Source organism: Halomonas sp. WWR20, from assembly GCF_054602495.1.
Window position 1 is genome coordinate 57,404 of sequence record NZ_JBTRHR010000002.1, and the last position, 56,247, is coordinate 113,650.

The following is a 56,247-nucleotide window of genomic DNA, read 5'->3' on the forward strand; positions in this document are numbered from 1 at the left end:
CCACCGAGAAAGACCGTGACTGGCAGCGCCAGAAAGGGCGCATCATGCGTGATCAAAACAAGCAGTAACTGTTTTTTTGTCCAGCTACTGGTGTTCTGTCAGAAAAACTGCTATCTTTTGGCAGTTCTAAAGGGGGCGACATGGCTTCGACGCCGGGAGCAACCCCTAAGGTGCATGCCGAGAGCGTGATGTATCTCGTAAATACCACATCACAACTAAATAGTCGCAAATGACGAAAACTACGCTCAGGGTGAACTGCTAGCCGCGTAAGCTGTTAGCGTTTTGCCTGGCCCCGATGTGATGTGCCTATCCATCACTGAGGGGATACGAGCTAAAGCTGATAGGACCGCGGTTGGCGGCGTCTTCACGTCAACCGTCAAAAATTTGGAGACTCGCGGTGCTGGATCCTGCTCGTCGGAGCCAGTACTGCTAAATTAAAAGACGAAACTAAGCATGTAGAGCCGAAGGGCGAGTACCGGCGGACGCGGGTTCAATTCCCGCCGCCTCCACCAAATCGAGGTTTCAGGACATCCCAAGCGATACCGGAAACCGCACTAGAAAGGGCCTCAGGGCCCTTTTTTCGTTTGTGTACGTTATCCATCCCTACTGCCTGCCCCTTCCCTTCTGCCCCCACTCGTCATGTCAGGCATATCGCCAGCGATAAGCAGAATCCCCTCCTTCACTCCCTTCCTGTAAGGCTTCGTTGCGTTGATACAAATCAATAAAAAATGTACCCAAAATACTACTTTTTAAAACGTCACCACCGACAGCCTCTCCACAGGAGATTCGAGGATGAAAGGCAACGCCGCCATCCGGCACAAAGCTACCATTGCAGCCGCGATTTTAAGCGCTCTCTCTCTTAATCCGAGCTTTGCCGCCCACAAGGCGGGTGAAGGCCCGGCGAGCATTACACCGGACGTGACGTACACGCTGCGCACCGATATCCTGGAGGGCCAGCTGGTTTACGTGGGAGAGAAAGGTAATATCAAGGGACAGGTCAATCCCGACCTTCGAGCTCCCGAAGGGGCCGTCGTGCAGATCAATCTGGTGAATGGGGATGGTGCCATTCATGATATCACCTTTCCTGATTTCGACGCCGACTCGGAAAATATCAGTGGCAAGGGATCAGCCACCGCTATTGTCTTTCGTGTCGACAAGAACGGAACCTACCAGTACTTCTGCACGCTACCCGGCCACAAGACTGCCGGCATGACCGGCAAGCTCATCGTCGGGGAACCTCTTGCCCAAGCCGAGAGTAGCGCAGCGGATATCACCCAAGATCCCCATGCGGTCGGCGAACCCGTCGGTCAACGCGGGCCGCAACAGATGACAGTGAACCTCGAGACCACCGAAGTCGTCGGACAACTGGCCGATGGTTCCAGCTATAAATATTGGACCTTCAACAATAAGGTTCCCGGCCCATTTCTGCGCGTGCGAGTCGGCGATAGCGTCACGCTCAATCTTGCCAACGCTCCAGACAGCAGCCACATCCACTCGGTGGACCTCCATGCCGTCACGGGCCCCGGCGGTGGCGCAGCCGTGATGCAGGTTGCCCCGGGCCAGTCCAAGAGTTTTACCTTCAAGGCCCTGAAACCGGGACTTTACGTCTATCACTGCGCCACACCGATGGTGGCCCAGCATATTTCCAACGGCATGTACGGCATGATTCTGGTCGAGCCGGAGGGCGGCCTGGCGCCAGTGGACCGCGAGTTTTATGTCATGCAGGGCGAGATTTATACTGCTGAACGTCACGGTAGTCAGGGTTTACAAGAATTCTCGCTCGACAAGATGCTCGACGAGAATCCCGAACACTTCACATTCAACGGTGCCATGGGCGCCCTGACCAAGACTCACAAGATGGAAGCCAAGGTCGGTGAAACCGTGCGCATCTTCTTCGGGGTAGGTGGCCCTAATGCCACCTCAAGCTTTCACGTGATCGGCGAAATATTCGACAGGGTTTATGACCAAGCGTCGCTGACCAGTACTCCACTCACCAACGTACAAACCACTACCGTCCCTCCAGGAGGGGCTACCATGGTGGAATTCAAGGTCGATTATCCAGGCAAATATATTCTGGTCGACCATGCCATTTCCCGGATGGAAAAAGGACTTGTCGGCTTTCTCAATGTGAGCGGCGAAGAAGATGACGCCCTCTTCCGCACGCTGCACGATACCGATCCGGCCTCTGACCATTGATGCTTCACTATCTTGACAGAGCTAGAACAAGGCCCGCCGTTAGCGGGCCTCATGTTATTACAAGTAGCATCACTGGCAATACTATCGCTCTATTGCGCCAAGCGTTGCGCTTCCTGAACCTGCGTCCGCGACATTTCCTGTTCCAACGATTCACGGGCGGCTTTTGCCTGCGCATCGCCGGCTTCGGCGGCTTGAATCATCCACCGCAACGCCTTTACCGGATCCCGGGGTAGCCCCTCGCCATTGGCGTACAGGCTACCCAAGGCGTACTGCGCTTCTGTCAGCCCCTGCTCCGCGGCCTTGCGATACCACCTTGCCGCTTCAGGATAATCCTGAGCCAGCCCTTGGCCGCGTGCATACATCCGCCCCAAGCTGTACTGGGCGTGCGCATCGCCTCGCTCTGCCATGGGCTGCACGAGCTCAAGTGCCCGCTCATATTCACCGCCGCCCTCTTGTGCCGTCATCTCCTCGCCATAAGCCGCGTCGCTTACGGCACTATCTTGTGCCTGAGCAGTTGCCGTCAGGCTCAGGAACAATAGGGCTGCGAGAGATCCGCCCCCTGCCAAGCGCTGCCTAGCCATATCGCCCTCCTCCTTGATTGCGGCTTAGTGATGACAGTGTGGCAAAAACAGCCACCATCGCCACTCAGGGTCGGCACACGATAATCGCGGTTACTCTCGGATAGACATAAAAAGCCACCCTGCGGGTGGCATAACGGTACAGTTGCTTGCCTTGAACATGCGTCGCTGGCTATCTCCAGCCATCAACGCCCAAAGAAAGACGCACTCACCACGAGCGCGCCCGGGCTGTAGAACCCGCGAATAGCATTTGCCCTGCAGAAGGCTGATGTATCGCCGACATGGCCCGTTCAAGATCATCACTTTTACACTTGAACGCATGGCACTCGGCACAACGAATATCCTGGGTCGCCTCTTCCAGCGAGGGGATCATGAACTGATCTCCACCGCAGACATTGCAACGTAGGTCCAACGAGACTTTAAACATGGCCGGTTACTCTTGTAGCTTTCTAGCATCGACTCAGCAGCTTGAGCTGCGGGACTTTAAGATCAGTATCTGGTTCAGGAGAGCCGCACCATGGACTCTCTGAACATCATCATCAGGCGTGGATGCCCATCTGCCTGGCGACGGCACGCGTCTTGAGACAGGCTTCAATCAAGGGTGACGGAGACTGGCGGGACTCGAGCCCCTGACGGGTGTCGATGAACTCGCCACAGTCGTGGCAGGTAATCTCATCCCAAGCGTGAGTCGTCTCGGGCGAGATCAGATCGTGGCTTCCACAGCGGGAACAGGTCATGGAACCGAACATGCGAAACCCTCCTTGGTTCGATAAACGTCAACAGGCAGGCCTGTCAGCGATGCAGTTCGCATTTCCAAACTGGCAGAAAAAAAATCATTAAACAAGCACAGTACCAAAAATTACATTTAGCAAAATATTCATACATTTAGTGCCGCTCATGTTTGCCCTTTGCGTTTGCCGTCGCTTGCCATCTTAAACGCCTTTCAATCATTGCCGCTTCAGCACTACGCATGAAGCACTAAAGTGGCACGGCCTGTATCCTCCACGTCAGACTGAATGATGGGTTGCCATCCCATTTCCGTGCTGAACGGATGTTATGATGAGGCCGTTACCCCCCGGAGTGCCGGGATATTCCATCCATAACGGAGGTTAAGACAGAGTGCCGACATTACGTTTCGACACCCGCCTCGGCCGCTGGTTACTGCTGGGCCTGATGCTTCTGGTCATGCCCGCGATGGCTCAGCAGCAGTCCTCACCCCAGGACACCCTTGCTTATGCGACCATGGCCGATCTGTTGGAAAATGAGCAGTCACGTGACGCCCTCATCGATCAGCTTCGCACTCTGGCGGCCGCCCAAGATGCTCCCCAGACGCTCGATATCGAAGGCGCAGTACCCGCCGAGCAGATCGCCGCCGAAGCCCCCAGCGGCCAACGTGCCGACCAGGTTTCCTTCCCCCGACGCTTGGCCGAAGCGACCAGCAACATCGCCGGCGATCTGGGCGGTCAATTCCTGGGGAGCATAAACGCGGCCAAGCGGTTATTCCTGGCCGCGAGTGACAGCTCGACGGCAGGCCCAGGCTTCGACACTGGCGCCTTTTTGAGTGCTGCATTCAATTTGGCTCTGGTCATCGCCGGCACCTTCTTACTGTTTTTTATTTTCCGCCGCCTGGCAGCGCCGCTGTTCGTCAAGCTTAACCACTGGTCCTTGCATGGCACTGGCAGAAGCTCCCTGCTGCGCATCAGCATTGCCGTGGTATTGGCCGCCATCACGGATGTGATGGCGGTAGTTCTCGCTTATGTCGGCGGAAATTTTCTGGCGACCTTCGCTGTCGGCGAAACCGGCAATATGGAGACGCGGCTCTCGCTGTTTCTCAATGCCTTTTTAATGATCGAGTTGTTCAAGACTGCCATGCGAATGCTGTTTTCCTCGCGGTATGAGGGGCTTCGCCTGTTACCTATCTCGGCTACGCAGGCGTCGTACTGCAACGGTTTCCTGGCGCGTCTTTCCAGCATTGTCGGCTATGGCATGCTGGTGGCGGCCCCCATCGTCAGCTTCAACCTTTCCCCTGCACTGGGCAAAGGCCTGGGCACGTTGATCATGCTGCTGGCGTTGATCTATGCCGCCACGGTCATCCTCGGCAATCGCCTCGCCCTGCGCAATATGCTTATGGCCCGCGCCGAACGGGCCGAAATGGGTGCCAGCCGCGTCGCGCTGCGCATGTTTGCCCGGGTCTGGCATATCCTGGCTCTGCTCTACGCCACAGTCGTCTTCGGTGTCACGGTGCTGCATCCCGAAACCGCTTTGCCCTACGTGATGCTGGCCACGCTCAAATCCATCGTCTATATCGGCCTCGGCCTGCTGATATCGGGCGTACTGAGCCAGCTGATCGGCCATCGCATTACACTCTCCGATGACATGCGTCGTCGCCTGCCGCTGCTTGAGAAGCGGCTCAACGCTTACATTCCCTCGTTTCTCAAGGTCATTCGCGTCATTATTCTGATACTGGTGGTCATGGCCGTGCTATCCGCCTGGGGCGCCTTCGACCTTGCGGCCTGGTATGCCTCCGAAGCTGGCGCTCACACCGTGGGCACAACGATCAATGTGCTGATCATCCTGGTGATAGCGGCCGCCGCCTGGATCGCTATCGCCAGCCTGATAGAGAATCGACTGAGCCCGGAAACCGGCACCGGCGAGCCCACCGCACGCGCCAAGACATTGTTGAGTCTGTTCCGTAATGCACTGGCCATCGCCCTGGTGACCATGACAGCCATGATCGTGCTTGCCGAGATCGGCATCAATATCGGGCCGTTGATCGCCGGTGCCGGGGTACTGGGCCTGGCCATCGGTTTCGGCTCCCAGAAACTGGTCCAGGATGTCATCACCGGCGTGTTCATCCAGCTCGAGAACGCCATGAATACCGGCGATGTCGTCAGTGCCGGGGGAGTGACCGGTACCGCCGAGCGCATCAGCATCCGCTCCGTCGGCATCCGCGACCTGTCGGGCACCTACCACATCGTACCGTTCTCTTCGGTCGATACGGTATCGAACTTCATGCGCGAGTTCGGCAATCATGTCGGTGAATACGGTATCGCCTATCGCGAGAACATCGATCACGCCATCGAGCACCTGCAGGCCGCCTTCGACGAGTTGCAGGCCAGCGAAGAGAATGGCCACAAGATCCTCGCCCCGCTTACCGTGGCCGGCGTCACCGCGCTGGCCGACAGCTCGGTCAATATCCGTGTCGTCATCAAGACCACCCCGGGCGACCAGTGGGGCGTGGGACGGGCCTATAATCGCCTGGTCAAGATGCACTTCGACGCAGCGGGCATCGAGATACCGTTCCCGCATACCACGCTGTACTTCGGCGAAAACAAGGATGGTAGCGCACCGCCCGCGCATCTGCGCTTGGCCGAAGAGCGCCGCCATGCGGTGGATACCCAACTCGACAGCCAGCACGCTGCGGACAGCGATACCTACCGAGTTGGCGACCCTTCTCACGATAAACCCGACAGCGACGACGTGAGCGATCCTCAAGAGCGCTAGAGCGTATCGCCAACCACAAGAAGGGCTACCGGCATGCCGGTAGCCCTTTTTTTACGTCTGCCTAACCCAATGACTGGGGGCGGGAGATGGTATGCCGGGCAACCAACCGGTCCCCCTCGCAGCCTCATCGCATCCGTCACCTTTAGGTTCTGCCCCGTGCCCAGCGATGGCATTCTTCAGACAGAACGTAATACTCGCGTAATGCATATGCATAAAAAAGGGCGTCCAATGACGCCCAGGAGAGCAAAGAGGAACAGCTTGAACTCAGCGGTTGTTGTCGCTGGGCTGGGGTAATGCAGGCAGCGACTTGTCCAGCAACTCCACGCTCTGTCGATAGTAGAGCTGGCTCTTGTTGTGCTCGCCGAGATTGGCATACAGCCGTGCCAGTTCGGCACATACCACACCGCTTGACCGCTGGCGCTGGCTGGCCTCGAAATACTCCTGTGCCTTGCCCCAATAGGCATTGCGCAGGGATAGACGGCCCAAGGTCAAGAGCAGATCCGGATCGTTGGGGCGCTCCTGCAGCCATTTCTCGGCATACGCCAGCTGACGTCCCGCATCGACATTGAGCAGCCCATAGCGCAACACCAGACGCGAGTCCCAGTGCTCCTTGAGCGAGTGACGCAGCAAGCGCTCGGCGATACCCTCCTCGCCACCCTTGACCAGGGCCTCGGCATACAGCACCACCAGCTCCACATCGTTGCGCAGATAGTCGGGCAGGTCGGCCCATAGGTTCCTGACACGCTCCACATCGTTCGGGTTCTGTACCGACTGCAGAATCAGCTCACGATAGGCGCGCTGCTCAAGCTCACGACGCTCTTCTGCCGCGATCAACTGATGCTTGTCGAGGCGCGGCATCAGACGCCGCAGCCCTTCCCAGTCGCTGACACTGATATAGGCCTGCTTGAGGAGCTTGAGCACCTGAGGATGCTCGGGTATCTGCTTCTCGAGCCGTGTCAGGATGGCCAATGCCTCCTCGTACTGCTGACGGTCGAGCAGCAGTTGCGCCTGGACCAGCCCAACGGCGGTATCGGCACCTTCGGTGCTGTGATGCGCCCGCTTGAGCAGCGTATCGGCCTGTTCATAACGCCCTTGGTAATGCGCCGCCAATGCCGCGGAAAGGTAGTTGACCAGCGGTGTGCTGGACTCGTCTGCCGACTTGGTCAACGCCTTCTCGGCACGCTTCCAGCGTCCTTCCGCCAGCGCCACCAGACCGTGCACGGTGCGCTTCATGGCGTTGCGGTTGCGGTTGCGACTGTTCCACACCTTGAGCCGGCTCACCGGACGGCGCAGACGATTCAACACTCGCAGCGCGAAATACAACACCAGGAAAGCGATCAGCAGCAAGATCAGCCCGAACCAGAAGGAGGTCTGGATCGAGGTGTCGCCGACCCTTACCAGCCAATAACCCGGCAATGACTGCATCAACTGGCCGAACAACGCACCTACGGCCAGCCCGATAATGATGAGCAGGATCAGTTTTCTCATGCGTTGTCGCCCCCGGTGTCATGGCGGTTTGCCATGAATTCGCGCAACGCCTGCAGCGAACCGCTGATATCCGGTAGCTCGGGCCGGATGGTCTTATCCATCAGGGCATTGAGCCGATCGAGCGTTTGCTGCACGCCATCGCTATCCGTGTCGTAATATCCCTTCACCAGGGTGACGGCCTTCTCCAGGCTGGCCTGGTAGAGCTCGGCATTGGCTTGGAGCAGAGCGATCTGCGCTTGCTCCAGCTGCAGCCGTACATTCTGGCGCAGATAGGATTCCTGTTCGGGGGTGATCAACGCTTCCAGCGCTTCATCGTGATGGCGTACCGTCACCAGCTCCTTGAGTTCACTGCCAAAACGCGACAGCTGTTGCTGCCAGGCGCCACTCACCGGCGAGGTATCGCCGCCTTCCGCCGCCACCGGCTGGACATCCTGGGCGAGAGGCAGCTGCGCCAGCTGTTCCTGCTGGGCCATCAGCGACAAGTACAGCCCGGTACGATCGACCTGAGGGACAGCGCCGAGTTTTCCCAGTTCCGACTGGATGGCACGCCGTACCGGCGTCAGCGCCGGGTTGTCGGCCGCGGCCAGACGCTTGTCGGCACTCTCCAGCAGCGCCTGGGCGCCCTTGACGTCACGTTCGAGCTGCAAGCGCTGGTTGGCCAGGCGCAACAGGTACTCGGCTTCGGCAAAGCGCCAGTCGCTGGCATCCGTCTCCTGCTGGCTGGCCAGCTGCTTGAGCACCTGATCCAACGTGTCGTTGACCTCCTGACGATACTCTTCGAACTCGTCATTCAGTGCCTGGATGGCCTGCTCGCGCTGTTCGTTTTGCTGTTGTTCGCGGCTGGCAAGCTGGCTTTCGAGCTGATTGATCGATTGCGCGTTCTGCTCCACCTGGGATAGCCGCGCCTGCTGCTGATTCAGTTTCTGCCAACCGAACCAGCCGGCAGCCGCCAGCGCAATCGCCAGAAGCACGAACAGGACGAGGGCCGCAGTCGCCAGCCCCCGTCCTCCCCCATTCCCAGAGGAGCTTCGAGCAGAAGATCCTGCCGTGCCGCCCGGCGGTGTATTTCCCGGGCCGCCGGGAGAGGATGTCTTGTGCCCCGAGGCGGTGTTGCCCGTCGACGGCGCGGAAGGCCTGGCATTTTCCGTCCCGGAGGTCGCGGTCGTGGGCTTGTCGGCATCAGTTCCTGCCGCCTTGTTCGAGGTTCCCGCAGGCTTGTCTGAAGACGCAGCTTTGTCCGCTGCCGTCTTGTCCGCTGCCGCCCTGGCCGCATCCGAGGTGGACGACGAACTTTTATCCGCTTTGCTCTGGGTATCCGGCCCCGCCTTGGTCCGGGCATCCGGCGTGGCCGAGGGCGTATGGCTGGCCGTATCGCGCTGGGCCGATGAGGTCGCTTGCGCTTCCTTGCGTGTTGGCTGCGAAGCCGACGTGGCCTCGCCCTCCGCGGAGGTCCGGCGCGTGCCGGATGAGTCCGCCGATTGCGCCTTCTGTCCGTCCCGATCGTGTTGTTGCTTGCTCATGTGTCGCTAGCCCTTTTCAAGATCATCTTGATCGACATCGGCGCCTGACGGGTCGCAGGCCTGCCGCACTGCCGCAGCCAGCGCGGCAGGCGTGGCATCGCGTGCCACATGCCGGCATGCGAACCCTAGTGTGTCAGCCAGTGTAGCTAAACGCCGACTGGAAACGATTAGCGGTTGGTTCAACGCCGCTTGGCCGCACCAGGCAGCCAGATGTTGCAGTATTTCTCCACTGGTCACGACCAGCGCCGTAAAATCTCCCGCGGCCAGTCTTGCCGCACCGGCGCTATCCGGCGCCTGCAGGACGCGTCGGTAAAGCGCCAGCTTCGTCAACCGCGCACCGCGCGCTGTCAGCGTCTCGGCCAGCAAGGGCCGCCCGCCCTCTCCCGCCGCCAGCATCACCCACTGCTCGTGCAGTGACTGCAGTTCAGGCAAGGTCAGCAAACCTTCGCTGGCCTCTCCGCTCCCCGCAGGCGGGGTGAGCACCTCCACATCGAGCTGCTGGTGCAGCATCTGCGCCGAGGTAGCGCCCACGCCGTAAAATCGCGGCCCCAGCGGCAGCTGGGGCCAGTAGTTCTCGATACGTTCCGTCAGCAGCTCGGCAGCCAGAGGGCTGCTGACGATCACATGCGTGAACTGATCGAGATCGAGCAGCGTCTGCCTCGCCAGGGGAGACTCCGGCAAAGGGTCGAGCGTCATCGCTGTCAGACGAGCCACCGCGTATCCCGCCTGCTCAAGCGCCGTGCACAACGGTGCAGCACGCGCCCCAGGGCGGGTAACGAGGATCGGCGGTCGTCGGGCCTTCATGCCTGGCCATACACCTGAGCCAGGATATCGCCGGCGCCTTGGTCAAGCAGTTCCTCGGCGACGCGAATGCCCAGCGCTTCGGGCTCCTCGGCGGCGCCACGACTCTCGGCGCGCAGCACCCGGGTACCCTCGGGGTCGCCGACCAAGGCGCGCAGCCAGATCGTCCGGCCGTCGTTCTCGAGTACGGCATAGCCACCGATCGGCACCTGACACCCGCCCTCGAGACGGGTGTTCATAGCCCGTTCGGCACGCACGCGCGTGGCCGTGGCCGCATCGTCCAGCGGCGCGAGCAGCTCGATCAGTTCAGCATTATCATGGCGGCACTCGATGCCCAACGCGCCCTGACCGCACGCCGGTAGACTGACTTCCGGCGGCAGTTCCATGGCAATACGCTCGTCCAGCGCGAGCCGCTGCAACCCGGATGTTGCCAGGATGATGGCATCGAAATCGCCTGCATCGAGCTTGGCCAGGCGCGTCTGCACGTTACCGCGTAAGCTCAGCACTTCGAGATCGGGGCGCGCCTCGCGCACCTGCAGGGCGCGACGCAGGCTGGAAGTGCCTACCCGCGCGCCCTCGGGAAGCGCATCCAGCGAGGCATAGTGATTGGAGACGAAAGCATCGGTGGGCGCGGCACTCTCGAGAATCACCGACAGCCCGAGTCCCTCCGGAAAGTGCATGGGTACATCCTTCATGGAATGCACCGCGATATCGGCGCGGCCATCGAGCATGGCCTCCTCGAGTTCCTTGACGAACAGCGCCTTGCCCCCGACCTTGGCCAGTGGCGTGTCGAGAATCTTGTCACCGCGAGTGGACAGGGCCACCAGTTCCACGTCAAGCCCGGGATGAAGGGCCATCAGGCGATCCTTGACATGCTCGGCCTGCCACAGGGCAAGCAGGCTTTTGCGGGTGGCAATGCGTAGGGTCTTGATGGCGGGCACGTCACACTCCCTAGAACAAAGGCGTCTCCCTTTCAGGGCGACGCGAAAACCGGGTTGACCGCGCAAGCGGCATATTCCTCCATCATAAAGCAGTCATCGACCAAGGAAAAATCGGCTGCACGCTTCGCCTCCCCACCCTCGCCAGCTACACGGACTCTGGTACACTTCCCATCACGACATCATATCGTCCTTTGCCGAACCGCAACGCAGGATTCCAAGCCCGATGACTCAACAGACCAACCAGTCCTGGGGAGGACGCTTCAGCGAGCCCACCGACGCCTTCGTGGCCGCTTTCACCGCCTCGGTGGGGTTCGACCAGCGTCTTGCCCAACACGATATCCGCGGCTCGATCGCTCATGCCACCATGCTGGCACGCATCGGCGTACTCAGCGAGGACGAACGCGACGCCATCGTGACCGGGCTCGACGAAATCGCGCAGGAAATCCAGCAAGGCCGCTTCTCCTGGTCGGTCGCACTCGAAGACGTGCACATGAACATCGAGGCCCGGCTGACCGAGAAGATCGGTATCACCGGCAAGAAGCTGCATACCGGGCGCTCGCGCAACGACCAGGTCGCCACCGACATCCGACTCTACTTACGCGACGAGATTGACTTCATCGCCGCCGAACTGGCCCGCCTGCGCGAAGGTCTGATCGCGTTAGCCGACCGTGAAGCCGACACCATCATGCCCGGCTTCACTCATCTGCAGACCGCGCAGCCGGTGACATTCGGCCACCATCTGCTCGCCTGGCAGGAGATGATTGCCCGCGACCACGAACGCCTGCTGGACTGTCGCAAGCGGGTCAATATTCTGCCGTTGGGGGCGGCCGCACTGGCCGGCACCACCTACCCCATCGACCGCCATGTCACCGCCGAGTTGCTGGGCTTCGAGCGCCCCGCCGAGAACTCGCTGGATGCGGTCAGCGATCGCGACTTCGCCATCGAATTCACCGCCTTCGCCAGCATCCTGCTGATGCACCTGTCGCGCATGAGCGAAGAGCTGGTATTGTGGACCAGTGCCCAGTTCGACTTCATCGATCTGCCCGACCGCTTCTGCACCGGCTCCTCGATCATGCCGCAGAAAAAGAACCCCGACGTGCCCGAGCTGGTACGCGGCAAGACCGGTCGCGTCTATGGTCACCTGATGGGGCTGTTGACGTTGATGAAGTCGCAGCCGCTGGCCTACAACAAGGACAATCAGGAGGACAAGGAGCCGCTGTTCGACAGCCTGGATACCGTCAAGGGCTGCCTGCGCGCCTTCGCCGACATGGTCCCGGCACTCGAGGCCAAGGCCGACAGCATGTATGAAGCGGCGCGGCGCGGTTTCTCTACCGCTACCGATCTGGCCGACTATCTGGTCCGCCGTGGCGTGGCCTTTCGCGATGCACACGAAATCGTCGGCCAGTCCGTGGCCTTCGGCATTCGCGAGAAGAAGGATCTCTCCGAGATGACCCTCGACGAGTTGCGTCAGTTTTCCACCCAGATCGAGGCCGATGTCTTCGCGGTTCTGACCCTGGAAGGTTCAGTGGCGGCGCGCAACCACATCGGCGGCACTGCGCCCGATCAGGTGCGTGCAGCCGCTCAGCGGGCGCGGGAGACGCTGAGCGCACTGCATGGAGCACAGCGCTCATGAGCCTGCCTCGCGTTGCGTGCAGCACCCTGGCCCTGCTGTTGCTGGCCTCGCTGGCCGGCTGCGGCCAGAAGGGACCGCTATACATGCCCGGCGATACTACCGCCGCGGAAAAATACGACCCCACCGGCACCTCACGTGCGCCTGACGGCGCCGAGGCGACCGAGGAGGCGGCGCCGACCGCAACTCAGGACAGCCACTGAATCATGGATCATTTCGATTACCGCAACGGCGTGCTGCATGCCGAAGACATAGCGCTCGACACACTGGCCGAACGCTTCGGCACTCCGTGCTATGTCTACTCCAAGGCGACATTTACCCGACATTTCCGGGCATACACCGAAGCCCTGGGCAGTCATCCGCACCTGATCTGCTATGCGGTCAAGGCCAATTCCAACCTGGCCGTGCTCAACCTGCTGGCGCGCCTGGGCGCGGGTTTCGATATCGTCTCCCGCGGCGAGCTGGAACGGGTCCTGACCGCTGGCGGCAATCCCGCCAAGGTAGTGTTCTCGGGCGTCGCCAAGCAGGCCGACGAAATGGCCCGGGCGCTGGAGGTCGGCATCAAGTGCTTTAATGTCGAATCGCTGCCCGAACTCGAGCGCCTCGACCGGGTCGCCGGTGAGCGCAACCAGGTCGCGCCGGTTTCGTTGCGCGTCAACCCCGATGTCGATGCCAAGACGCATCCCTACATTTCCACTGGGCTCAAGGCCAACAAGTTCGGCATTCCCGTCGATGCGGCGCTGGACGTCTACGAACGTGCCGCACAAATGGCCCATGTGCGCGTGGTCGGCCTCGACTGTCACATCGGCTCGCAGCTCACCGAACTCGCACCGTTTCTCGATGCTCTCGAGCGTCTGCTGGCACTGCTCGACCGGCTCAAGACGCGCGGCATCGAGGTCGAGCACCTCGATCTCGGCGGCGGCCTCGGCGTGCCTTACCGCGACGAGCATCCCCCCGCCCCCTTCGATTATGCCTCGGCACTGCTCGAACGGCTGGAAGGCCGCAACCTGACCCTGCTGTTCGAGCCGGGTCGTTCGATCGCCGCCAATGCCGGCATCCTGCTGACCCGTGTCGAATATCTCAAGCCCGGAGAAACCAAGAACTTCGCCGTGGTCGACGCGGGCATGAACGACCTGATCCGCCCCTCGCTGTATCAGGCCTGGCAGCGTATCCTGCCGGTCGATACCCGCGCACCGCGTGACACCGCCGTCTACGATGTGGTCGGTCCGGTGTGCGAAACCGGCGACTTCCTGGGCAAGGATCGCGAACTGGCCATCGCCCCGGATGATCTACTCGCCGTGCGTTCGGCAGGCGCCTATGGTTTCGTGATGGCCTCCAATTACAACAGCCGCGTCCGCCCGGCGGAGGTCATGGTCGACGGCGCCGAGATGCACCTGGTGCGCCGCCGCGAGCGCCTCGAGGATCTCTGGGCTGGCGAGGCGCTGCTGCCCGAAGCGGACAACAGCGCGGGGAAGGCGTGATGCTGCTGCACTTCGCCAAGATGCACGGGCTGGGCAACGACTTCATGGTGGTCGATCTGATCACCCAGCGCGCCCGCCTGGACAAGGAGCAGATCCGCGAGTTGGCCGACCGCCACTTCGGAATCGGCTTCGATCAGTTACTGCTGGTCGAACCGCCCCACGACCCCGACATGGACTTTCGCTACCGGATCTTCAATGCCGACGGCAGCGAGGTGGAAAACTGCGGCAATGGCGCGCGCTGCTTCGCGCGTTTCGTACGCGACCAGCGCCTGACGCACAAACGCGAGATTCATGTCGAGACGCTGGGCGGCCCGCTGACGCTACGGGTCGAAAACGATGGCCGGGTACGGGTCGACATGGGAGCGCCGCGCTTTGCCCCGCGAGCATTGCCGTTCGAGGCGGATCAGGACCTGCCGGCACACTGGCTGGAGGTCGACGGCGACAGCGTCGAGATCGGCGTGGTGTCAATGGGCAACCCTCACGCGGTTCTGCTGGTCGAGGATGTCGACAGTGCTCCAGTGGCTCGCCTGGGCCCCAAAATAGAGGCCCACCCGCGCTTCCCGCGCAAGGTCAATGTCGGCTTCTTACAAGTGGTCTCGCCCCATGAGGCGCGTCTGCGCGTATACGAGCGTGGCGCGGGAGAAACCCTGGCCTGTGGCACCGGTGCCTGCGCCGCCGCGGCGAGCGGTATACGTCGCGGCCTGCTTGAAAGCCCGGTGGATATTCATCTGCCCGGCGGGTGCCTGACGCTGGAATGGGCCGGTGGCGACGCACCATTGATGATGATCGGCCCGGTCGCCAAGGTCTTTGATGGCCGAGTGGCCGTGCCATAACTGGACGGCGACTGGCACGCTTATTCATGCCATAACCTGCTCGCGTTCGTCACGCAGGAAAGTGCGGCCGGGACAGGCTTACTGCAGTCAAGGTGACGAGAGGAATATCGCATGTCACGCGCCCAAGCCCCTGAGCCGCGTCAGACACTCGATCCGGAGAGGGTTGCCCACTGGTTGGCACGCCATCCCGATTTCTTTGTCGGACGCGAGGGGCTACTACAGCAACTCAAGGTGCCTCACCCCGAAGCCAGGGGGTCGATCTCGCTGCTTGAGCGCCTAGTGCACGATTTGCGCAACCGTGCCGAGGATGCCGAGTGGCGCCTGGATCACCTGCTGGACTCGGCCCGTCATAATGAGGCCCAGTATCGGCGCACCCGCGAGATGGTGCTGGCCCTGCTCGAGGCCGAAGACAGCGACGCTCTGGGCCAAGCGTTGGCCACCCAGCTCGCCGAGCGCTTTCGCACCCCGGCCGTGGCCTTGTGGACGTATGGCCCGGTCAGCTACGCCGACCCGCCCAAGGCGACCTTTCAGCCGCCGCGCCTGGCCCTGCAGGACAACGTCACGACACGTCTTGAGACACTGCTCGATGGGCGTGCCAGCCGCTGCGCCCGCCTGTCGCGCGAGGATTGGCTGTTGCTGTTGCCGCATGTCGAGCCCCCCGAGCAGGCCGGCTCCTGCGCCGTGACGCGCCTGACGCAGGGGCAACCCCTGGGCTATCTGCTGCTCGCCAGTCACGACAGTGAGTATTTTCGTGCCACCCTCGACACGCTGTTCACCACCTATCTCGGCGAAGTCATCAGCCGCCTGTTAACTCGCTTCGAAGACGCCCATGCATCGCGTTGTTGAAGAGTTCCTGAGCCAGTTGGCAAAGCGTGCCAGTCCGGCGACACTCGACGCCTATCGCCGCGATCTCGCCGCGCTGATGCGGTTTCTCGACAAGGCCGAGATTACCGACTGGCAGCAACTGGATGTGGCCCTGCTGCGGCGCTTTCTCGCCGCTGAGCGCATCCGCGGCCTGGCGCCGCGCAGCCTGGCAAGGCGCCGCGCGGCGCTGTCACGTTTTGCCGACCACCTCGTCGCCCATGGTCATCTGAGCCATAACCCGGTCACGCTGACCCAGGCCCCGCGTCAGCCGCGCCATCTCCCACGCCCCGTGGATGTCGATCTGCTCGGGCAGTTTCTCGATACCCCGCATGATGGTTCGCCACTGGCGCTGCGCGACCAGGCCATGCTGGAGCTGCTCTATTCGTGCGGATTGCGCCTGGCGGAACTCGCCGCCCTGAATCTGGATAGCCTTGATGCCCGCCGTGTGCGCGTGCTGGGCAAGGGCGGCAAGCCCCGCCAGGTTCCGGTCGGCAAGCGCGCCCGCCATGCCGTCGAAGCCTGGCTACCGGCACGCGCCATGCTGACGCCCCATCAGGAGCCGGCGCTGTTCGTCAGCCGCCGGGGCACCCGTCTCGGGCACCGAGGCATCCAGTTGCGGCTGGTCAAGGTCGCTCGCGAGCGCGGCCTGCCGGAGCATCTGCACCCTCACCGTCTGCGTCACTCCTTCGCCAGCCACCTGCTCGAGTCCAGCCAGGATCTGCGTGCCGTTCAGGAACTGCTCGGTCACGCCAATCTGTCGACGACCCAGGTCTATACACGCCTCGACTGGCAGCACCTGGCCCAGGCTTACGATGCCGCTCATCCGCGGGCGCGCCGACGAGACTGAACAAGCTTCCGTCAAAATCGCTCTTGTGGGTCTCCCTGCGCGCCAGGAAAGGAAAGGCTCAGTGTAATCACTGCCTGGCACTGCGACTGCTCAGTTGAATTTTCAAGTTATGTCTGTAATTCTGGACATATGGACAATAAAGCGACTATCGACGTGTTCGCTGCGCTTTCCCAGCCGACCCGCCTGGAAACCTTCCGGTTGCTGGTACGCCACGAGCCGGATGGGCTGCCTGCGGGCGAGATCGCCCGCCTGCTGGATGTGCCCCACAACACGCTCTCGACGCACCTGGGCGTCTTGTCGCGGGCCGGCCTGGTCGTCTCGCGTCGGCACAGCCGCTCGATGATTTACCGTGCCAACCTGGAGCGCATGGGAGAGACGCTAAGCTTTCTGGTGCGCGATTGTTGCGCGGGACACCCCGAACTGTGCGAGCCCCTGCTACGCGAACTCCAACCCTGCTGCCCAACTGATGAGAGAGCCTCCCGCATGATTAGCGTGATCTATCACAATCCGGATTGCGGCACGTCCCGCAACACCCTGGCGATGATGCGCCAGTCCGGGGAAGAGCCGCATGTCATCGAGTATCTGAAGACGCCGCCCACCCGGCAAAAGCTGATCGAGTTGCTGACGGCCATGGCCATGACGCCCCGGGAGCTGTTACGCCGCAAGGGTACGCCCTACGACGAGCTGGGCCTGGACGACCCCACGCTCAGCGACGATCGGCTGATCGATGCCATGTTGTCTCATCCCATCCTGATCAATCGCCCCATCGTGGTGACCGAACAGGGCACACGGCTATGCCGGCCCTCCGAGACGGTGCTATCCCTGCTGCCCAGTCCAGTGAGCGAATTCACCAAGGAAGATGGCGAACGGGTGGGTAGCCAGGGAGACGCTTCGTGAGCCTGGATCAATTGCCCAATATCGACCCCGAGTGTTTGTATTCCATCGACGTCGACGCGCTGGCCGGCCCCGACCAGCCCCGCCATCCGCCACGCATCCTGGTGTTGTACGGTTCGCTGCGCGAGCGCTCCTACTCGCGGCTGGTGGCGGAGGAAGCCGGCCGCCTGCTGCGCTGGTACGGTTGCGAGGTGCGCACGTTCGCCCCCTCCGGAATGCCGCTGCCGGACGATGCCGAGGCCAGTCACCCCAAGGTGCAGGAACTGCGCGAACTGGCCGAGTGGAGCGAGGGGATGGTATGGGTCAGTCCCGAACGACACGGCGCCATGACCGCCATCATGAAAGCCCAGATCGACTGGATTCCTCTGGCGCTGGGCGGCGTGCGCCCTACCCAGGGCAAGACGCTGGCCGTCATGCAGGTGTCCGGCGGCAGTCAGAGCTTCAATGCCGTCAATCAGCTGCGCATTCTCGGGCGCTGGATGCGCATGCTGACCATCCCCAACCAGTCCTCGGTGCCCAGGGCCTTCAACGAATTCGATGACGCCGGGCGGATGCGGCCCTCGCCGCTCTACCTGCGCATCGTCGATGTCTGCGAGGAGCTGGTGAAGTTCACTTGGCTGACACGGGGCCGCTCGGCGTATCTGACCGATCGCTATTCGGAGCGGGTCGAGAGCGCCGAAGCCGTTTCCCGGCGAGTCAATCAGCAAACCCATTAAGGAACTGTTGCATGCTGGCCTTTGCAATCTTTCTGGTCACGCTGGTGCTGGTCATCTGGCAGCCCAAGGGGCTGGGCATCGGCTGGAGCGCCCTGGGCGGTGCCGCCGTGGCCCTGGCGACCGGCGTCGTCGATTGGCATGACGTCAGCGTCGTCTGGCATATCGTCTGGGACGCCACCTTCACCTTCGTGGCGCTGATCATCATCTCGTTGATCCTCGATGAGGCCGGCTTCTTCGCCTGGGCCGCCCTGCATATCGCCCGCTGGGGCAACGGCCGGGGGCGGGTGCTGTTCCCGCTGATCGTGGTGCTGGGAGCGCTGATCGCCGCGGTGTTCGCCAACGACGGCGCGGCGCTGCTGCTGACGCCGATCGTGGTGGCGATTCTCGCCCGGCTGGAGTTCAGCCCCGCGGCGGCGCTGGCCTTCATCATCGCCACGGGATTCGTGGCCGACTCGACCAGCCTGCCGCTGGTCATCTCGAACCTGGTCAATATCGTCAGCGCCAACTACTTCGATATCGGCTTCGATCGTTACGCTCAGGTGATGGTGCCGGTCGACCTGGTATCGCTAGCCGCCACGCTACTGGTTCTGGGTGTGTACTTTCGCAAGCAGATACCGCCGCGCTACGAGGTCGAACGCCTGGAAGCGCCGGCGACGGCGATTCGCGATCATCAGGTCTTTCGCGCGGCCTTTCCGCTGTTGATCGTGCTGCTGGTCGCCCTGTTCCTGACCGCCCGGTGGCAGGTTCCCTTCGCGCTCATCATGGGCACGGCGGCCCTCACACTGATGGCCATCGCCGGACGCTGGTTCTCGCCGGGGCATGTGCACGTCGTCTCGCTTCAAAAAGTACTGAGCAACGCGCCCTGGCAGATCGTGCTGTTTTCCGTGGGCATGTACCTGGTGGTATATGGATTGGGCAACGCCTGGCTCACGGCATGGGCGGCGGACGTGCTGGTGTGGCTGAGCCGACAGGGAGATTTCGTGGCAACCCTCGGCACGGGCTTTGCCTCCGCCATCCTGGCCTCGCTGATGAACAACATGCCGTCGACCCTGGTCGGCGCCCTGGCCATCGACCAGGCGCAGGTGTCGAGTCAGACCCAGCAGTTGATGATCTACGCCAATGTCATCGGCAACGATCTGGGCCCCAAGTTCACGCCCATCGGCAGCCTCGCCACGCTGCTCTGGCTGCACGTGCTGGCCGGCAAGGGCTACCGCATCAGCTGGGGGCAGTACATGAAAGTCGGGCTGGTGATTACCCCCCCGGTGCTGCTGGCCACGCTGGTTGCGCTCGCGCTCTGGCTACCGGCGATATCATCGCCCGCTACCTCCTCACAATGACTTGCCCGACGAGTGCTTGGCATAGCGGCCTATGGCAAGCTTCATACCTTAGCGCAATGAATGACAACGGCCTTCCGGAGCGCCCATGAACGCGACGACACGCTACGCCCGCATCGAGGCGCTGACCTTCGATCTCGACGACACCTTATGGGATAACCGCCCGGTACTCGAACGCGCCGAAAGCGAGCATTACGCCTGGCTGGGCGAGGCACTGGCCGCACTGCCCGACGTCGGCAAACTGCGCTACCTCGAGTGCTTCCCACTGGCGGCCTACCAGCGTCGGCGCGGCGAAGTCGCGACCCGCCATCCGTTGCGGCGTGGCGATTACACCTGGATTCGCGAGCGTGCCATGGCCGAGCTTATCGAGGAGTTCGGGCTGCCTCGGAGTACCGCAAGGTTGTGGGCCGCCGCCGCCGTGGAGCGCTTTCTCGATCTGCGCCACGAACTCGACACCCACCCCGAGGTCGCCGAGATGCTGGCGTCTTTTCGGGGCCGTTATCGACTGGCGGCGATTACCAACGGCAATGCCAACCTCAAGCGACTCGCCCTAGCCGGGCATTTCCCCGTGATGGTGGCGGCCGGCGAGTTGCGGGCGCCCAAGCCGGACGCCCGGCCTTTTCTCGCCGCTCTGGCGCGCCTGGGTACCCCCGCATCGCATGCCATGCACGTTGGCGACTCCTGGCGCGAGGATGTACTGCCCGCCCAGCGCCTGGGCATGCAGGCCGCGTGGATCGATGTGCATGGTGCGGACGATCGCCCGCTGCCGCCTGGCGTTCATCGCCTGAGTCATATTCGCGAGCTGCCGGCGCTACTCGAGGCGCTGCAGGCGTCTCCCTAGGCGCGGAGACTCGGCGCCGGCACAGCTGGGGAAGGCAGGGTCAGGGAGCCTCGGGGGACTGCGTCTCACCGAGCCACCCATCCAGCTTGGCCGCGACCTCTTCCACGCCCTGGCGCTTGAGAGAGGAGAACAGTTGAATGCTGACCAGATCCTCCCATTCGGCGAGCTGGCGACGCACCTTCAGTAAGGTTGCCTTGGCCGGCCCCTGCTTGAGCTTGTCCGCCTTCGTCAGCAGGATATGCACCGGCATGTCCTGCTCATCTGCCCAACCCAGCATCATCTGATCGAACTCACTGAGTGGATGGCGAACATCCATGACCAGCACCATGCCTCTGAGCGCCTGGCGACGTTGCAGATATTCGGCCAGGTGCTGCTGCCACTCGCGCTTGACCTTCTCGGGGACCTTGGCGAAGCCATATCCCGGCAGGTCGACCAGACGCCGCTGCTCATCGCTGCCCAACGCGAAGAAATTGATCAATTGGGTACGGCCGGGCGTCTTGGAGGTGCGCGCCAGAGCGTTTTGGCACGTCAGGGTATTGATAGCGCTTGACTTGCCGGCGTTGGAGCGCCCGGCGAAGGCGACCTCGGCGCCACTGTCGGGGGGGCATTGGGCCAGGCCGGGCGCACTGGTCAGAAAACGGGCGGTCTGGTAATTCAGGCGGACAACATCGCGCATGTTTTTGATTCGGCTCAAACTTACATGAAAAAAGGGTCACTTCACGACGTTTCGCCACGTTCAAGTCACCGGGGGCTTCCGGTATACTGCCATGGCTGTTTGTCTGCGACCTGGGCTCGCTAGTGTACCACCGTGCTTTTACCGGCAGCGAACGGGTCTTTCACCGCTGGAGGCCGTGATGTGATGAACGGTGTGCATCCCACGCCCGGCCCCAGCCGACCTGGCGGTATCGACACCGCCAGTGCAATGCGGCGGGGTGGGCACCCAGGTGATCTACACCGGTTAATAACGAAATGGCATAGTGAATCCACGATGAGAAAGTTACTAGCAAGCCTGGCAATGATCATGAGCGTGATGGGTATCGCGCATGCGCAAGAACTCCAGGGTGATCCGAGCGCCGGTCGGCAGAAATCCCAGGTGTGTGCCGCCTGTCACGGCGCCAATGGCGTCAGTATTGCGCCGAGCTTCCCCAACCTGGCGGGACAGCAGGCCTCCTATATTGCCAAGCAGGTCGTCGATATTCGCGATGGCCAGCGTGTCGTCCCGCAGATGGCCGGTATCGTCGATAATCTTTCCGACCAGGATATCGCCGACGTAGCCGCTTACTACTCCAATCAAGAGCCCAACCTTGGCCAGGCCGACCCGGAGCTCGCCGAACGCGGCATGCGACTCTACAAGGCCGGCAGTTTGGCCAAGGGGGTCCCGGCATGCATGGCCTGCCATACGCCCACCGGCCAGGGCATCGGTACTGCGGTGTACCCGGCGCTTTCCGGTCAGCATCCGGAATATACTCTCAAGCAGTTGCAGGACTTCGCCAAGAGTGAACGCAGCAACGACCCCAACGCCATCATGCGTGACATTGCGTCCAAGCTGAGCGACGCTGACATGCAAGCGCTGGCCAACTATGTTTATGGCGTCAATTGAAGGCGTGCGATTTTGCAAGGCGGCCTGCGGGCCGCCTTTTTCGTCTGGCGTCGCCCAGACGGAACCTTGGGCACGCTTATGGTTCCAAGCGTATTGATGATGTTGGGTTTTCCGCTCACAAGACTTCCGTCAGGAGACAACGAATGTACAAGAAGTTTCTCGCGTTGGCCGCCGGTCTCGCATTTTCCAGCCTGGCCATGGCCGCCGCACCGGTTGCCGGTGAGGATTACAAGGTCCTTGACGAGCCGGTGAAGACGGAAGCCGCTGCCGATCAGATCGAGGTTGCGGAAGTCTTCTGGTATGGCTGCCCTCACTGTTATCACTTGGAGAAGCCGCTCAATGCCTGGGTTGCCGATCTACCGGAAGATGTCGTGTTTACACGGATTCCCGCGACCATGGGACAGGTGTGGGTCAAGCACGCCGCGGCCTTCTATGCCGCCAAGGATTTAGGCATCCAGCAGGAGTTGCACAGTGACTTCTTCGACGCCATTCACGAGCAGGGCAAGCAACTGACCAGTGACGACGAAATCGCCAGCTTCTTCAGCCAATACGGTGTCAGCGAGGACGAGGTACACAAGGCGTTGTCCTCGTTCGGCGTCAAGAGCCAGGTTAACCAGGCCCATGCCAAGATCCGCGCCTACCAGTTGATGGGCGTGCCGGCGCTGATCGTCGATGGCCGCTACGTGATCACGCCGCAGAGCGCCGGCAGCCTGGACAATATGCCGCAGATTGCTCAGGCTCTAGTCGACAAGGTACGCAACGAAAGAGGAGAGTGACATGCGCGAGGCCCCAGAACTTCCGGCCCACAACCGTCACTCGCTACGTCTGCTGACCTGCAACCTGCAGGTCGGCATTCATACCGCCGCCTATCATCACTATCTAACGCGCAGCTGGCAGCATCTGCTGCCGCATCCCAAGCGTCTGGGCCGCCTGGATATCATCAGCAAGATCCTGGGCGGCTATGATGTCGTTGGCCTGCAGGAAGTCGATGGCGGCAGCTTTCGCTCTGGACACGTCAATCAGGTCGAGTACCTGGCGGCCCGGAGCGGATTCCCCTACTACTATCAGCAGCTCAACCGCAACCTCGGGCGTGTCGCGCAGCACAGTAACGGCTTGTTGGCCCGTTACACTCCAGCCCAGGTGGAAGAGCACCGCCTGCCGGGTACCCTGCCCGGGCGCGGTGCGATTCATGCACGCTTTGGCGACGGCCCCGATGCCCTGCATCTGTTCGTCGCCCACTTGGCGTTGAGCCAGCGGGCCCGCAACCGCCAACTGGATTATCTGCGCGACATCATCGCGCCACTGCGTCATGTCGTGGTCATGGGCGATCTGAACTGCACGCCGGACCAGATTCATGCCCATCCGACCTTTTGTGCCGCGCTACCGCTGCAACCAGTGCGTCCTTTGTTGAGTTATCCGTCGTGGCAACCCAGCCGGGCCCTGGATCATATCCTGCTCTCCGATTCACTGGTGGCCGACAACCTGCAGGTACTCAACCAGATGTTTTCCGACCATCTTCCCATTGCGGTCGATATACGCCTGCCTACCGCCTGTGCCCGCAGCATGCAGCTCACGTCCGACCAATGATTCATTGCCGAACGCTCCGTCACACGGCACTCTGACGAAAAAAGCTCGGGGTATACTCGCTCTCCTGGGATGTTGCGGTTCCACCTCGGGACGCTAGTCGAGACGCGATGCCACCGGGCACCTGGCGCATGGCGCCACGACAATGAGGGTTCCATGAAACGAGCTTCATCCATCCCGGCTCCCCTGGTCTGGCTCGACGCCATCACCGAACGGCTGGGAAAGGCGCTTGCTTGGCTGGTCATCGTGATGATGTTGATCCAGTTCCTGGTGGTGGTACTGCGTTATCTGTTCAATTTCAATAGCATTCTCATGCAGGAATCGGTCATGTACATGCATGCCGTGCTGTTCCTGCTCGCCGCCTCCTACACGTTCAAGCACGATGGCCATGTGCGCGTCGATATTTTCTACCGTGGCCTCTCGCCACGTGCCCAGGCCTGGATCGATCTGCTCGGCACCTTGTTGCTGTTGATTCCCTTCATGGGGTTCATCATCGTTTCGAGTCTCGGCTATGTCGGCAGTTCCTGGGCGATTTTCGAAGGTTCGCCCGACACCGGAGGCATCCCCGGCGTGTTTCTGCTCAAGACGCTGATCCCGCTCTTCGCGGTATTGATGATCATGCAGGGTATCGCCGAGATCATTCGCAAGGCGCTGATCATCTCGGGCCGCCAAGTACCGACGCCCGAACATGACCACAGCGAGGAGCGCCTCTGATGCTGGAATTCATGCCGCTGATGCTCTTCGCCTTGATCTGCGTCGTGCTCATGCTCGGTTTCCCGGTGGCCCTGACGCTGGCCGGCACCTCGCTGGCCTTTGCCGGGTTGGGGATGGGACTCGAGTCGCTGGGCGTCGAGGCCAATTTCGACGCCAGTTTCCTCTCCGCCTTCCCCAACCGGCTCTACGGCATCATGACCAACCAGACCCTGCTCGCCGTGCCGCTGTTCGTGCTGATGGGTGTGCTGCTCGAGAAGTCCAAGGTCGCCGAGACCCTGCTCGACGCCATGGCGTTGCTGTTCGGTTCGCTGCGCGGCGGACTGGGGATTTCGGTGACCCTGGTCGGTATGCTGCTCGCCGCCTCCACCGGTATCGTCGGTGCCACCGTGGTGACCATGGGGCTGCTGTCGCTGCCGACCATGCTCAAGCGCGGCTACAGCCAGTCGCTAGCCACCGGCACCATCTGCGCTACCGGCACCCTGGGCCAGATCATTCCGCCGTCGATCGCCCTGGTGCTGCTCGGCGACGTGCTGTCGTCAGCCTATCAACAGGCACAGTTGACGATGGGCATCTGGAGCCCCAAGACCGTCTCGGTGGGGGATCTGTTCATCGGCGCGCTGGTGCCCGGGCTGATCCTGGTGGTGCTGTACATCGCCTACGTTGCTTTTATTGCCTGGCTCAAGCCGGAATCGGCCCCGCCTGCCGATCGCCAGGAACTGATGGCCGAGCTCAATCATCAGGGCAGTCTGTTCGTCCTGCTGCTCAGGGGTCTGGTGCCCCCGCTGGCACTGATCATCGCCGTGCTGGGGTCGATCCTCGGCGGATTTGCCACACCCACCGAAGCGTCCGCGGTGGGGGCGTTCGGCGCGCTGGTGCTGGCACTCGCCTATCGCAAGTTGGACTTCGCCACGCTCACCGACGTGGTGCGCTCGACCACACATGTCACCACCATGGTGTTCCTGATCCTGATCGGCGCAGCACTGTTTTCGCTAGTCTTTCGCGCCTATGGCGGTGAGGAACTGGTCAAGGACCTGTTCATGAACATGCCCGGCGGGGTGGTCGGCGCGACGATCATCGTCATGCTGGTAATCTTCCTGCTGGGTTTCATCCTCGATTTCATCGAGATCACCTTCGTGGTGGTGCCGATCGTCGGTCCAGTGCTGCTCGCCATGGGTCTCGATCCGGTGTGGCTGGGGATCATGATCGCCATCAACCTGCAGACCTCGTTTCTCACTCCGCCGTTCGGCTTCGCACTGTTTTACCTGCGCGGCGTGGCCCCCGAGTCGGTGCCCACCACGGCAATCTACCGCGGGGTGATCCCATTCATCGTGCTGCAGCTGTGCATGCTGCTCGCCCTGGCTTTCGTGCCCGAGCTGGCGACCTGGCTGCCGGCCCAGTTCAAGTCATGACCGGAAAGGCGAAACGGCTTCTGAACCCTGCTTTACGCCAAGAGACAGGCGCAGATCCATGCCGGTTCACCGGGCTTAGAACCCCAGCCCTTCCAGACGATCCGCCAGATCCTCGAGGACTGCCAATCCCTGAACGTCGGTAGGCAACAGCGGGAGGCGAGGGCGTGGCAGGTGCTTCAGTTCATCATCGATACGCGCCAGGTACGTGGCTTCCTGCTCGCGTCGGCGACGCAGGAAGTCGCCATCAGCCTCTTCGGGAATCACCCGATTGACCAGTGTCGCGGCGACCGGGATATTGACTGCCTCCAGTGCCTGAACGGCACGCACGGTTTCCAGAATGGGCAACCGCTCTGGGGCCATCACGAATAGAAAACTGCTCTCATCGACATTCTCGATGCGCCGGCGTGCACGATGAAACAACCGGCGCCGGTTGAGCAGCGTCTCGGCAACGTCGCGGGTGCGCCCGTCCAACTCGTTGAGAGCATCTTGTGAAGGGTCATCGAAGGGCGTGGCCACGTCACGTCCTCTGTTGGGCGTCAGGTGCTTGAGTACCTTGCCCAGCTCCTCGGACTTACGATTGTGGGATAACAATCCATCGGTCCAGGCGGCCATGGCTTCGGGGAGCGTGAGCAGACGCAGGGTATGTCCGGTGGGGGCAGTATCGAAGATGATCAGATCGTACTGGCTATCATCCTCGGTGATCAGCCTGGCCAGGCGTTCGAGTAGTGCCGCCTCCTGGGTGCCGGGCGATTGCCGGGTCAGACGCATCTGACGCTCAAGCTCCGCCATCATTTCGGGAGCGGCATAACGGCGCATCTGCTCGACTACACGTTTGAGGTGCGCCTCGACTTCGGCATCGGGGTCAATCTCCATGGCATCCAGGTTGGGCAGCAACCGGCGTGGCGTGTCGCCCAGCTGACGATCGAATACATCGCCCAGGCTGTGCGCCGGGTCAGTGGATACCACCAGCACTCGGCGCCCGCGCCGTGAGGCCAGCACTGCCAGCGCCGCCGCCACCGTGGTCTTGCCGACGCCGCCCTTGCCGCCGACCCACAGCAGACGGCGATGAAGCAACTCCTTCATGGGTTCACCACCTCTGTATTTAAGGCTATATCCCCAGCATTTCCCTAGCAGCAGCGAAAGTGATCCAGCGGCGAACGCTCCATTCCCATCCGTTGGTGCCAATCATGAAAGCGCTCCAGCAATAGCGGCTGGAGTTCCAGCGTGTAGTAAGCGGCGGGGTTGGGCATGCCCATCATTTCGGAAAACACCAATAACATGAACAGATCGTCTTCATCGCGGCGCGCCCGGGCGATTGCCCCACGATAGCGGGAAGAGTATATCTCCTCGGTGAAGAAACGGGCCTGGCTCAGCCAGGCCCGAAGTTTATCGCGATGTGGAGCATGACGGCGGTTGGGATCTTCGTCCATGGTTCGCTCCTATGCCGACAGAATTTGCTATGGCTCCTGATGGGCCACTTCGCGACGTTGACGTTTGAGCGACGCTGCGCACTCCATGGCCACGAGGATGGTTGCCACTAGAACCACAATATCCAAGAACAACAGGAAATAGTTGCTTTCATTATAAAAAGTGCGCATCTGTAACAATAACGCCAGCACGGCCATCACCAACAGAAAACAAAGCGGCGCCAGGGTATACACTATTGGCCGCTTGAGGCGTACCAGTAGGACGGTGATTACCAGCAATGTCAGGCCCGCGAGCAATTGATTGGTGGTGCCGAACAGCGGCCAGATGATGAGGCCGCCAGAGCCATCGGCACCGCCCGCCCCGAAAGCGATCAGCAGACAGGAGCCTACCGCCAGCAGTGTGGCCGCCGCCGGCTTCTTCATCCATTGCAGGTTGTAGATATCGCCCCATTCCTGAAAGATGTAACGCTGCAGACGCAGGCCGGTATCCATGGTAGTTCCGGCGAAAAGGGCCGCCATGACCGTGAGTAGAGTAGCTGCCGTCGCTTGGGGCAGACCTAGGCCGTTATGAATGATATACGCCCCGCCTTCGACGAAGGCAGTGACTCCACCCTGCCCGAAGGCGCTGTACATGGCCTGCCAGTCGGTGAAGCTGGCGAAGCCTGCCGTGGCTACGAGAATCGCCGCCAATGACAGGGAGCCTTCGCCCACGGCCCCGAAATAACCGACAAAGCGTGCGTCGGTCTCCTTGTTGAGCTGTTTGGAGGTGGTTCCGGATGAGACCAAGCCATGGAATCCGGAAATAGCGCCACAGGCGATAGTCACGAACAGCAAGGGGAACAGCGAGGGAGTACCGGCAGGCACATCATGGTTGAACATCGGGGCGACCATGCTCGGATTGAGCAGCACAATGGCACCGTAGAGTATGATCAGACCGATGAACAACTGCAGACCGTTGATATAGTCACGGGGTTGCAACAGCATCCACACCGGTAGCAGCGAGGCTATCGCGGCATAGGCAAATAGAATCAGTATCCATATGGCATTGCCCGACATACCGGCCACTTCAGCGGGCATCTCTAGCGGCACGGCGGGGCCGACGCCAATCAGTGCATATAAAGCGACCACGCCGATTATCGAGACAACCGGCAGACTGAGGATGCGACGGTAGATCAACTGTCCGATGATCAAGGCAACGAAGATGGCACCCCACACCGGCACCACTGCAGAGGGGAAATTCATCATAAGACGCGCAATAACCACCGCGAATACCGCATTGACCATCAGCAGCACCAGAAAGATGACGATCATGAACAGGCTGCGGGCCCGGGTGCCGACAATGTCACCGGTCAGCGCCCCGACAGATTTGGCCCGGTTGCGCACGCTGGCCCAGATCGCCCCGGCATCATGCACGCCGGCAAAGAAGATGGTTCCGAAGACTACCCACAAGAAAGCCGGCAACCACCCCCAGATGACTGCAATAGCGGGTCCTACGATCGGAGCGGCCCCCGCCACCGAAGTGAAGTGATGCCCCCACAGTACGAACTTGTTGGTAGGCACGTAGTCGACGCCATCCTCGAATTCATGCGCCGGCGTCCGGTAATCGGGATCCAGGCGATAGATCTTCTCGGCGATGAATTTCGAGTAGACGAAATAGCCCAGCGCCATGCAGCCCAAGCCTATGACAAGTAGAACAATCGCACTCATGAGGGCACGCTCCTTTGCATATCGTTGTTATGGTTGTTTTGTCGGTCAGTCAGGTCAAGATAGCGAAAAGTAGTGATCAGCCCTAGCATGATCTCCTAGACGTCCTTATCCCATCACAGTGGCTCCCATCCAGCGCACCCAGTCGATCATCGGTGCCGGATAGATCCCCAACAGAAAGACCAGCGCCGCCAGCCCCAGCACCACCACACCGCCGGCACGTACGCCCCAATCATGCGGCGCGTCACGGCTTTGCATACCGGGTTCGACGAGATACAGCGTGATCACCACGCGCAGGTAGTAGTAGAGCCCGATGGCACTCCCCACCACGATGCCAGCGACCAACCACCAGCGCCCCGCCTCGACGCCCAATGCAATCACGTAGAACTTGCCGATGAAGCCGACGGTAAACGGAATCCCCGCCAACGACAGCATCATCACCGTCAATACCGCCGTCAGGTAGGGGCGCCGCCAGAACAGCCCCCGATAATGATGCAGTTGGCTGGTATCGGCACCGCCCCGTGCAGGTGTCAGTGGACTGGAAAGTAGCGTCACCACGCCGAAGGCACCTAGGGTCGTCAGCAAGTAGGTCACCAGATAGACGCCGGCCGTCTCCACCGCCAGACCGTCGTTGACGGCCAGCGTGACCAGTAAGTAGCCGAAATGGGCGATCGAGGAGTAGCCCAGCAGTCGCTTGAGATCGCTCTGGGTCAACGCCAGCAGGTTGCCCACCAGCATGGTGATCAAAGCCAGCGCAGCGAAGGTATCGAGCAGCCAGGTGCTGCGCATCGCCGGTACCGCCACCAGAAAGCGCAGCAACACCAGAAACACCGCCACCTTGCTGGCGGTAGCGAGAAAGGTCACCGCCGGGCTGGGCCCGCCCTGATAGACGTCCGGTGTCCACAAGTGGAACGGCACGAGAGAGAGCTTGAACGCCAGCCCCACCAGCAGCATGGTGGCGCCGGCGATCCAGAGCAGATCAGGCCCCGCCGAGGCCAGGCTCAAGCCCAACCCGGCGAATTCTAGCGTCCCGGTACGGGCATAGAGCAGCGCCATGCCGAACAGCATGAAAGCCGAAGCCGAGGCCGAAAGCACCATGTATTTAATCCCGGCCTCCAGCGCGCCGCGCTCGCGAAAGGTGTAAGCCAGCATGCCGTAGAGCGGCATCGACAGCAGTTCCAGGCCGAAGAACAGCGACGCCAGATGACGACTGCTGACCAGCACCATGCCGCCGGCGGCAGCGCAGAGCAGCAAGAGATAGAACTCTTCACGGGGCCCCTCCGCCCCTTCGAGGTAGGCATGCCCCAGGGTGGCGCAGGCCAGGGTTGCGACCAGGATCAGGGCGCTACCGAACAGCGCATAGTGATCAATCACCAGCAACGGCGTGACGTCTTGTGGCGTCCAGTACCCCACCAACAACAGCGACAGCAGGGCCAGGTTGAGTCCCACCACCGTCGCGATGGCGCTCGCCGTATGCTGGCGACGCCAGGCAATTCCCAGCATCACCACAATGACCGTGAGACAGACGAGGATCAGCGGCAGCAGCGCCAGCATTTGAGTCAGGGTCAGATTCATGGCGCCCCCGTAGGCATGTCAAGACTCGTCAGCGCCGCGGGAGCCGCCAACAGACGCTGAATGTTTTCCATGCTCGCCCCCGTCGTGTCGAGCAAGGGTTGCGGGTAGAGCCCGAACAGCAGCACCAGGACCAGCAACCCCAACATCATGAGCGTCTCCCGCCGATCCAACCCGCCCAGCGGAGTCGGCGCCTGCGCCGGGCCGTAATAGACCCGCTGCATCAAGAACAGTGAATAGATGGCGGCCAGCACCAGCCCGGCGCTGGCGATGACCACCGTCCAGGGCGCAATGGCAAAGGTGCCGAACAGCACCATGAACTCGCCGACGAAATTGGCGGTTCCCGGCATACCCAGTGAAGCCGCCACGAAACACAGCGCGAAACCCGGCAATCCGGCAATCCGGCCCCACAAACCGCCCATCTGGCGCATGTCGCGGGTATGCAGCCGTTCGTAGAGTTGGCCGCTGAGGATGAACAGCCCCGCCGCCGAGAAGGCATGCGCCACCATCAACACGATGACACCCTGCAGCGCCAGGGTGGTGCCGGCATAGATACCGATCAGCACGAATCCCATATGCGAAATGCTGGTATAAGCGATCAGCCGCTTGATGTCGTGCTGCCCGCAGGCCAGCACCGCGCCATAGAAGATACCCACCAGCCCCAGCGTCATGGCGACCGGGGCGAAGGCCTGCGAGGCTTCGGGAAACAGCGGCAGGGCAAAGCGCAGCATGCCGTAGGCCGCGGTCTTGAGCAGAATCCCGGCAAGATCGACGCTGCCCGCGGTGGGCGCCTGGGCATGCGCGTCAGGCAGCCAGCCGTGCAGCGGCACCACCGGCAGCTTGACGGCGAAAGCCACGAAGAAGCCCAGCATCAGCCACATCGCCACGCCATCCGACAGCGGCGTGTTACGCAGCGTCTCGTAGCTGAAGCTGTACTCGCCGGTCGTCGCATGATGCGCGAACACCAGACCCAGGATGGCGATCAGCATCAAGAGGCCGCTGGCCTGGGTATAGATGAAGAACTTGGTCGCCGCGCCGATACGGGTCTTGCCCGGCGATCCGCTATGCCCCCACAGCGCGATCAGGAAATACATCGGCACCAGCATCATTTCCCAGAAGAAGAAGAACAGGAACAGATCGATGGCCAGGAAAACCCCCACCACACCGCCAAGAATCCATAGCAGGTTGAGGTGAAAGAACCCCACCCGGCGCACGATTTCCTGCCACGAGCACAACACCGCCAGCACACCCAGAAAGCCGGTCAACGCGATCATGATCAGCGACAGGCCGTCCAGCGCCAGATGCACATCAATGCCGAAGCGGGGAATCCAGGGCACGCGCCACTCCAGGCCCCATTGACTCGCGCCGGCTGCCGGGGCGCTCAAGGCATAGTCTCCCTGCCACCAGAGTCCCAGCGTCAAGCCCAGCACCAGCAGCATGGTCGCCAGGGCGATCCAGCGCGGCCAGTGCTCATCGACGCGCTCGACCCGCCAGCACAACAGGCCGCCAATGAAGGGAATCAGGATCAGCCAGACCAGGATCATGGGCGTGTCATTCCTTTCGCAGTTCGCATTGTGATTGTCCGTCGTTGCACGTCGGCCTCGGCACGGTTCATCCCCATGCCAGCAGCGCCAGCAACAACGTCGCTCCCAGCGCCATCGATGCCGCATAGTGCCGCAGCCGCCCCGTCTGGGTCAGAGCGAGCCCCCGGTGCAGCAGCCGCGCCAATGCCGGCACGCTATTGCATAGCGCGTTCAGCAGATCATAGCGGTTGATGCGCACCAGCAGACGGTAGGGCTTGACCAGCAGCCAGTCGTAGAGAGTGTCGAACCCCCAGGCGTGATGCCATAGCCGCCACACACGCTCACCATTACGGGTCTGGGCATAGCGGGCCACGATGTCGCGCCGTCGGCCGAACAGCCAGATGGCGGCCAGGAGCGCTCCTATGCCGATCACGGTGGCGACGATCTCCAGCGTATGCTGCCCCGCCTCTCTCATGGTCCCGGGGCTCGCCGGAAGTACGTCATCCAGCGGCAGGTGGATGCCTGCCCCCAGCGCGGTCGACAGCACCAGCAACACCACTAACGGCAGCCCGTGCACCAGACCGCGCCCGGCCTGCGCATCGCGGCTGTTCCGGCTGCGCGACTCGCCATGAAAGGTCCCCATGATCAGGCGCACGGTGTATACCGCGGTGAGTGCCGAGCCCAGCAGGCCGGCGATCAGCAGCCCGCCGTGCCCGGCAGCCAGCGTTTCCCACAGAATCTCTTCCTTGCTGTAGAAACCGGCGGTCACCAGAGGCAGCGCCGCCAACGCCGCGCCACCCACCACGAAGCCGGCATAGGCCAGCGGCAGGCGCCGCCATAAACCGCCCAGGCGGCGCATGTCCTGCTCATGATGGCAGGAGACGATCACCGAACCGGCGGAGAGGAACAGCAGCGCCTTGAAGAAGGCATGCGTCATCAGGTGAAAAATCGCCGCATCGAAGGCACCCACCCCCAGCGCCACGAACATATAGCCGATCTGGCCCATGGTGGAATAGGCCAGCACGCGCTTGATATCGGTCTGGGCCAGGGCGGCGAACCCGGCCAGCAGCAGCGTGACGGCACCGATCACCCCGACCAGCGTGAGCACGTCGGGCGCGAGCAGGAACAGACCGTGAGTGCGCGCAATCAGATAGACCCCGGCGGTGACCATGGTCGCCGCATGGATCAGCGCCGAGACCGGCGTCGGGCCGGCCATGGCGTCCGCCAGCCACGTATGCAGCGGCAACTGGGCCGACTTGCCCAGCGCACCGCCAAGCAGCATCAGCGCCGCCAACTCGACCATGGGATCGCCCCGCGACCAGACTTCCGGCGCCCGGGCCATCAGGGTCTGAATATTCAGCGTCCCCAAGTGCGCGAACAGGATGAACAGCCCGATGGCCAGGAAGACATCACCGATGCGAGTCACGATGAAGGCCTTGAAGGCCGCCCAGCCGTTGGCGGCATCGCGATAGTAAAAGCCGATCAGCAGGTAGCTGCACAGCCCCACCCCTTCCCAGCCCAGAAACAGCAGCAGCAGATTGTCGGCGAGCACCAGCATCAACATGCTGAATACGAAAAGATTCATATAGGCGAAGAAGCGCGTCACGCCCTCCTCGCCGTGCATGTACCACGCTGCGAACAGATGGATCAGAAAGCCCACCCCGGTGACCACACCCAGCAGGGTCAGCGATAGGCCGTCGAGATGCAGCCCGATGGTGGGCCTGAAATCGCCCACCGCAATCCAAGTCCACAACGTCTGCACGTGAGCGGCGGCGCCATGATCGATGAAATCGAACACCACCCAGGCCGTGGTGGCAGCCGCCAGGCCCATCGACGCCACGCCGACCGTGGCACTGGCACGAGGCGACAGGCGCCCGAACGAGAGCGCCAGAACCAAGAAGCCCGCCAGGGGAAACAGGAAGGTAAAAGGTAGCCACATCATCCGCGCAACCTGCTGACGGCATCGATATCGAGGCTCTTGAAGCGCCGATTGAGTTGCAGCAGCAGCGCCAGGCCGACGCTGGCCTCCGCCGCGGCCAGGGTGATCACCAGCAGGAACATGACCTGCCCGTCGGGCTGGCCCCAGCGCGTGCCGGCGACGATGAAGGCCAGCGCCGCCGCGTTCATCATGACCTCCAGGCTCATCAGTACGAACAGCATGTTGCGGCGAATCATCACCCCGGCCAGCCCCAGCGCGAAGAGTATCGCGGCCAGCAGCAAGCCATGCTCCATGGGCACTCCGTTCATGGCGCTCTCCTTGACGTCTCGTGGCGTTGCGACGGTGGTGGCTGTAGCTCCGACGCCGGCCGTGCCGCACGCTGTTTTTCGCGGGCGCTGTCGGCCACCTCATGCGCCTCGCTGCGCCCGAGGTGCGAGGCGGTGACCAACGCCGCCAACAACAGCATGGCGGCCAGCTCGACAACGATGAGATACGGACCGAACAGCAGCGTGCCGACGGCCTTGGCGGTCAGCGTTTCTCCGCCAATCAACTCCTGACCGTCGCCCGACATCAGCATGCTTGTCATGACTGCGCATAGCAGCACCGCCAGAATCGACGGGCCAAGCCACGCACGGGGCTGCAGCCAGCGACGCTCCTGCGCCACGGCCGCCTCCCCCAGGTTGAGCATCATCACCACGAATACGAACAGCACCATGATCGCGCCGGCGTAGACGATGATCTCCAAGGCCCCCGCGAACGGCGCACCGAGGGCGAAGAACACCATCGCCACACTGATCAGCGACACAATCAGGTAGAGCAGCGCATGGACCGGATGCGGGTTGGCCACCACACCCAATGTCGCCAGCACGGCGACCAGTGCACTCAGATAGAAGGCGATTTCCACGCAGTCTCCTTACGCCAGCCGACACTCACGGCAGCAGTGTCTTCACGTCGATGGGGTCAGCCTCGTTCTGCGCCTTGCCCTTGCCCTTGCCGGCGATCGACAGCCCCGCCACCCGATAGAAGTTGTATTGATGATCCTTGCCCGGCCCAGAGATCAGCAGATCCTCTTTCTCGTAGACCAGCTCCTGACGGCGATACTCGCTGAGTTCGAAATCCGGTGTGAGCTGGATCGCCGACGTCGGACAGGCCTCCTCGCACATGCCGCAGAAGATGCAGCGCGAGAAGTTGATACGAAAGAACTCCGGGTACCAGCGCCCATCGTCCCTCTCGCCCTTCTGCAACGAAATGCATGCCACCGGACAGGCCACTGCACACAAGTTGCAGGCCACGCAGCGCTCCTCACCGTCCGGGTCGCGGGTCAGCACGATGCGCCCACGATAACGCGGCGGTAGGTAAACCTGCTGCTCGGGGTATTGCACGGTCTCGCGTTTGCGAAACGCATGCATGAAGACCATCCCCAGCGTCCGCAGTTGGGACCATGTGCCGGCCAACAGCGACTTGAGCGGCTTGAGATCGAGCGTCTTGAACAAGGCAGCCTCCTCAGGAACCGGACGGCGAGACGAGCAGGATCACCGCCCCCGTCACCAGCAGGTTGATCAGTGTCAGCGGCAGGCAGATCTTCCAGCCGAAGCTCATGACACGGTCGTAACGGGGTCGGGGCAACGCCGCGCGCAGCAGCACGAAGAACACCACGAACACGCTGACCTTGAGCAGAAACCAGACGATGGGCGGCAGCCAAGGGCCCTGCCAGCCGCCGAAGAACAGCGTGACCAGCAACGCCGAGACCAGCACGATGCCCACGTACTCGCCAATGAAGAACATGCCCCACTTCATCCCCGAATACTCGACGTGGTAGCCGTCGGCCAGCTCCTGCTCGGCCTCGGGCTGGTCGAAGGGGTGGCGGTGGGTCACCGCGATGCCCGCGATCAGGAAGGTACAAAAGCCGAAGAACTGCGGCACGATGAACCACACGCTGTCCTGAGCCAGCACGATCTCGCGCATGTTGAACGAGCCGGCCATGGCCACCACACCCATCAGCGACAGGCCCATGAACACCTCGTAGGAGAGCGTCTGCGCCGAAGCGCGCATGGCACCGAGCAGAGCGTACTTGTTGCCGCTCGACCAGCCGGCGAAAAGTACCGCATAGACATTGATGCCGGCCATGGCGAAGAATAACAACACGCCGATGTGCAGATCGGCCACGCCCCAGGTGGGCGTAATGGGAATGATCATGAACGACAGCAACAGCGAGGCCATGGCGATCGCCGGGGCCAGCACGAAGAAAGCGCGGTCGGCGAAGGGCGGAATCCAGTCTTCCTTGAAGAAGATTTTCAGCATGTCGGCGACGATCTGGAACATGCCGAAGGGGCCGACCCGGTTAGGACCGTAGCGATCCTGCCACAGCGCCAGCAGACGCCGCTCGATCAGACTCAGCAAGGCACCGGCCATGACCGCCGCGAGCAGGATCACGATGGCCTGGAACATGGCGAATAGCACGGCCTCGAGCGTCGGTGTCCACCAGCCGAGCAACGGCGACCAGAAATTCATGACGTTGTCTCCCCGCCGGGTCGGTGAGTGCCTGCCTGTACATTCAGCCACTGCCCGCCGGGCACCGGCATGTCGCCCATGCCTACCGGCACGCCGACCAGCCCGGCCGGCAGCGACGGTTCGATTCTGAGCGGCAGGTGCAAGTGCCCGCCCTCCCAGCTCAGGGTCATGCTACGCCCCTCGTTCAACTGCAACCGCTCGACATCCGCCGGGGCCAGGGCCACGTAGGGAGCCTCCACGCGCGCCTGGATCGGCTCGGCCCGCGCCGAGGTTTCGTCACTGCCGAACAAGTGAGGCAGCGCCACCGCCTGCCACTGCCCGTCACGCGGCGCGAAGGCCGACGGCACATCACGGCAATAATCGTATTCGCCGGGCTGAGGGGCGAACAGGCGCGTCCCGGGATCGCCGGCCCGCAGATGCCCCCCGACCTCGTCCTGGAACTTGTTCCACGCTTGCGATGAGTTCCACCCCGGCGCCCAAGCGAAAGCGACCTCCTGGCGCGGTTCCTGATAGCCGGCATAGCCCTCCATGGAGAACACGAAGGGCGTGTCGGGGTCCACCGGCGCGCGGGGTTCGTTGACGTCGAGATGCGCGCGCATTGCCGTGCGCCCGCTGTAGCGATGCGGCTCGCGGGCCAGCTTGAGCCCACGTACGCGAAAGTCGGCCCCTGGCGCAGCCTGTACCACGCCCGCCAGAAGAGGGCTACGCTGCGACAGCGCATGTGTCACGTCATCCAGGGTCACCGGTGCCACCGCACTGCGTGCCAGCGTGGCCTGTAGTGCATGCAACCAGCGCCAACTCTCGCGAATGCGGCTCTCCGGTCGCGTATAGCTCGTCTCGAAGACCTGATAGAAACGTTGGGCGCGGCCCTCCAGGCTGACGAGCGTGCCATCGCCTTCGGCAAAGGTCGCCGCCGGCAGGCCGAGTTCGGCGCGCGCCCAGGTCGGGGTGCGCTGATGATCGATGACGACAACATGGGCGGCGCGCGACAGGGCGGCTTCGGCCCGAGTGTATCCCAGCCGGTGATGGAGATCGTTTTCGAGGATCACCAGTGCCGTATTCTCGTCCAGCGCTTCCAGCGCCGCTTCCAGCGACCGGCCGCCGAGCATCGCCAGTCCCGTGCTGTTGGCCTCGCGGCGGACCAGTGATAGCGATGCCTGACGGGTGCGGCGCGACAAGGCGCGGGCCACGTTGCCGGCGGCTTCGAGGACCGCCGCGGATCCCAGCGAACCACCGGAGACGATCAACGGCCGCTTGGCTGCCAACAGCACCTCGGCGATATGCTCGGCCCGTTCGCGGGTCGCCGCGTCCAAGTCCGCGACCGGTGGCGCGTGGTCATCGATGGCATGCGCCACGGCAAATCCCAGCCGAGCGATGTCCTCCGGTGCGGCGCGCAAGGCCTCCTCGGCCAGGCCATCGAGGCGCGTGGCGGCCGGGGTGGCAATGAACAACGGGTTGCGCTCGTCCTGGGCCAGGGTCTTGACCGCCTCGGCGTTCCATACCGGAATGCCGCGTGCCTCGGCCAGGGCGTCGCGCCGGGCGAGCACTGCCTGACGCACCGCCAGCGCCAGGCGCGCCGCCGTCTGCATGACATCCTCGCCGAGGATGAGCACCACATCGTGGGCTTCGATCTCGCGCAGGCTGGGGGTCGCGGCGCCGCTTTCGAAGGCCAGCCGCTGCATCAATTCCAGACAGTGCTGCTCCGCGGCGTTGATCCCGGTGGAGAAATTGTCTTCGCCAACCAGCTCACGCAGCAGGTGATTGCTCTCCAGACTCGCCCGCGGCGAGCCGATGCCGACGATTCGCGGCACGTTGCGCAGCATGTCGGCGGCTCGATCCAGGGCGGCATCGATTTCGAGATGGTGAGGTGCCTGCGAACGGGACGCCGTATGCTCATGATATTCCGGGCGCCGCGGACGGTCGTCGCGATTGACGTAGCCATAGCCAAAGCGTCCGCGATCGCAGAGAAAGTAGTGATTCACCTCGCCATGATAGCGATTCTCGATGCGCCGGATATCGCCGTAGCGCTCGCCGGGACTGGTGTTGCATCCCACCGCACACTGATGACAGATACTGGGGGCGAACTGCAGATCCCACTTGCGGGTGTAGTGGTCGGAGTGGGTCTGGTCGGTGAACACCCCGGTGGGGCAGACCTCGGTGAGGTTGCCGGAGAACTCGCTTTCCAGCACGCCTTCCTGATAGCGGCCGAAGTAGATGTTGTCATGCGCGCCGAAGACACCGAGATCCTCGCCGCCAGCGTAATCCTTGTAGAAGCGCACGCAGCGATAGCAGGTGATGCAACGGTTCATCTCGTGGGCAACGAACGGGCCCAGGTACTGGTTCTTGTGGGTGCGCTTGCGAAAGCGATAGCGTCGGCGATCATGGCCAGTCATCACCGTCATGTCCTGCAGGTGGCAGTGTCCTCCCTCTTCGCAGACCGGGCAATCATGGGGGTGATTGATCATCAGCCACTCGATGACGCTGGCGCGAAAGGCCTTGGCCTCGCCGTCCTCGATCGAGATGTAACTGTCATCCTTGACCGGCGCCATGCATGACATCACCAGCATGCCCTTGGTGTCGTCGGCATCCTTGTACTGCTTCACGGCGCACTGGCGGCAGGCACCTACGCTGCCCATCGCCGGGTGCCAACAGAAATAGGGAATATCCAGGCCCAGCGACAGGCAGGCATGAAGCAGGTTATCCGCTCCGTCGACCTGATAGGCATTGCCGTCTACGTGGATGGTGGCCATTGGCGTCCTTATCTGTGCATTACCCTTGCGATCTATACCGACCCGACCGGGATCGGGTCCTCGTGTGCCGCACGCGGCGGATGCGAAACACCACGCTCGAACTCGGCACGAAAGTGCTTCAGCGCCGAGGCCAGCGGCATCGCCGCCCCTGGCGCATGGGCGCAGAAGGTCTGACCCGGCCCCAGGCCCTTGGTCAACTGTTCGAGCATCTCGATATCGCCCTCCTCGCCCTCGCCACACTCGAGCGCACGCAGAATCTTGACCGTCCACGGCAAGCCATCGCGGCACGGCGTGCACCAGCCGCAGGATTCACGGGCGAAGAACTCCTCCAGATTACGGGTCAGCGACACCACGCTCTGAGTGTCGGCGACTACCGCAATCAACCCCGTGCCCAGACGGCTACCCGCCTTGCCGACGCTGTCGAAATCCAGCGCCAGGTCGAGATGCTCGGGCAGCAGGAAGCCGGTACTGCCGCCCCCTGGCAGCCAGGTCTTGAGCGTCAAGCCATCGCGCATGCCCCCGGCGCGCTCCATCAACTCCCGCCCCGGCGTGCCGATGGGCAGCTCCCACAACCCGGGGCGCCTGACCTTGCCCGACGCGCCGTAGAGCTTGGTGCCGCCGTCGTTGCTCAGTCCACCGGAAAGCCCCTGATACCACTTCGCACCATGCGCGACGATGGCCGGCACATTGCACAGCGTCTCGACGTTGTTGACCACGGTGGGCCGCCCCCAGGCCCCGGATTGTCCGGGAAACGGCGGTTTCGCCCGCGGATTGGCGCGTTTGCCTTCCAGCGAGTTGATCAGTGCCGTCTCCTCGCCGCAGATGTAACGTCCCGCGCCGGTGTGCAGGGCGATATTGAAATCCCAGCCCGAGCCGCGCACGTCCGGCCCCAGCCAGCCGTCGGCGCGCGCCTCGTCCAATGCGCGTGACAGGGCGCGGGCGGCATCGATATATTCGCCGCGCAGGAAGATGTAGCCCTGGCGCGAGCGGTTGGCGTGGGCCGCCAGGATCATGCCCTCGATCAACAAATGCGGCAGCTGCTCCATGAGCAGGCGATCCTTGAACGTGCCGGGCTCCATCTCGTCGGCATTGCAGACCAGATAGCCGCGCGGCACGTCGTCGCCCTTCAGGGTCAGGCTCCACTTCATGCCGGCGGCGAAGCCGCCGCCGCCGCGCCCGCGCAGGTTGGCCTCCTTGACGGTATCGATGAGCTCGTCGGGGGAGATGCCCTCCAGCATGCGGGTGACCGCAGCGTAGCCATCCTTGGCCTTGTATTCCTCGAGCCCCACGCAGGCGCCATCGTCGCGCAGCCGCCACGTCAGGGGATGGGTTTCGGCTTGGCGCTCCGCCGCCGACTGCAGGATTCGGCTCATGAATAACGCTCCAGCAGTTGGGGAATCTCGTCGGGAGTGACCGGCCCATAGGTATCGTCGCCGATCATCAGCGCCGGGCCGCGGTCACAGGCCCCCAGGCAGCACACCGGCAGCAGAGTGAAGCGCCCGTCGGCGGTGGTCTGGCCGAAACCGATGCCCAGGGTCTGTTCGAAGGCGTCACGCAGTGCCTCATAGTCGGTAAGAAAGCACGAGCTGCTGTCGCACAACAGGATCACGTGGCGTCCCACCGGCTGGCGGAAGATCAGACTGTAGAAGGTCGCCACGCCTTCGACGTCGGCCACCGGGATCCCCAGCACCTCGGCAATGGCCGGGATCGCGGCGTCGGGCACCCAGCCGTGACGACGCTGGACGATCTTCAGCGCCTCGATGCTCGCCGCATGCGGCTGCGGATAATGCGCCCGCTCATGGAGGATGGCGTCGCGATCCGCCGGGGCGAGCGCGAAGGCGTCGCTGGCAATGGTCCGGTTGCTGGAATTGTGCGTGGCGGAAGAAGTATTCATCGCTTAACGGTCCACGTCGGCCATGACGAAATCGATGCTGCCCAGATGCGCAATCAAATCCGGCACGAAGGCGCCACGCACCACGGCCGGAATCTGCTGCAGGTGCGGGAAGCTCGGGGTCCGGATACGCGTACGGTAGCTCATGGTGCTGCCGTCACTGGTCAGGTAATAGCTGTTGATGCCCTTGGTCGCCTCGATCATCTGCATCGACTCGTTCGCCGGCAGCACCGGCCCCCAGGAGACCTGCAGGAAGTGGGTAATCAACGTCTCGATATGCTGGAGCATCTTCTCGCGCGGTGGCGGCGTGGTCAGCGGATGGTCTGCCTTGTAGTCGCCGGCAGGCATGTGATCGACACACTGCTGAATGATGCGCAGGCTCTGGCGCATCTCCTCGATGCGCAGCCAGCCGCGATCGAAGGCATCGCCGTTGGCGGCGATGGGCACCTCGAAATCGAAGTTGTCGTATCCGGAGTAGGGGCGTTTCTTGCGCAGATCAAAGGCCAATCCGGTGGCGCGCAGGTTGGGGCCGGTCACGCCCCACTTCAGCGCCTCGCGAGTATCGAAGGCCGCGACATGCTTGGTGCGATCGCGAATGATGGCGTTATCCATCATCGAGCGCTCGTACTCCTTCAAGCGCTTGGGCATCCAGTCGAGATAGCCCTGCATCAAACGCTCCCAACCCTGCGGCAGGTCCTGGGCGACACCGCCGATGCGATACCAGGCGGGATGCATGCGAAAGCCGGTGATCGCCTCGATGACTTCATAGGACTTCTGACGATCGGTAAAGGCAAAGAACACCGGTGACATCGCCCCCAGGTCCTGCAGGTAGGTGCCCAGAAACAGCAGATGGCTACTGATGCGAAACAGCTCGGCCATCATCACGCGAATGGTCTTGACCCGCTCGGGCACGTCGATGCCGGCGAGCTTTTCCACCGCCAGCACATAGGGCAGGTTGTTCATCACCCCGCCGGTATAGTCGACGCGGTCGGTATAGGGGATGTAGCTGTGCCAGGACTGGCGTTCGCCCATCTTCTCGGCGCCGCGATGGTGGTAGCCGATATCCGGCACGCAATCGACGATTTCCTCACCGTCGAGTTGCAGCACGATACGAAAGGCACCGTGGGCGGAGGGGTGATTGGGCCCCAGATTGAGAAACATGAAATCGGTGTTTTCGTCCTCGCGCTTCATGCCCCAGGCCTCGGGGTCGAAGCGCAGTGCTTCCTGTTCGGCCTGCTGGCCCTTGACGGTCAGCGTGTAGGGGTCGAACTCGGTGGCGCGAGCGGGATAGTCCTTGCGCAATGGATGGCCGTTCCAGGTCGGCGGCAGCAGCAGGCGCGTCAGATGCGGATGCCCGTCGAAGACGATGCCGAACAGGTCCCATACCTCGCGCTCGTACCAGTTGGCGTTGGCGTACAGGCCGGCCACACTGGGCAAGCGCAGGTCGCTTTCCGTCAGTGCCACCTTGAGCATGATGTCGCGGTTACGCTCCACCGACAGCAATTGATAGAACACCGTGAAATCGGACGCCGGCAATCCCCGGCGCTGGCTGCGCAAGCGCTCGTCGATCGCGCTGAGATCGAACAGCATGGCAAAGGGCTCGGGCATGTCGTGCAGGAAGGCAAGCACGTCCTGCAACTGCTCACGCGTAACCCATAGAATCGGCATGCCGGTAAGCGCGGGCTGGGCCCGAAACGCACTATCGCCGAAACGCTGGCGCAGCGCCACGACGACCGGGTCGTCGCGCATCTCTTCTGTCGGCCCGTCGCCTGGCGGGCGGCCTTGGGGTGTTTCAACAGCGCTCATGATGTGTCCTGTGCTGGACGTGATCGACGAAGTACTGCCCTCTTCTGCATCGCATGGCCTCCGACGCGGCCAGATACCGCGGGCCGCTAGATCCCGTCGGGCGAGCGCAGCTCGGTCGTCTCGATACGCTGCGCCCGACTGGCCTGCTTGCGTGAAGGCATCTCGGCGCGATAGACGCCCTGGTCGCCGACCACCCAGGACAGCGGCCGACGTTCCGCCTGGATCGACTCCTGCAGCAGCTGCAGTCCTTGCAGAAACGCCTCCGGGCGCGGCGGGCATCCCGGCACATAGACGTCGACCGGTAGAAACTTGTCGACGCCCTGCACCACGGAATAGATATCGTACATGCCACCGGAGTTCGCGCAGGACCCCATCGAGATCACCCACTTGGGCTCGAGCATCTGATCGTAGAGTTGCTGGATGACCGGCGCCATCTTGATGAAGCAGGTCCCGGCGATGACCATGAAGTCGGCCTGACGGGGGGAGGCGCGAATGACTTCGGCACCGAAGCGGGCCACGTCATGCGGCGCGGTGAAGGCGGTGGTCATTTCCACATAACAACAGGACAGGCCGAAGTTGTACGGCCATAGCGAGTTCTTGCGCCCCCAGTTGACGGCCGAGTTGAGCACCTCCTCCAACTTGCCGGTGAAGACGTTGCGGTGCACCTGCTGCTGCATGGGATCGTCGACGCGTGAACGCTCGCCAAGGGGATATGGCGGGTTATCGGCGCTATTCGGATCGCCGGCGTCAGCACCGGGCTCGGCACGGGTCAGGGTGTATTGCATACGGCGCCTCTGAACATAAAACGAAAACTGTCAGGACATGAGCGTGCGTTCCGCAGCCTCACGCCGGCGGAGAATTCTCTTGCGGCTTGGGGCGTCGCGAGGCTGGCGCCCACTCCAGCGCCCCGACACGGCTGTCGTAGACCAGCCCGGCGAGCAAAATGAAGATGAAGATCGCCGCAGCCCAGAAGCCGGCCCATCCGACTTCACGCACCGATACCGCCCAGGCAAACAGGAATACGGCCTCGATATCGAAGATCACGAACAACATCGCGACCAGATAGAATTTGACGGAGAAACGCTGCCGGGCACTGCCGGTGCTGACGATTCCGGATTCGTAGGGGAGGTTCTTGCTGCGTCCGCGGCTGCGTCCGCCCAACAGGCTGGCGGCCCCGATCATCACGGCGCATAACACCAATACGGCAATTACAAACAGCCCGACGGCCCAGTACTGAGCGATCAGTGCGGAGGCATTCTGGTTCATTCGCCCTCACCAACCCCGAGAATGTTCGTTGCCGGTTGTCGCCGTCACGATACGCGTCAACCGGAGAATCATGCGCCAGTATGCTCTGGCTTCGCTCACTTAGCATAGGAGATAACCCGACGGCTGTCAGGGAGGCCGAGCGATACATTAGTCTGATAACTAATCACCCGAACTCGCTATGTCGCAGACCATCGCAATAGGCTCAACTCCTGAGCCATTGTGGTTTAGGCTACGCCCTGCCAAACAAATTTCCCAGTGATTCGACTCTAAACACAGGCCAGGCGAGATGCCCCCGCAAGCGACGATTCCCAACGTACTGACCATTGCCGGCTCCGACCCGTCCGGGGGTGCCGGATTACAGGCCGACATCAAGACATTCTCTGCACTCGGCGCCTATGCCACCAACGTGATCACCGCAGTGATCGCACAAAACACCTGCGGCGTGGAAGCCGTCGAACCGGTACCGGCGGCACTGATCCGCATCCAGTTGGACAATCTGCTCGATGACGTCGAAATCGATGCGGTCAAGATCGGCATGGTTGCCAGCCGAGATGTGGCCGAAACGATTGCCGAAGCACTTCGGACGAGGCGTCCACGCTGGATCGTGCTCGATCCTGTCATGGTCGCCAAGAGCGGCGACCGATTAGTGGATGACGACGGACTGCGTGCGGTGCGCGACATACTCATACCACTGGCCGACGTGATCACGCCCAACCTACCGGAAGCCGCTGCGCTGTTGGGCGAACCGGCCCCACGCTCGCTCGAGGCAATGGAAGCGATGATACCAGCCCTCGGGGCGCTGGGCGCACCTTATGGGCTGCTCAAAGGCGGACACTTGCCCTTGGAGCGCTGCCCGGATCTCTTGTGGATGCCGGACGGCATCCGATGGCTTGACGCGCCTCGCCTGTCGACGCCCAACCTGCACGGTGCCGGCTGCGCCCTCTCCTCGGCAATCGCCACCTACCTCGCCCACCTCCCCGCGGGAGACACCCGGGTTGGAGGCGCCATCGACGACGCTAAACGCTGGTTGCATCGGGCACTGGAAGCCAGCGAGCGTCTCAATGTCGGCCATGGCAAGGGGCCCGTCCATCACTTTCATGCCTGGTGGTGAGGCTCGGCATAAACTTGCAGAGACTGCGCACGCCCACCATTCTGGGGGGTGCGCCGCGCTTGCGCGCCTGATTCCCGGCACTTCATGTCGTCGTGCCGGCTCTTGCCCGCCACTCAGGAGGGAGCGACACCATGACCCAGACGCTGCTGTTCGCCTGCGACTTGTCCGCAGAGAACCGGGCGGCCTTTGCCCGTGCGATAAAGCTTGCCAATGAGCATGGCGCGCGCCTCGATGTGCTCCATGTACTCGACCCACACTTGCCCCGTCAGGCTCTGCACGATCTTGAGGATGCGGTGGTGGCGGAACTGGAAAGGCTGCTCGCCGATGTCCGCGAAGACTACGCCCTGCCCCAGCCCGAAACGCTGATCCAGACGGTCGCGGGGGCGCCGTACGCGGAAATCGTTCGCGAGGCACATGAGCGCGACACCTCGATGATTGTGCTCGGCGCGCATCGCAAACGCGGCCAGCACGACCTTGTCGGTGGTACGACCCTGGCCCGGGTACTGAGTCGCGCGCCCTGCCCGGTGCTGACAGTCAGTCATGGCCCCGACCATCCCTGGCGGGAAGTGCTGGTGCCGGTGGACTTCTCGCTGGCCTGTCGCCAGACCCTGCGTGAAACCCTGACGCGCTTTCCCAACGCCCACGTTACCCTTCTGCACGCCTGGCACATGCCGGCAGGTCAGGAACTGGCCTCGGACAGCGGTTTCGTACGTTGGCGCGACCGCGAACTCGCCAGCCAACGCCTGCGCCTGGAGGCGGAAGTCGAGCGCCTGATGGTCGAGCTCGGCGACGTTCCCGAAGTGGACCTCGTGCTTGAGCAGGGTGAACCCGGCGAGGTACTGCTCGAGCGCCTACGGCGTCAGCCCCCGGACCTGCTTGCCGTGGGCCACCATGACCTGTCGAGTATCAGCCACCGCCATGCGGTGCCCTTGATGGAACGGCTGCTGGCCGAGTCTCATGTCGACATGATGTTGTGCCGCGCCTGGTAGACGACGCCCGCCGGAAGGCAATTTGTGCAGCCGAGGGTGGCCGGTTTTCACTGCGGAGATACGATGAAAGCATTGATCCAGCGCGTGAAGCGCGCCAGCGTCGACGTCGAGGGGCGTACCGTCGGCGCCATCGAGCATGGCCTGCTGGCCCTGGTGGGCGTCGAAAAGGGCGATGACGAGGTACGGGCCGACAAGTTGCTGCACAAGCTATTGCACTACCGGGTCTTCGCCGACCCGGACGGCAAGATGAATCGCAATCTCCAGCAGGCCGAGGGCGGACTGTTACTGGTATCGCAGTTCACCCTGGCCGCCGACACGCGCAAGGGGCTGCGGCCGAGCTTCTCCAGTGCCGCAGCCCCGGCTGAAGGGGAACGCCTGTTCGACTATCTGGTCAAGCGGGCCCGGGTCGTTTGGCCTCAAGTCGCGACCGGCGAGTTCGGCGCCGACATGCAAGTTACCCTGGTCAATGACGGCCCGGTAACCTTTCTGCTGGAAAGTTAAGCCTCAGGATAGCCACCAAAGCAAGGAGAGCTGCATGACCAGAACCGCAATGATCACCGGCGGCGCCCAGGGAATCGGGCGCGGCCTCGTCGAGCATCTGCTGGCACGCGGCTGGCGGGTCGCGGCTATCGACCGCGACGAAGAGGCACTCGACGAGCTGGAAACCGCCCACCCCAAGGCGCCCTTGCTGCCCATCGCTGCCGATGTGGGAGACGAGACCGCCATACACACCGCCTTTGCCCGACTGAGCGACTGGCAGCATGACGCTGGAGAACATGCCGGCCTGGATCTGCTGGTCAACAATGCGGGGATCGCCGATCCCGAAACCGGCCCCATCGAGCAACTCTCCCTGGCCGACTGGCGACGCTGGCAGGACAGCCACCTCACCGGAGCGTTTCTGTGCACGCGTGCCGCCGTACCCGGCTTGCGCCAGCGTCTGGGCAGCATCGTCAACATGGCCTCGACCCGTGCCCTACAATCGGAGCCGCACTGCGAGGCCTATGCCGCGGCCAAGGGCGGCCTGCTGGCCATGACTCACGCCCTGGCGATCAGCTTGGGGCCGGATATTCGCGTCAACGCCATCTGCCCCGGCTGGATCGAGACCGGACCGTGGGAAAAAAGCGCCCAGCAGGCGCCTGCCGAGCATCGTGACATCGACCGAAGTCAGCACCCGGTGGGTCGCGTGGGCACTCCCGAGGACATCGCCGCGGCCGTGACCTTTCTCGCCTCGCCCGAGGCCGGCTTCATCACCGGCCAGCAATTCACCGTCGATGGCGGCATGACCCGCAAGATGATTTACGCCGAGTAGATTCCATACCCGCCAAAGGCTGCCCAACGGCAGCCTGAACTAGCGGCATAACATCTAGACCTCGCCATCACTGCTGTCATCACTACTTGGGATGCCACTTGTCGTCATCGCCCTTGTGATACCGGCTCTTCACCGCTGCCCAGGCGACCCGATGGGCGGTCTCTTCACGCGAGGCATGGCCCTGCCGATCCTCGGGGTTCTTGTACTCGTCCCAGGCGCTGTTGAATGCCTCCTGATAGATATCCTGGGCATGCGCCGGCAAAACATGGCGCACATTATCGGGCAGATCGTTGCGGGACTCGTAAGGCATGGCGACTTCCCGTTCTCCATTGCGGCACATTGATTGCCACTGCAGTCTAGGCGCCGATGGCCACACCTCGCCAATACGCGCCTACTTCAGGCCCTGATACTGGTAAGTGATCGCCTTGTCGCCAATGAACTGGGCCTGGATGAAGCGCCGCCCACTGCCCCATCGGCAACTGGCGACCATCGCCGCCCCCGAGCAGTGGCTGGGCTCGCCGAGTATCGACTCCACCCGGTCCCGCGCCATGCCCACCTCAAGCTGCTCGTAGTTATCCATCGTCAGGCGACCGGCGCACCCCGCCAGGCCGGTCATGCCCACCAGCATCAGCCATGCATAGCGTTTCATTTGCCTCTCCCTTGGTGCCGCCTCAGGCATCATCGCCGGTCAGCTCGGTTTCGAGTTGCTCCAGGGCCTCTTCGGCCTCGAGCCAGACCTGTTCCTGCGCATTCAGACGCGCCTTGAGATCTCCCTGACGCGCGAGTAGCGCTGTCAGCTCGTCCTTGCGTGCGGCATCGGTGTACAACTCGGTATCGCCCAGCGCGTCTTCCACCTGGGTCAGGGCATCGCTCAACTGGTTCATGTCGCGCTCGGCGCGATCACGCTCACGCTTGAGCGGGCGCAGCTTCTCACGCAGCTCGGCCGCGGCGCGGCGCGTGGCTTTGCGATCGATGCGGGCCTCGCCATTGTCGGCTTGACGCTCAGCCTTCTCGTCGCGGGCTTCACGTCGCGAATTCTCCAGGCGCGCCTTGAGCCAGGCGCGGTAATCCTCCAGGTCGCCATCGAAGGGTGCCACCGTGCCATCGGCGACCTGCCAGAACTCATCGACGCTGGCCCGCAACAGATGCCGGTCGTGCGAGACGATGATCACCGCCCCCTCGAACCCGGCCAGTGCCTCGGTCAGTGCCTCGCGCATTTCCAGGTCGAGGTGATTGGTCGGCTCGTCGAGCAGCAGCAAATTGGGGCGACGCCAGGCGACCAGCGCCAGCGCCAGGCGCGCCTTCTCGCCCCCCGAGAAGCGAGCGACTTCGCTGAACACCGCATCGCCATGAAAGCCGAAGCCGCCCAGGAAGTTGCGCACCTCCTGCTCACTGGCCTTGGATGAGAGCCGCTGGACATGCATGAAGGGTGTCGCCTGCATGTCCAGGCTTTCCAATTGATGCTGGGCGAAATAACCGATCGCCAGATGCTCACCGGCTACGCGCGTCCCGCTCAGCGGAGGCAACTCCCCCGTCAGCGACTTGATCAGCGTCGACTTGCCAGCCCCGTTGGGGCCCAGCAACCCGATGCGCTGTCCCGGCAGGATGCTCAGCTTGACGTCGCTCAACAGCGGCTCGGCGTATCCCAATTGTGCCCGATCGAGGACCAGCAGCGGATGCGAGGTCTTGTCGGATGCCGGCAGTGTGAAATGAAACGGTGAGTCGACATGAGCAACGGCCACGTTCTGCATGCGCTCGAGCATCTTCAGCCGGCTCTGGGCCTGACGGGCCTTGGTCGCCTTGGCGCGAAACCGCGCCACGAAACCTTCGATCTCCTCGCGACGCGCCTGCTGCTTGGCGGCCTCGGCCTGTTGCTGGGCGAGCTTCTCGGCACGGGCACGCTCGAAGCTAGAGTAATTGCCGCGATAGAGCGTCAACCGGCGCTGATCGAAATGCACGATGTGATCGCACACCGCATCGAGAAAATCCCGGTCGTGGGAAATCAGCAGCAGTGTCCCCGGATAGCGGACCAGCCATTGCTCCAGCCATAGCAGCGCGTCGAGGTCGAGGTGGTTGGTCGGCTCGTCGAGCAGCAGCAGGTCGGACGGCATGAACAATGTACGCGCCAGATTGACGCGCATCCGCCAACCGCCCGAGAAGTCCGCCAGCGGGCGTTCCAGGTCGCGTTGGGCAAAACCCAGACCGACCAGCAGTTGCTCGGCGCGCGCACGGGCACTGTAACCGTCCAGCGTCTCGATGTGTCCATGCAGCTCGGCTTCACGGTGGGCATCCTCGCGCTGTTGCGCCTCCGCCAGGGCCTGCTGGGTGGCACGCAATTCGTGATGACCATCGAGAACGTAGTCGACCAGCGCGCGGGACAGCGCTTCGACTTCCTGAGCCATGTGCGCGATACGCTGACCGCCCGACAGCTCCACCTGGCCACGATCGGGGGTAAGCTCGCCCAGCAGCAGCTTGAAAAGACTCGACTTGCCGGCGCCGTTCGCCCCGACGATGCCCGCCCGCTGACCGTCGTGCAGGACCAGCTCGGCCTCTTCGATCAGCCGCTGGGTGCCGCGTTGCAGCGCGAGTTGGCGAAATGCGATCATGCCGACTCCAAAAAAACGGGAGAATTCGCGGCTCCGAGACGGTGCCGCACAGAACCATGCGTGATGATTCTACCCAATTATGGGACTACGCGCTGGCGCTCTACGCACGGCAGGGCGTCGCCGAGGCCTGCCTGGCGCTTCAGGACGACGCGGGAGCCGACGTCTGCGAGCTGTTGTGGATCTGCTGGCTGGCCGGCCAAGGACTGAGCCTGGCTGACGATGCCGACCAGGCGCTGGCAGGCGTACGTGCCTGGCAACGCGACTTCACGTATCCGCTGCGCGCGCAACGCCGAACTCTCAAGCCCCTCGCGGCAAGCTCGCCGGGAATCGCTCAGCTGCGTCAGCGGCTCAAGGATGCCGAGCTGCTCGCCGAACGCGAAGCGCTGCGGCAACTGCAGGAAGTCACCGCAGCCGGATACGGCATTCGCCCCACACGCGTCTCGGACGGTGACGTGTATGCCCGTCTCGCCCGGCACCTGGGCGCTGTGGACGATGCGATGGCTAACTCACTGGAATTGCTGGCCGGCCATTCGCTGCGCTGCGTGTCCCTTGCAAACCGTTCACACCATGACCCACACGACGTATAGCACCGACGACGTAAAGCCTGTAAGTTCAAAAAAGAGCGATGCGCCTTCGTCTATGGAACACGCGTTTGTCGATGACAGTTAGGCATGGGAGCCCTTCATCATCGGCTCGCCCCCTGACAAAACAAGGAAGCTTGCGACATGACCCAACCCTCCACCTCCTCCGACGAGCGCGCAAAACGACCTGGCAGTCTGCTGCGCGCATTGAGTGCTTTCGACCGTGTGCTGGGCGTGATTGAGCGCGCTATCGTAGCGGGAAGCGTTCTTGTCATGGCCACGCTGATGAGTGCTCACGTGGTCGGTAACCTGTTATTTCAGCAAGGGATTGCCGGTACTTATGAAATCACCGAGATGCTCATTGTCATCATCACCTTCGTCGGTGTCGGCTATGCCGCGCGTAACGCTCGTCACATCAGCATGTCGGCGATTTACGACCAGCTCAGCGGCCGCCTGCGCAAGTTACTGCTGATCGTCATCAGTATCGGCACGGCGATACTGATGTTTTATTTCGCCTACAAGTCCATCGAGTACGTCTCGGTACTTCAGGACCGGGGGCGTGCCAGCTCGTCGCTGCATATTCCGTTATGGATCGTCTACCTCTCCCTCCCCGTCGGCTTCACCCTTGCCGGTATTCAGTATCTGTTGACCACTGCGCGCAACCTGCTGAGCAGTGATATTTACCGCTCGTTCAACGAGAAGGAAACCTATTCCGAGGTCCCCGCGGACGATACCGAATCGGCCCAAGACGACGACGCCCAACGCGGCGCTTAACCGCTCAACAAGACCAGAACCGACGCGAGGACTTCTCCATGCTGATTTGGCTAGGCGTGATCATGATCGTGCTGTTGCTGTTAGGGTTCCCGATGATGGTGCCCTTGGCCGTGGGCACCCTCTTCATGATGTTTACCGGTATGACTTTCTTCGGCCCCGACCAGGCCGTTAGCTGGATGATCAACGGTGTGGGTAGCTGGGTGCTGGCGGCAGTGCCCATGTTCATCTTTGCCGCCGACATTCTGACCAAGGGCCATACGGCTAACCGGCTTCTGGATGTGGTCGATGCATTTACCCGGCATATCCGTGGCGGACTGCCCATCACCACGGCCGCTTCCTGCGCCCTGTTCGGTGCCGTTTCCGGCTCCACCCAGGCCACGGTGGTGGCCATGGGCGGCCCCATGCGCCCCCGCCTGTTGGCCAGGGGCTACTCCGACGGCTTCACCTTGGCGCTGATCATTAATGCCAGCGACATTGCCCTGCTGATCCCCCCCAGCATCGGCTTCATCGTCTATGGCGTGGTGATGAAGACCTCGATCGGCGATCTGTTCCTGGCCGGCATCCTGCCGGGGTTGCTGATCCTGGGGATGTTCGCGCTCTACTGTTACATCGACGCCCGCCTCAAGGGGATCGAACCGGAACCCAAGGCTTCCTGGAGTGAGCGGCTGCACGCGATCCGCCGGGTGATCCTGCCGCTCGGCTTTCCGGTGCTGGTCGTCGGAGGTATCTATGGCGGCTTCTTCAGTGCCGTCGAGGCCTCGGCAGTGGCGGTCGCCTACGCATTGATTCTGGAGGTGGTGATCTATCGCCAGGTCTCGGTGCGCGACCTCGGCGGTCTCGCCCTCTCCACGGGCATGATCACCGCCGTCGTGTTCATCCTCGTCGCCATCGGTGCCGCCTTCTCCCAGACGCTGGGCACGGCCGGCATACCGGAAAAGATCCTCGGTCCCGCCATCGAGGGTATCGGCGACAATCAGTTCCTGGCCCTGCTGCTGATTGCGGCGGCCTTCTTCATCGGCTGCATGTTCGTCGATCCCATCGTCGTCATTCTGATTCTGGTGCCGATCTTCAAGCCGCTCGTACAATCCACCGGCCTGGATCCGGTCCACGTTGGCGTCATCGTTACCCTGCAGGCAGCCATCGGCTCGGCCACCCCACCCTTCGGTTGCGATATCTTCACGGCCATCGCCGTCTTCCGGCGCCCCTATATCGACGTGATCCGCGGCACGCCGCCCTTCATCGCCATCCTGCTGCTGGCCACCCTCATCCTCATCCTGTTTCCGCAGATTTCGTTACTGCTGCCCTCACTGGGCGGCGATTGACCCCGCGGCCCGGCGTTCATGCCGGGCCGATGCTCGCCTGGCGCCGGCTCTTGTCTCCTCCGCCTATACGAGTAGTCACGAGACGCGGACCCTCCCGTACAGTCACGTGACCCATGATGCCGGGTCACGTCCAAGCGGCTATAGCGCCACCCTCCCCATAGCGGGCATGGACTCTACGCCAGGTTTTCCATGATCGACTGAACCAAAAAGCCCGGGAGCGTAAGCTCCCGGGCAGTGCGGTAGCGGCTTGTTCGGCCGCCAGGTCGGTCATGATGACCGATTAGCGAGTCATATCAGGAATCCTGGCTGGCACCGGTGGCATCGATCTGCTCGAGCAGGGTGTCGAGCGCCTGCTGACCACGGTCACCGACCATGTCGACATAGACCTTACGAACGGGTTTGGCGAGTTCGCGAAACTGCTCGCGCTCATCGCTGTTCAAGTGAATGACGTTGATATCACTCTTTTCCTTGATGATATCGAGGCGTTCGGTATTGAACTGAGTCTGGATTTCATGGCCCTTCTGTACCATTTCGTCCAAAGTGCCCTCGAGTACCTGACGCTGATCTTCGGACAGTCCTTCATACCAGTCGAGATTGCCGATGAGATTGGCCACGAACTGCGACTGGTTGGCGAAAATCATGTAGTCCTGTACTTCGTAAAACCCCATGTTCTCGTGGGCGAAAACCGGCTGGATGTTGCCATCCGCCTGCCCCTGCTGTAGAGCGCTGTACAGTTCGCCATAGGCGATGGTGATCGGCGAGGCACCATAGGCTTCGTAGGTTTCACGCAACAGACTGTTGTCCATCACCCGGATCTGCAGGCCTTGCATATCATCCGGGGTGCGGATTTCCTTGTTGGCCGTCCACACCTGATACCCTTCAGGCAGCGCGCCTAGTGGCACCAGTTCACGCTCACGGAATGACTGCTGCCAAGCCTCGCTCTGCAGGAAAGCATCGGAATTGAGTATCTCAGCCGTCGCGAGTTGATCCTTCGGCATGACGAAGTTGAGGCTCATCAACTGGCTTTCAGGCACCGTGCCACCGAGAAAGCCCGAGCCAAACCCCATCTGGATCGAGCCATTCTGAATGGCGTCGTAAAGCGCGGAATAATTCGACCCCCAAGAGCCGTACGGAAGCAGCTGCACGGTGATATCCCCGTCGCTTTTTTCCTCGATCAGCTTCTTGAACTGCTCGGCATAACCATATTGAACGCTGCCTTCGGTTTCCTCGAGACCGAAGCGCCATGTTTCGGCGAAAGCCGAAGACGCCACGCCCATCACGCCCAGAGTCGTAACACCGATAATAATATTGCGCAGTTGCATCGCGTTCCCCTTTATTGTCAATGTTAATCCAGAAAAGAGCAAAGCCAAGTCAATGTCAAGCCAGTGCCGGAAAGTCACGTGGGTGCGGAACATAATGCACCCTGTTAAAGTCCCATGAATCCACCGCACTCTTTTATGCGTGTGATAACACTCCGTGCCTACCCAGAACTCAAAGGAGTTTTCATGAAAAAACTGGTGACTGCTGTGGCTTTCGGCAGCCTGCTGACCGCTCCGCTGTTCGCTCTTGCCGCTCCGCAAAGTGACGAGGAGAAGCTCAGCTACAGCATTGGCGCCACGCTGGGGCAAAGCCTTGTGCAGGATATCGACAATCTCGATATCGAGGCCTTCACTCAGGCCATCGAGGATGTCTATTCCGATGAGGAACTGCAGATGAGCCAAGAGGACATGATGCAGACCCTGTCACAATTTCAGCAGGAAAAGACCGCCGCGCGCGAACAGGAAATGAAGCAGCTCGCCGAGCAGAACCGCGAAGCCAGCGAAGCCTTCCTGGCCGAGAACGCCAAGAAGGAAGGCGTTCAGGTCACCGACTCGGGCCTGCAGTATAAAGAGCTCGAATCCGGCGACGGTGAATCGCCCAGCGCCGACTCCACAGTCAAGGTCCATTATGAAGGTACGCTGCCTGACGGCACGGTTTTCGACAGCTCCTACAAGCGAGGTGAGCCCATCAGCTTCCGTGTCGACCAGGTCATCGAAGGGTGGCAAGAAGCCCTGCCGATGATGCAGGTAGGCGATACGTGGATGCTTTATGTTCCTTCAGATCTGGCCTACGGCCCGGCCGGTACCGGCGGCCCCATCGGCCCCAATCAGGCGCTGGCCTTCAAGGTCGAGCTGCTGGGTATCGAGGATGGCGATGCCAACCAGGATGATGCGTCATCCAGCGAAGAATAAAATCCTTCCATCAGACGCCGCCCACCAGGGCGGCTTTTTTTGCCTCGCAAAGCTGTGGATAACTATGTGGACTCACAGTGGTCTGAGCGTTAACAAGCACGAACCTTGCGATGTTCAGAGGCTTATGCGCAACAAACGACGCTCTTCCGGATTTGCTTGACGCTACGTAACTCTTCGTCATCATTGACAATTATTTAAAGGCTGCATAGCTACGCTTCGTCCTGTATCAAATATGGCTATCCACAACCCAGTAGCTATCCCGCATCGTGGATTGTGGACAATTTAGCGTGACGTGTTCGTTAAGAAATTGTTTAGGCTGAGAAAAAATGAAGCGTATCGCCGCTCTTCCCCTGTTGGCCATGCTAACTCTGTCGTCTTTCGCCATGGCAGAGGATGCGGATAGCGATCCGCCATCGCTGCCGGTCCTCAACTTTGAGCGCGACGCCATCAGTGTGATGGGTGTCTCCTCAGGCGGTTACATGGCGACTCAGCTGGCGGTTGCCTGGCCGGAGCGTTTTTCGGGGCTGGCGGTATTCGCCGCCGGCCCTTGGGGTTGCGCCCAAGGCAGCCTGCGCAATGCTTTGAACCGATGCATGTACACCCGGGACGGCCTGCCCGACCTCAGTGTGCTCGAGACCCAACGAGCCCGTTACCAGGCAGAGGGCCAGGTGGGCAGCGATGCAGCCCTGGCGCGACAGCGTGTATTCATCTGGCATGGCGAACAGGACACGACGATCGATCCACGCCTGGGGAAACTGCTGGCGGCACAGTACCGTGCCTGGCTCACTGACCCCACACGCCAGTTGAGGGTCCGTTTCAATCCCGAAGCGGCCCATGGCTGGCCGGTCGCCGACGACGCAGCGCCACGTGTGCCGTGCGGCGAAACCTCGGCGCCCTATCTCCTCGACTGTAGCGACGAGGACGGTGCCGGCGAAGCGCTTGCCTGGCTCTACCCCGGGCGCAACGCGACCATCACGCCTCCAGCGGCCGCCGCCACGCAGGAGGGGGCGCTTTACGAATTCGACCAGCGCGACTTCTACACGGGGCGGCGGCTGGCGGATCGCGGCTACGTCTATATTCCCCAGGCCTGCGCACAGGGTCGACCCTGTGCGCTGATGATCGCTCTGCATGGCTGCAACATGAGCAGTGAACAGATTGGA

At 62.2% G+C, this 56,247-nt stretch carries 53 protein-coding genes, 1 other RNA gene and 1 pseudogene (2 of these 55 only partly in view); 28 read left to right on the forward strand and 27 right to left on the reverse strand.

The annotated features are described in order from the left end of the window. The 3 genes from smpB to nirK all read left to right on the forward strand — a co-directional run. A protein-coding gene (gene smpB, locus ACW4DH_RS03570; protein ID WP_459634990.1) for an SsrA-binding protein SmpB crosses the window boundary here: on the forward strand, positions 1–68 show its end. 418 nt of this gene lie to the left of the window's left edge; the window shows 68 of its 486 coding nt (coding positions 419–486); its start codon lies off the left edge, out of view; it ends in the stop codon at positions 66–68. A 63-nt stretch (positions 69–131) separates the two neighbouring features. After that, positions 132–512, forward strand: a transfer-messenger RNA (tmRNA) gene (gene ssrA, locus ACW4DH_RS03575). A 280-nt stretch (positions 513–792) separates the two neighbouring features. Next, positions 793–2,196 carry a copper-containing nitrite reductase gene (nirK, locus tag ACW4DH_RS03580; protein ID WP_459634991.1) on the forward strand — a complete coding sequence of 468 codons (1,404 nt, stop codon included), beginning with the start codon at positions 793–795 and terminating at the stop codon, positions 2,194–2,196. Positions 2,197–2,285: 89 nt separating this feature from the next. On the opposite strand, the gene ACW4DH_RS03585 is transcribed toward nirK, so the two are convergent. Further along, positions 2,286–2,777 carry a tetratricopeptide repeat protein gene (locus tag ACW4DH_RS03585; protein WP_459634992.1) on the reverse strand — a complete coding sequence of 164 codons (492 nt, stop codon included), beginning with the start codon at positions 2,775–2,777 and terminating at the stop codon, positions 2,286–2,288. A 536-nt stretch (positions 2,778–3,313) separates the two neighbouring features. Then, the gene (locus tag ACW4DH_RS03590; RefSeq protein WP_459634993.1) at positions 3,314–3,523 is read right to left on the reverse strand and encodes a hypothetical protein; all 210 of its coding nucleotides are present in this window, start codon (positions 3,521–3,523) and stop codon (positions 3,314–3,316) included. A gap of 370 nt (positions 3,524–3,893) precedes the next feature. Between ACW4DH_RS03590 and ybiO the strand changes: the two genes are divergently transcribed. Then, entirely contained in the window at positions 3,894–6,278 is a 2,385-nt protein-coding gene (gene ybiO, locus ACW4DH_RS03595) for a mechanosensitive channel protein (RefSeq protein ID WP_459634994.1), read from the forward strand. A gap of 264 nt (positions 6,279–6,542) precedes the next feature. Here ybiO and ACW4DH_RS03600 read toward each other — a convergent pair whose 3' ends face one another. The 4 genes from ACW4DH_RS03600 to hemC are packed head-to-tail and all read right to left on the reverse strand — an operon-like array spanning position 6,543 to position 11,028. Further along, positions 6,543–7,766: a heme biosynthesis HemY N-terminal domain-containing protein gene (locus tag ACW4DH_RS03600; protein ID WP_459634995.1), complete on the reverse strand. Its 1,224-nt coding sequence runs from the start codon at positions 7,764–7,766 to the stop codon at positions 6,543–6,545. Then, entirely contained in the window at positions 7,763–9,286 is a 1,524-nt protein-coding gene (locus ACW4DH_RS03605; RefSeq protein WP_459634996.1) for a uroporphyrinogen-III C-methyltransferase, read from the reverse strand. Before ACW4DH_RS03605 ends, ACW4DH_RS03600 begins: the two co-directional genes overlap by 4 nt. Positions 9,287–9,292: 6 nt before the next feature. Next, on the reverse strand, positions 9,293–10,090 hold the full coding sequence (locus ACW4DH_RS03610) for a uroporphyrinogen-III synthase (protein ID WP_459634997.1): 798 nt from the start codon (positions 10,088–10,090) through the stop codon (positions 9,293–9,295). Continuing rightward, positions 10,087–11,028 (reverse strand): hydroxymethylbilane synthase, encoded by a 942-nt coding sequence (gene hemC, locus ACW4DH_RS03615; protein ID WP_459634998.1) that lies wholly within the window; start codon positions 11,026–11,028, stop codon positions 10,087–10,089. Before hemC ends, ACW4DH_RS03610 begins: the two co-directional genes overlap by 4 nt. Positions 11,029–11,251: 223 nt before the next feature. Between hemC and argH the strand changes: the two genes are divergently transcribed. From argH to ACW4DH_RS03665, 10 genes and pseudogenes are all read left to right on the forward strand, one after another. Then, positions 11,252–12,661 carry an argininosuccinate lyase gene (argH, locus tag ACW4DH_RS03620; protein WP_459634999.1) on the forward strand — a complete coding sequence of 470 codons (1,410 nt, stop codon included), beginning with the start codon at positions 11,252–11,254 and terminating at the stop codon, positions 12,659–12,661. Next, positions 12,658–12,774 (forward strand): annotated as a pseudogene (gene lptM, locus ACW4DH_RS03625) (LPS translocon maturation chaperone LptM); the annotation flags it as partial. The gene argH and the pseudogene lptM, both read left to right, overlap by 4 nt. 90 nt (positions 12,775–12,864) lie before the next feature. Beyond that, positions 12,865–14,139 (forward strand): diaminopimelate decarboxylase, encoded by a 1,275-nt coding sequence (lysA, locus tag ACW4DH_RS03630; RefSeq protein ID WP_459635000.1) that lies wholly within the window; start codon positions 12,865–12,867, stop codon positions 14,137–14,139. Continuing rightward, the gene (dapF, locus tag ACW4DH_RS03635) at positions 14,139–14,972 is read left to right on the forward strand and encodes a diaminopimelate epimerase (protein ID WP_459635001.1); all 834 of its coding nucleotides are present in this window, start codon (positions 14,139–14,141) and stop codon (positions 14,970–14,972) included. The genes lysA and dapF overlap by 1 nt, the downstream gene beginning before the upstream one ends. 111 nt (positions 14,973–15,083) lie before the next feature. Continuing rightward, positions 15,084–15,818, forward strand: a complete 735-nt coding sequence (locus ACW4DH_RS03640) for a DUF484 family protein (RefSeq protein ID WP_459635002.1) — start codon at positions 15,084–15,086, stop codon at positions 15,816–15,818. Then, on the forward strand, positions 15,802–16,683 hold the full coding sequence (locus ACW4DH_RS03645) for a tyrosine recombinase XerC (RefSeq protein ID WP_459635003.1): 882 nt from the start codon (positions 15,802–15,804) through the stop codon (positions 16,681–16,683). The genes ACW4DH_RS03640 and ACW4DH_RS03645 overlap by 17 nt, the downstream gene beginning before the upstream one ends. 129 nt (positions 16,684–16,812) lie before the next feature. Next, positions 16,813–17,580 (forward strand): arsenate reductase (glutaredoxin), encoded by a 768-nt coding sequence (gene arsC / locus ACW4DH_RS03650; protein ID WP_459635004.1) that lies wholly within the window; start codon positions 16,813–16,815, stop codon positions 17,578–17,580. Next, complete coding sequence (arsH, locus tag ACW4DH_RS03655) at positions 17,577–18,293, forward strand: arsenical resistance protein ArsH (RefSeq protein ID WP_459635005.1); 717 nt, start codon at positions 17,577–17,579, stop codon at positions 18,291–18,293. Before arsC ends, arsH begins: the two co-directional genes overlap by 4 nt. Positions 18,294–18,304: 11 nt before the next feature. Beyond that, the gene (locus ACW4DH_RS03660; RefSeq protein WP_459635006.1) at positions 18,305–19,630 is read left to right on the forward strand and encodes an arsenic transporter; all 1,326 of its coding nucleotides are present in this window, start codon (positions 18,305–18,307) and stop codon (positions 19,628–19,630) included. A gap of 85 nt (positions 19,631–19,715) precedes the next feature. Continuing rightward, positions 19,716–20,468: an HAD family hydrolase gene (locus ACW4DH_RS03665; protein WP_459635007.1), complete on the forward strand. Its 753-nt coding sequence runs from the start codon at positions 19,716–19,718 to the stop codon at positions 20,466–20,468. A gap of 40 nt (positions 20,469–20,508) precedes the next feature. Here ACW4DH_RS03665 and yihA read toward each other — a convergent pair whose 3' ends face one another. Further along, positions 20,509–21,144, reverse strand: a complete 636-nt coding sequence (gene yihA, locus ACW4DH_RS03670; RefSeq protein ID WP_459635008.1) for a ribosome biogenesis GTP-binding protein YihA/YsxC — start codon at positions 21,142–21,144, stop codon at positions 20,509–20,511. A 312-nt stretch (positions 21,145–21,456) separates the two neighbouring features. Here yihA and ACW4DH_RS03675 point away from each other — a divergent pair, with 312 nt between their 5' ends. The 5 genes from ACW4DH_RS03675 (at position 21,457) to ACW4DH_RS03695 (ending at position 25,775) form a co-directional block, all read left to right on the forward strand. Beyond that, on the forward strand, positions 21,457–22,068 hold the full coding sequence (locus ACW4DH_RS03675; RefSeq protein WP_459635009.1) for a c-type cytochrome: 612 nt from the start codon (positions 21,457–21,459) through the stop codon (positions 22,066–22,068). A gap of 143 nt (positions 22,069–22,211) precedes the next feature. Next, positions 22,212–22,844, forward strand: a complete 633-nt coding sequence (locus tag ACW4DH_RS03680; protein WP_459635010.1) for a thiol:disulfide interchange protein DsbA/DsbL — start codon at positions 22,212–22,214, stop codon at positions 22,842–22,844. Between the two features lies 1 nt (position 22,845). After that, positions 22,846–23,655, forward strand: a complete 810-nt coding sequence (locus ACW4DH_RS03685) for an endonuclease/exonuclease/phosphatase family protein (RefSeq protein WP_459635011.1) — start codon at positions 22,846–22,848, stop codon at positions 23,653–23,655. Positions 23,656–23,808: 153 nt separating this feature from the next. Continuing rightward, positions 23,809–24,366 (forward strand): TRAP transporter small permease subunit, encoded by a 558-nt coding sequence (locus tag ACW4DH_RS03690; protein WP_459635012.1) that lies wholly within the window; start codon positions 23,809–23,811, stop codon positions 24,364–24,366. Further along, positions 24,366–25,775 (forward strand): TRAP transporter large permease, encoded by a 1,410-nt coding sequence (locus ACW4DH_RS03695; RefSeq protein ID WP_459635013.1) that lies wholly within the window; start codon positions 24,366–24,368, stop codon positions 25,773–25,775. The genes ACW4DH_RS03690 and ACW4DH_RS03695 overlap by 1 nt, the downstream gene beginning before the upstream one ends. Before the next feature lie 75 nt (positions 25,776–25,850). Here the strand turns inward: ACW4DH_RS03695 and ACW4DH_RS03700 are convergent, their stop codons facing one another. The 16 genes from ACW4DH_RS03700 to ACW4DH_RS03775 all read right to left on the reverse strand — a co-directional run bounded on the left by ACW4DH_RS03700 (position 25,851) and on the right by ACW4DH_RS03775 (position 44,164). Continuing rightward, positions 25,851–26,858 carry an ArsA family ATPase gene (locus ACW4DH_RS03700; protein ID WP_459635014.1) on the reverse strand — a complete coding sequence of 336 codons (1,008 nt, stop codon included), beginning with the start codon at positions 26,856–26,858 and terminating at the stop codon, positions 25,851–25,853. 44 nt (positions 26,859–26,902) lie between these two features. Then, positions 26,903–27,205 (reverse strand): cory-CC-star protein, encoded by a 303-nt coding sequence (locus tag ACW4DH_RS03705; RefSeq protein WP_459635015.1) that lies wholly within the window; start codon positions 27,203–27,205, stop codon positions 26,903–26,905. Positions 27,206–27,232: 27 nt separating this feature from the next. Then, positions 27,233–28,909 (reverse strand): carbon starvation CstA family protein, encoded by a 1,677-nt coding sequence (locus ACW4DH_RS03710; RefSeq protein WP_459635016.1) that lies wholly within the window; start codon positions 28,907–28,909, stop codon positions 27,233–27,235. 105 nt (positions 28,910–29,014) lie between these two features. Next, complete coding sequence (nuoN, locus tag ACW4DH_RS03715; protein WP_459635017.1) at positions 29,015–30,481, reverse strand: NADH-quinone oxidoreductase subunit NuoN; 1,467 nt, start codon at positions 30,479–30,481, stop codon at positions 29,015–29,017. After that, the gene (gene nuoM / locus ACW4DH_RS03720; protein WP_459635018.1) at positions 30,478–32,022 is read right to left on the reverse strand and encodes an NADH-quinone oxidoreductase subunit M; all 1,545 of its coding nucleotides are present in this window, start codon (positions 32,020–32,022) and stop codon (positions 30,478–30,480) included. Before nuoM ends, nuoN begins: the two co-directional genes overlap by 4 nt. A 67-nt stretch (positions 32,023–32,089) precedes the next feature. Continuing rightward, positions 32,090–33,943 (reverse strand): NADH-quinone oxidoreductase subunit L, encoded by a 1,854-nt coding sequence (gene nuoL / locus ACW4DH_RS03725; protein ID WP_459635019.1) that lies wholly within the window; start codon positions 33,941–33,943, stop codon positions 32,090–32,092. After that, the gene (gene nuoK / locus ACW4DH_RS03730) at positions 33,940–34,248 is read right to left on the reverse strand and encodes an NADH-quinone oxidoreductase subunit NuoK (protein ID WP_459635020.1); all 309 of its coding nucleotides are present in this window, start codon (positions 34,246–34,248) and stop codon (positions 33,940–33,942) included. The genes nuoL and nuoK overlap by 4 nt, the downstream gene beginning before the upstream one ends. Next, the gene (gene nuoJ, locus ACW4DH_RS03735) at positions 34,245–34,844 is read right to left on the reverse strand and encodes an NADH-quinone oxidoreductase subunit J (protein WP_459635021.1); all 600 of its coding nucleotides are present in this window, start codon (positions 34,842–34,844) and stop codon (positions 34,245–34,247) included. Before nuoJ ends, nuoK begins: the two co-directional genes overlap by 4 nt. Positions 34,845–34,869: 25 nt before the next feature. Further along, entirely contained in the window at positions 34,870–35,433 is a 564-nt protein-coding gene (nuoI, locus tag ACW4DH_RS03740) for an NADH-quinone oxidoreductase subunit NuoI (RefSeq protein ID WP_459635022.1), read from the reverse strand. 10 nt (positions 35,434–35,443) lie between these two features. Next, positions 35,444–36,451, reverse strand: a complete 1,008-nt coding sequence (nuoH, locus tag ACW4DH_RS03745; protein ID WP_459635023.1) for an NADH-quinone oxidoreductase subunit NuoH — start codon at positions 36,449–36,451, stop codon at positions 35,444–35,446. Further along, positions 36,448–39,201 (reverse strand): NADH-quinone oxidoreductase subunit NuoG, encoded by a 2,754-nt coding sequence (nuoG, locus tag ACW4DH_RS03750; protein ID WP_459635024.1) that lies wholly within the window; start codon positions 39,199–39,201, stop codon positions 36,448–36,450. Before nuoG ends, nuoH begins: the two co-directional genes overlap by 4 nt. A gap of 32 nt (positions 39,202–39,233) precedes the next feature. Beyond that, positions 39,234–40,574: an NADH-quinone oxidoreductase subunit NuoF gene (nuoF, locus tag ACW4DH_RS03755; RefSeq protein WP_459635025.1), complete on the reverse strand. Its 1,341-nt coding sequence runs from the start codon at positions 40,572–40,574 to the stop codon at positions 39,234–39,236. After that, positions 40,571–41,095, reverse strand: a complete 525-nt coding sequence (nuoE, locus tag ACW4DH_RS03760; RefSeq protein WP_459635026.1) for an NADH-quinone oxidoreductase subunit NuoE — start codon at positions 41,093–41,095, stop codon at positions 40,571–40,573. Before nuoE ends, nuoF begins: the two co-directional genes overlap by 4 nt. Before the next feature lie 3 nt (positions 41,096–41,098). Continuing rightward, positions 41,099–42,841 (reverse strand): NADH-quinone oxidoreductase subunit C/D, encoded by a 1,743-nt coding sequence (nuoC, locus tag ACW4DH_RS03765; protein ID WP_459635520.1) that lies wholly within the window; start codon positions 42,839–42,841, stop codon positions 41,099–41,101. Positions 42,842–42,984: 143 nt separating this feature from the next. Beyond that, positions 42,985–43,683: a NuoB/complex I 20 kDa subunit family protein gene (locus tag ACW4DH_RS03770; RefSeq protein ID WP_459635027.1), complete on the reverse strand. Its 699-nt coding sequence runs from the start codon at positions 43,681–43,683 to the stop codon at positions 42,985–42,987. 58 nt (positions 43,684–43,741) lie between these two features. After that, positions 43,742–44,164: an NADH-quinone oxidoreductase subunit A gene (locus ACW4DH_RS03775; RefSeq protein ID WP_459635028.1), complete on the reverse strand. Its 423-nt coding sequence runs from the start codon at positions 44,162–44,164 to the stop codon at positions 43,742–43,744. A 286-nt stretch (positions 44,165–44,450) separates the two neighbouring features. On the opposite strand from ACW4DH_RS03775, the gene thiD reads away from it, so the two are divergent. From thiD to ACW4DH_RS03795, 4 genes are all read left to right on the forward strand, one after another. Continuing rightward, positions 44,451–45,275, forward strand: a complete 825-nt coding sequence (gene thiD / locus ACW4DH_RS03780; RefSeq protein WP_459635029.1) for a bifunctional hydroxymethylpyrimidine kinase/phosphomethylpyrimidine kinase — start codon at positions 44,451–44,453, stop codon at positions 45,273–45,275. A 131-nt stretch (positions 45,276–45,406) separates the two neighbouring features. Further along, a complete protein-coding gene (locus ACW4DH_RS03785; protein ID WP_459635030.1) occupies positions 45,407–46,264 on the forward strand; it encodes a universal stress protein in 858 nt (285 codons plus the stop codon). 63 nt (positions 46,265–46,327) lie between these two features. Then, positions 46,328–46,765 carry a D-aminoacyl-tRNA deacylase gene (gene dtd / locus ACW4DH_RS03790; RefSeq protein WP_459635031.1) on the forward strand — a complete coding sequence of 146 codons (438 nt, stop codon included), beginning with the start codon at positions 46,328–46,330 and terminating at the stop codon, positions 46,763–46,765. A gap of 34 nt (positions 46,766–46,799) precedes the next feature. Beyond that, the gene (locus ACW4DH_RS03795; protein ID WP_459635032.1) at positions 46,800–47,573 is read left to right on the forward strand and encodes an SDR family NAD(P)-dependent oxidoreductase; all 774 of its coding nucleotides are present in this window, start codon (positions 46,800–46,802) and stop codon (positions 47,571–47,573) included. A gap of 82 nt (positions 47,574–47,655) precedes the next feature. Here the strand turns inward: ACW4DH_RS03795 and chaB are convergent, their stop codons facing one another. From chaB to ACW4DH_RS03810, 3 genes are all read right to left on the reverse strand, one after another. Beyond that, positions 47,656–47,883, reverse strand: a complete 228-nt coding sequence (chaB, locus tag ACW4DH_RS03800) for a putative cation transport regulator ChaB (RefSeq protein WP_459635033.1) — start codon at positions 47,881–47,883, stop codon at positions 47,656–47,658. 81 nt (positions 47,884–47,964) lie between these two features. Beyond that, positions 47,965–48,222, reverse strand: coding sequence for a hypothetical protein (locus ACW4DH_RS03805; protein ID WP_459635034.1), 258 nt, complete (start codon positions 48,220–48,222; stop codon positions 47,965–47,967). Between the two features lie 22 nt (positions 48,223–48,244). Then, positions 48,245–50,179 (reverse strand): ABC-F family ATP-binding cassette domain-containing protein, encoded by a 1,935-nt coding sequence (locus ACW4DH_RS03810; protein WP_459635035.1) that lies wholly within the window; start codon positions 50,177–50,179, stop codon positions 48,245–48,247. 56 nt (positions 50,180–50,235) lie between these two features. On the opposite strand from ACW4DH_RS03810, the gene ACW4DH_RS03815 reads away from it, so the two are divergent. The 3 genes from ACW4DH_RS03815 to ACW4DH_RS03825 all read left to right on the forward strand — a co-directional run bounded on the left by ACW4DH_RS03815 (position 50,236) and on the right by ACW4DH_RS03825 (position 52,856). Then, on the forward strand, positions 50,236–50,766 hold the full coding sequence (locus ACW4DH_RS03815; protein WP_459635036.1) for a TIGR02444 family protein: 531 nt from the start codon (positions 50,236–50,238) through the stop codon (positions 50,764–50,766). A 138-nt stretch (positions 50,767–50,904) separates the two neighbouring features. Then, complete coding sequence (locus tag ACW4DH_RS03820) at positions 50,905–51,534, forward strand: TRAP transporter small permease (RefSeq protein ID WP_459635037.1); 630 nt, start codon at positions 50,905–50,907, stop codon at positions 51,532–51,534. Positions 51,535–51,572: 38 nt separating this feature from the next. Beyond that, positions 51,573–52,856: a TRAP transporter large permease gene (locus ACW4DH_RS03825; protein ID WP_459635038.1), complete on the forward strand. Its 1,284-nt coding sequence runs from the start codon at positions 51,573–51,575 to the stop codon at positions 52,854–52,856. A 293-nt stretch (positions 52,857–53,149) separates the two neighbouring features. Here ACW4DH_RS03825 and dctP read toward each other — a convergent pair whose 3' ends face one another. Continuing rightward, a complete protein-coding gene (gene dctP / locus ACW4DH_RS03830; protein WP_459635039.1) occupies positions 53,150–54,178 on the reverse strand; it encodes a TRAP transporter substrate-binding protein DctP in 1,029 nt (342 codons plus the stop codon). A 183-nt stretch (positions 54,179–54,361) separates the two neighbouring features. Here dctP and ACW4DH_RS03835 point away from each other — a divergent pair, with 183 nt between their 5' ends. Then, on the forward strand, positions 54,362–55,087 hold the full coding sequence (locus ACW4DH_RS03835) for an FKBP-type peptidyl-prolyl cis-trans isomerase (protein WP_459635040.1): 726 nt from the start codon (positions 54,362–54,364) through the stop codon (positions 55,085–55,087). A gap of 326 nt (positions 55,088–55,413) precedes the next feature. Beyond that, positions 55,414–56,247 carry the 5' portion of an extracellular catalytic domain type 2 short-chain-length polyhydroxyalkanoate depolymerase gene (locus ACW4DH_RS03840; protein WP_459635041.1) on the forward strand. The gene runs 240 nt beyond the window's last position, so 834 of the gene's 1,074 nt are visible here — the first part of the coding sequence; the start codon lies at positions 55,414–55,416; the stop codon falls past the right edge of the window.

What these genes read in the sequence shown, in the direction of transcription:
- nirK (WP_459634991.1), top strand. Translation starts at nt 793, where the DNA reads ATGAAAGGCAACGCCGCCATCCGGCACAAAGCTACCATTGCAGCCGCG.
- ACW4DH_RS03585 (WP_459634992.1), bottom strand. Translation starts at nt 2,777, where the DNA reads ATGGCTAGGCAGCGCTTGGCAGGGGGCGGATCTCTCGCAGCCCTATTG.
- ACW4DH_RS03590 (WP_459634993.1), bottom strand. Translation starts at nt 3,523, where the DNA reads ATGTTCGGTTCCATGACCTGTTCCCGCTGTGGAAGCCACGATCTGATC.
- ACW4DH_RS03600 (WP_459634995.1), bottom strand. Translation starts at nt 7,766, where the DNA reads ATGAGAAAACTGATCCTGCTCATCATTATCGGGCTGGCCGTAGGTGCG.
- ACW4DH_RS03605 (WP_459634996.1), bottom strand. Translation starts at nt 9,286, where the DNA reads ATGAGCAAGCAACAACACGATCGGGACGGACAGAAGGCGCAATCGGCG.
- ACW4DH_RS03610 (WP_459634997.1), bottom strand. Translation starts at nt 10,090, where the DNA reads ATGAAGGCCCGACGACCGCCGATCCTCGTTACCCGCCCTGGGGCGCGT.
- argH (WP_459634999.1), top strand. Translation starts at nt 11,252, where the DNA reads ATGACTCAACAGACCAACCAGTCCTGGGGAGGACGCTTCAGCGAGCCC.
- lysA (WP_459635000.1), top strand. Translation starts at nt 12,865, where the DNA reads ATGGATCATTTCGATTACCGCAACGGCGTGCTGCATGCCGAAGACATA.
- dapF (WP_459635001.1), top strand. Translation starts at nt 14,139, where the DNA reads ATGCTGCTGCACTTCGCCAAGATGCACGGGCTGGGCAACGACTTCATG.
- ACW4DH_RS03640 (WP_459635002.1), top strand. Translation starts at nt 15,084, where the DNA reads ATGTCACGCGCCCAAGCCCCTGAGCCGCGTCAGACACTCGATCCGGAG.
- ACW4DH_RS03645 (WP_459635003.1), top strand. Translation starts at nt 15,802, where the DNA reads ATGCATCGCGTTGTTGAAGAGTTCCTGAGCCAGTTGGCAAAGCGTGCC.
- arsC (WP_459635004.1), top strand. Translation starts at nt 16,813, where the DNA reads ATGGACAATAAAGCGACTATCGACGTGTTCGCTGCGCTTTCCCAGCCG.
- ACW4DH_RS03660 (WP_459635006.1), top strand. Translation starts at nt 18,305, where the DNA reads ATGCTGGCCTTTGCAATCTTTCTGGTCACGCTGGTGCTGGTCATCTGG.
- ACW4DH_RS03665 (WP_459635007.1), top strand. Translation starts at nt 19,716, where the DNA reads ATGAACGCGACGACACGCTACGCCCGCATCGAGGCGCTGACCTTCGAT.
- yihA (WP_459635008.1), bottom strand. Translation starts at nt 21,144, where the DNA reads ATGCGCGATGTTGTCCGCCTGAATTACCAGACCGCCCGTTTTCTGACC.
- ACW4DH_RS03675 (WP_459635009.1), top strand. Translation starts at nt 21,457, where the DNA reads ATGAGAAAGTTACTAGCAAGCCTGGCAATGATCATGAGCGTGATGGGT.
- ACW4DH_RS03680 (WP_459635010.1), top strand. Translation starts at nt 22,212, where the DNA reads ATGTACAAGAAGTTTCTCGCGTTGGCCGCCGGTCTCGCATTTTCCAGC.
- ACW4DH_RS03685 (WP_459635011.1), top strand. Translation starts at nt 22,846, where the DNA reads ATGCGCGAGGCCCCAGAACTTCCGGCCCACAACCGTCACTCGCTACGT.
- ACW4DH_RS03690 (WP_459635012.1), top strand. Translation starts at nt 23,809, where the DNA reads ATGAAACGAGCTTCATCCATCCCGGCTCCCCTGGTCTGGCTCGACGCC.
- ACW4DH_RS03695 (WP_459635013.1), top strand. Translation starts at nt 24,366, where the DNA reads ATGCTGGAATTCATGCCGCTGATGCTCTTCGCCTTGATCTGCGTCGTG.
- ACW4DH_RS03700 (WP_459635014.1), bottom strand. Translation starts at nt 26,858, where the DNA reads ATGAAGGAGTTGCTTCATCGCCGTCTGCTGTGGGTCGGCGGCAAGGGC.
- ACW4DH_RS03705 (WP_459635015.1), bottom strand. Translation starts at nt 27,205, where the DNA reads ATGGACGAAGATCCCAACCGCCGTCATGCTCCACATCGCGATAAACTT.
- ACW4DH_RS03710 (WP_459635016.1), bottom strand. Translation starts at nt 28,909, where the DNA reads ATGAGTGCGATTGTTCTACTTGTCATAGGCTTGGGCTGCATGGCGCTG.
- nuoN (WP_459635017.1), bottom strand. Translation starts at nt 30,481, where the DNA reads ATGAATCTGACCCTGACTCAAATGCTGGCGCTGCTGCCGCTGATCCTC.
- nuoM (WP_459635018.1), bottom strand. Translation starts at nt 32,022, where the DNA reads ATGATCCTGGTCTGGCTGATCCTGATTCCCTTCATTGGCGGCCTGTTG.
- nuoL (WP_459635019.1), bottom strand. Translation starts at nt 33,943, where the DNA reads ATGATGTGGCTACCTTTTACCTTCCTGTTTCCCCTGGCGGGCTTCTTG.
- nuoK (WP_459635020.1), bottom strand. Translation starts at nt 34,248, where the DNA reads ATGAACGGAGTGCCCATGGAGCATGGCTTGCTGCTGGCCGCGATACTC.
- nuoH (WP_459635023.1), bottom strand. Translation starts at nt 36,451, where the DNA reads ATGAATTTCTGGTCGCCGTTGCTCGGCTGGTGGACACCGACGCTCGAG.
- nuoG (WP_459635024.1), bottom strand. Translation starts at nt 39,201, where the DNA reads ATGGCCACCATCCACGTAGACGGCAATGCCTATCAGGTCGACGGAGCG.
- nuoF (WP_459635025.1), bottom strand. Translation starts at nt 40,574, where the DNA reads ATGAGCCGAATCCTGCAGTCGGCGGCGGAGCGCCAAGCCGAAACCCAT.
- nuoE (WP_459635026.1), bottom strand. Translation starts at nt 41,095, where the DNA reads ATGAATACTTCTTCCGCCACGCACAATTCCAGCAACCGGACCATTGCC.
- nuoC (WP_459635520.1), bottom strand. Translation starts at nt 42,841, where the DNA reads ATGCGCGACGACCCGGTCGTCGTGGCGCTGCGCCAGCGTTTCGGCGAT.
- ACW4DH_RS03770 (WP_459635027.1), bottom strand. Translation starts at nt 43,683, where the DNA reads ATGCAATACACCCTGACCCGTGCCGAGCCCGGTGCTGACGCCGGCGAT.
- ACW4DH_RS03775 (WP_459635028.1), bottom strand. Translation starts at nt 44,164, where the DNA reads ATGAACCAGAATGCCTCCGCACTGATCGCTCAGTACTGGGCCGTCGGG.
- thiD (WP_459635029.1), top strand. Translation starts at nt 44,451, where the DNA reads ATGCCCCCGCAAGCGACGATTCCCAACGTACTGACCATTGCCGGCTCC.
- ACW4DH_RS03785 (WP_459635030.1), top strand. Translation starts at nt 45,407, where the DNA reads ATGACCCAGACGCTGCTGTTCGCCTGCGACTTGTCCGCAGAGAACCGG.
- dtd (WP_459635031.1), top strand. Translation starts at nt 46,328, where the DNA reads ATGAAAGCATTGATCCAGCGCGTGAAGCGCGCCAGCGTCGACGTCGAG.
- ACW4DH_RS03795 (WP_459635032.1), top strand. Translation starts at nt 46,800, where the DNA reads ATGACCAGAACCGCAATGATCACCGGCGGCGCCCAGGGAATCGGGCGC.
- chaB (WP_459635033.1), bottom strand. Translation starts at nt 47,883, where the DNA reads ATGCCTTACGAGTCCCGCAACGATCTGCCCGATAATGTGCGCCATGTT.
- ACW4DH_RS03805 (WP_459635034.1), bottom strand. Translation starts at nt 48,222, where the DNA reads ATGAAACGCTATGCATGGCTGATGCTGGTGGGCATGACCGGCCTGGCG.
- ACW4DH_RS03810 (WP_459635035.1), bottom strand. Translation starts at nt 50,179, where the DNA reads ATGATCGCATTTCGCCAACTCGCGCTGCAACGCGGCACCCAGCGGCTG.
- ACW4DH_RS03815 (WP_459635036.1), top strand. Translation starts at nt 50,236, where the DNA reads ATGCGTGATGATTCTACCCAATTATGGGACTACGCGCTGGCGCTCTAC.
- ACW4DH_RS03820 (WP_459635037.1), top strand. Translation starts at nt 50,905, where the DNA reads ATGACCCAACCCTCCACCTCCTCCGACGAGCGCGCAAAACGACCTGGC.
- ACW4DH_RS03825 (WP_459635038.1), top strand. Translation starts at nt 51,573, where the DNA reads ATGCTGATTTGGCTAGGCGTGATCATGATCGTGCTGTTGCTGTTAGGG.
- dctP (WP_459635039.1), bottom strand. Translation starts at nt 54,178, where the DNA reads ATGCAACTGCGCAATATTATTATCGGTGTTACGACTCTGGGCGTGATG.
- ACW4DH_RS03835 (WP_459635040.1), top strand. Translation starts at nt 54,362, where the DNA reads ATGAAAAAACTGGTGACTGCTGTGGCTTTCGGCAGCCTGCTGACCGCT.